This window comes from Paenibacillus gyeongsangnamensis, assembly GCF_027533625.1.
Classification (GTDB): domain Bacteria; phylum Bacillota; class Bacilli; order Paenibacillales; family NBRC-103111; genus Paenibacillus_G; species Paenibacillus_G gyeongsangnamensis.
Window position 1 is genome coordinate 1 of the sequence record NZ_JAQAGZ010000035.1, and the last position, 56,026, is coordinate 56,026.

48 protein-coding genes and 1 pseudogene are annotated in these 56,026 nt (G+C 46.1%); 8 read left to right on the forward strand and 41 right to left on the reverse strand.

Annotated features, from left to right (window positions below; all coding sequences use genetic code 11):
- The coding region (locus O9H85_RS34130) for a D-alanyl-D-alanine carboxypeptidase family protein (RefSeq protein WP_409348246.1) at positions 1-729 on the forward strand (729 nt) is incomplete at its 5' end.
- Positions 730-1,194: 465 nt separating this feature from the next.
- Here the strand turns inward: O9H85_RS34130 and O9H85_RS34135 are convergent.
- The 3 genes from O9H85_RS34135 to O9H85_RS34140 all read right to left on the reverse strand — a co-directional run bounded on the left by O9H85_RS34135 (position 1,195) and on the right by O9H85_RS34140 (position 4,781).
- Entirely contained in the window at positions 1,195-1,590 is a 396-nt protein-coding gene (locus O9H85_RS34135) for a hypothetical protein (RefSeq protein ID WP_269885830.1), read from the reverse strand.
- A 172-nt stretch (positions 1,591-1,762) separates the two neighbouring features.
- Positions 1,763-1,990, reverse strand: coding sequence for an OmpL47-type beta-barrel domain-containing protein (locus tag O9H85_RS38090; protein ID WP_409348247.1), 228 nt, complete (start codon positions 1,988-1,990; stop codon positions 1,763-1,765).
- Between the two features lie 271 nt (positions 1,991-2,261).
- Entirely contained in the window at positions 2,262-4,781 is a 2,520-nt protein-coding gene (locus tag O9H85_RS34140) for a LuxR C-terminal-related transcriptional regulator (protein WP_269885831.1), read from the reverse strand.
- A gap of 511 nt (positions 4,782-5,292) precedes the next feature.
- Here O9H85_RS34140 and O9H85_RS34145 point away from each other — a divergent pair.
- A complete protein-coding gene (locus O9H85_RS34145; protein ID WP_269885832.1) occupies positions 5,293-6,534 on the forward strand; it encodes a D-alanyl-D-alanine carboxypeptidase family protein in 1,242 nt (413 codons plus the stop codon).
- 71 nt (positions 6,535-6,605) lie between these two features.
- On the opposite strand, the gene O9H85_RS34150 is transcribed toward O9H85_RS34145, so the two are convergent.
- The 3 genes from O9H85_RS34150 to O9H85_RS34160 all read right to left on the reverse strand — a co-directional run bounded on the left by O9H85_RS34150 (position 6,606) and on the right by O9H85_RS34160 (position 9,272).
- Positions 6,606-7,544 (reverse strand): SPFH domain-containing protein, encoded by a 939-nt coding sequence (locus tag O9H85_RS34150; RefSeq protein ID WP_409348248.1) that lies wholly within the window; start codon positions 7,542-7,544, stop codon positions 6,606-6,608.
- Positions 7,545-7,550: 6 nt separating this feature from the next.
- Positions 7,551-7,976 (reverse strand): NfeD family protein, encoded by a 426-nt coding sequence (locus tag O9H85_RS34155; RefSeq protein WP_269885834.1) that lies wholly within the window; start codon positions 7,974-7,976, stop codon positions 7,551-7,553.
- Between the two features lie 255 nt (positions 7,977-8,231).
- Positions 8,232-9,272, reverse strand: a complete 1,041-nt coding sequence (locus tag O9H85_RS34160) for an NAD(P)-dependent alcohol dehydrogenase (RefSeq protein WP_269885835.1) — start codon at positions 9,270-9,272, stop codon at positions 8,232-8,234.
- A 331-nt stretch (positions 9,273-9,603) separates the two neighbouring features.
- Here O9H85_RS34160 and O9H85_RS34165 point away from each other — a divergent pair, with 331 nt between their 5' ends.
- A complete protein-coding gene (locus tag O9H85_RS34165; RefSeq protein ID WP_269885836.1) occupies positions 9,604-9,987 on the forward strand; it encodes a MerR family transcriptional regulator in 384 nt (127 codons plus the stop codon).
- Positions 9,988-10,054: 67 nt separating this feature from the next.
- Here the strand turns inward: O9H85_RS34165 and O9H85_RS34170 are convergent, their stop codons facing one another.
- Positions 10,055-11,341, reverse strand: a complete 1,287-nt coding sequence (locus O9H85_RS34170; protein ID WP_269885837.1) for an MFS transporter — start codon at positions 11,339-11,341, stop codon at positions 10,055-10,057.
- A gap of 494 nt (positions 11,342-11,835) precedes the next feature.
- Between O9H85_RS34170 and O9H85_RS34175 the strand changes: the two genes are divergently transcribed.
- Positions 11,836-12,699: an aldo/keto reductase gene (locus O9H85_RS34175; protein ID WP_269885838.1), complete on the forward strand. Its 864-nt coding sequence runs from the start codon at positions 11,836-11,838 to the stop codon at positions 12,697-12,699.
- Between the two features lie 502 nt (positions 12,700-13,201).
- On the forward strand, positions 13,202-14,491 hold the full coding sequence (locus O9H85_RS34180; protein ID WP_269885839.1) for an MFS transporter: 1,290 nt from the start codon (positions 13,202-13,204) through the stop codon (positions 14,489-14,491).
- A 52-nt stretch (positions 14,492-14,543) separates the two neighbouring features.
- Here O9H85_RS34180 and O9H85_RS34185 read toward each other — a convergent pair whose 3' ends face one another.
- Positions 14,544-15,599 (reverse strand): TOTE conflict system archaeo-eukaryotic primase domain-containing protein, encoded by a 1,056-nt coding sequence (locus tag O9H85_RS34185; RefSeq protein WP_409348250.1) that lies wholly within the window; start codon positions 15,597-15,599, stop codon positions 14,544-14,546.
- Between the two features lie 308 nt (positions 15,600-15,907).
- On the opposite strand from O9H85_RS34185, the gene O9H85_RS34190 reads away from it, so the two are divergent.
- Positions 15,908-16,855 (forward strand): YncE family protein, encoded by a 948-nt coding sequence (locus O9H85_RS34190; protein ID WP_269885841.1) that lies wholly within the window; start codon positions 15,908-15,910, stop codon positions 16,853-16,855.
- 23 nt (positions 16,856-16,878) lie between these two features.
- Positions 16,879-17,211: a YncE family protein gene (locus O9H85_RS34195; RefSeq protein WP_269885842.1), complete on the forward strand. Its 333-nt coding sequence runs from the start codon at positions 16,879-16,881 to the stop codon at positions 17,209-17,211.
- A gap of 492 nt (positions 17,212-17,703) precedes the next feature.
- Here the strand turns inward: O9H85_RS34195 and O9H85_RS34200 are convergent, their stop codons facing one another.
- The 5 genes from O9H85_RS34200 to O9H85_RS34215 all read right to left on the reverse strand — a co-directional run bounded on the left by O9H85_RS34200 (position 17,704) and on the right by O9H85_RS34215 (position 22,488).
- On the reverse strand, positions 17,704-17,853 hold the full coding sequence (locus O9H85_RS34200) for a hypothetical protein (protein WP_269885843.1): 150 nt from the start codon (positions 17,851-17,853) through the stop codon (positions 17,704-17,706).
- Positions 17,846-18,616: an IS21-like element helper ATPase IstB gene (istB, locus tag O9H85_RS34205; protein WP_269885844.1), complete on the reverse strand. Its 771-nt coding sequence runs from the start codon at positions 18,614-18,616 to the stop codon at positions 17,846-17,848. Before istB ends, O9H85_RS34200 begins: the two co-directional genes overlap by 8 nt.
- Complete coding sequence (gene istA, locus O9H85_RS34210; RefSeq protein WP_269885845.1) at positions 18,616-20,052, reverse strand: IS21 family transposase; 1,437 nt, start codon at positions 20,050-20,052, stop codon at positions 18,616-18,618. The genes istB and istA overlap by 1 nt, the downstream gene beginning before the upstream one ends.
- 100 nt (positions 20,053-20,152) lie before the next feature.
- Entirely contained in the window at positions 20,153-20,569 is a 417-nt protein-coding gene (locus O9H85_RS38095) for a TOTE conflict system archaeo-eukaryotic primase domain-containing protein (protein WP_409348249.1), read from the reverse strand.
- Between the two features lie 212 nt (positions 20,570-20,781).
- Positions 20,782-22,488 carry a glycoside hydrolase family 2 protein gene (locus O9H85_RS34215; RefSeq protein WP_269885846.1) on the reverse strand — a complete coding sequence of 569 codons (1,707 nt, stop codon included), beginning with the start codon at positions 22,486-22,488 and terminating at the stop codon, positions 20,782-20,784.
- Positions 22,489-22,601: 113 nt separating this feature from the next.
- On the opposite strand from O9H85_RS34215, the gene O9H85_RS34220 reads away from it, so the two are divergent.
- Positions 22,602-23,420 (forward strand): AraC family transcriptional regulator, encoded by an 819-nt coding sequence (locus tag O9H85_RS34220; RefSeq protein ID WP_269885847.1) that lies wholly within the window; start codon positions 22,602-22,604, stop codon positions 23,418-23,420.
- Positions 23,421-23,456: 36 nt separating this feature from the next.
- On the opposite strand, the gene O9H85_RS34225 is transcribed toward O9H85_RS34220, so the two are convergent.
- The 28 genes and pseudogenes from O9H85_RS34225 to O9H85_RS34360 all read right to left on the reverse strand — a co-directional run bounded on the left by O9H85_RS34225 (position 23,457) and on the right by O9H85_RS34360 (position 54,875).
- Positions 23,457-23,648: an SDR family oxidoreductase gene (locus O9H85_RS34225; RefSeq protein ID WP_269885848.1), complete on the reverse strand. Its 192-nt coding sequence runs from the start codon at positions 23,646-23,648 to the stop codon at positions 23,457-23,459.
- Positions 23,626-24,087: pseudogene (locus O9H85_RS34230) on the reverse strand (SDR family NAD(P)-dependent oxidoreductase); the annotation flags it as partial. The gene O9H85_RS34225 and the pseudogene O9H85_RS34230, both read right to left, overlap by 23 nt.
- Before the next feature lie 24 nt (positions 24,088-24,111).
- Entirely contained in the window at positions 24,112-25,086 is a 975-nt protein-coding gene (locus tag O9H85_RS34235) for an aldo/keto reductase family protein (RefSeq protein ID WP_269885849.1), read from the reverse strand.
- Positions 25,087-25,133: 47 nt separating this feature from the next.
- Positions 25,134-25,973 (reverse strand): SDR family oxidoreductase, encoded by an 840-nt coding sequence (locus O9H85_RS34240; protein WP_269885850.1) that lies wholly within the window; start codon positions 25,971-25,973, stop codon positions 25,134-25,136.
- 499 nt (positions 25,974-26,472) lie between these two features.
- Positions 26,473-29,568 carry a stalk domain-containing protein gene (locus O9H85_RS34245; RefSeq protein ID WP_269885851.1) on the reverse strand — a complete coding sequence of 1,032 codons (3,096 nt, stop codon included), beginning with the start codon at positions 29,566-29,568 and terminating at the stop codon, positions 26,473-26,475.
- A 112-nt stretch (positions 29,569-29,680) separates the two neighbouring features.
- The gene (locus O9H85_RS34250; RefSeq protein ID WP_269885852.1) at positions 29,681-31,489 is read right to left on the reverse strand and encodes an alkaline phosphatase family protein; all 1,809 of its coding nucleotides are present in this window, start codon (positions 31,487-31,489) and stop codon (positions 29,681-29,683) included.
- Positions 31,490-31,902: 413 nt separating this feature from the next.
- Positions 31,903-32,364 (reverse strand): RidA family protein, encoded by a 462-nt coding sequence (locus O9H85_RS34255; protein WP_269885853.1) that lies wholly within the window; start codon positions 32,362-32,364, stop codon positions 31,903-31,905.
- A gap of 51 nt (positions 32,365-32,415) precedes the next feature.
- Positions 32,416-33,183 (reverse strand): SDR family NAD(P)-dependent oxidoreductase, encoded by a 768-nt coding sequence (locus O9H85_RS34260; protein WP_269885854.1) that lies wholly within the window; start codon positions 33,181-33,183, stop codon positions 32,416-32,418.
- A 72-nt stretch (positions 33,184-33,255) separates the two neighbouring features.
- Positions 33,256-33,648 carry a RidA family protein gene (locus O9H85_RS34265; RefSeq protein ID WP_269885855.1) on the reverse strand — a complete coding sequence of 131 codons (393 nt, stop codon included), beginning with the start codon at positions 33,646-33,648 and terminating at the stop codon, positions 33,256-33,258.
- Positions 33,649-33,694: 46 nt separating this feature from the next.
- Positions 33,695-34,783: an alanine racemase gene (locus tag O9H85_RS34270; RefSeq protein ID WP_269885856.1), complete on the reverse strand. Its 1,089-nt coding sequence runs from the start codon at positions 34,781-34,783 to the stop codon at positions 33,695-33,697.
- A gap of 8 nt (positions 34,784-34,791) precedes the next feature.
- Complete coding sequence (locus O9H85_RS34275; RefSeq protein ID WP_269885857.1) at positions 34,792-35,676, reverse strand: SMP-30/gluconolactonase/LRE family protein; 885 nt, start codon at positions 35,674-35,676, stop codon at positions 34,792-34,794.
- A gap of 21 nt (positions 35,677-35,697) precedes the next feature.
- Positions 35,698-36,774 carry an aldo/keto reductase gene (locus tag O9H85_RS34280; RefSeq protein WP_269885858.1) on the reverse strand — a complete coding sequence of 359 codons (1,077 nt, stop codon included), beginning with the start codon at positions 36,772-36,774 and terminating at the stop codon, positions 35,698-35,700.
- Between the two features lie 4 nt (positions 36,775-36,778).
- Positions 36,779-37,327, reverse strand: a complete 549-nt coding sequence (locus tag O9H85_RS34285; RefSeq protein ID WP_269885860.1) for an SDR family NAD(P)-dependent oxidoreductase — start codon at positions 37,325-37,327, stop codon at positions 36,779-36,781.
- Positions 37,303-38,907: an ABC transporter substrate-binding protein gene (locus O9H85_RS34290; protein ID WP_269885861.1), complete on the reverse strand. Its 1,605-nt coding sequence runs from the start codon at positions 38,905-38,907 to the stop codon at positions 37,303-37,305. Before O9H85_RS34290 ends, O9H85_RS34285 begins: the two co-directional genes overlap by 25 nt.
- A gap of 46 nt (positions 38,908-38,953) precedes the next feature.
- Positions 38,954-40,558, reverse strand: a complete 1,605-nt coding sequence (locus O9H85_RS34295; protein WP_269885862.1) for an N-acyl-D-amino-acid deacylase family protein — start codon at positions 40,556-40,558, stop codon at positions 38,954-38,956.
- Positions 40,559-40,605: 47 nt separating this feature from the next.
- Positions 40,606-42,066, reverse strand: a complete 1,461-nt coding sequence (gucD, locus tag O9H85_RS34300; protein WP_269885863.1) for an alpha-ketoglutaric semialdehyde dehydrogenase GucD — start codon at positions 42,064-42,066, stop codon at positions 40,606-40,608.
- Between the two features lie 74 nt (positions 42,067-42,140).
- A complete protein-coding gene (locus O9H85_RS34305) occupies positions 42,141-43,271 on the reverse strand; it encodes a mandelate racemase/muconate lactonizing enzyme family protein (RefSeq protein ID WP_269885864.1) in 1,131 nt (376 codons plus the stop codon).
- A gap of 22 nt (positions 43,272-43,293) precedes the next feature.
- Complete coding sequence (locus tag O9H85_RS34310) at positions 43,294-44,052, reverse strand: creatininase family protein (protein ID WP_269885865.1); 759 nt, start codon at positions 44,050-44,052, stop codon at positions 43,294-43,296.
- Positions 44,053-44,075: 23 nt separating this feature from the next.
- Positions 44,076-45,218, reverse strand: a complete 1,143-nt coding sequence (locus O9H85_RS34315) for a mandelate racemase/muconate lactonizing enzyme family protein (RefSeq protein WP_269885866.1) — start codon at positions 45,216-45,218, stop codon at positions 44,076-44,078.
- 35 nt (positions 45,219-45,253) lie between these two features.
- The gene (locus tag O9H85_RS34320) at positions 45,254-46,159 is read right to left on the reverse strand and encodes an acetamidase/formamidase family protein (RefSeq protein ID WP_269885867.1); all 906 of its coding nucleotides are present in this window, start codon (positions 46,157-46,159) and stop codon (positions 45,254-45,256) included.
- A 52-nt stretch (positions 46,160-46,211) separates the two neighbouring features.
- Entirely contained in the window at positions 46,212-47,171 is a 960-nt protein-coding gene (locus O9H85_RS34325; protein WP_269885868.1) for an ABC transporter ATP-binding protein, read from the reverse strand.
- Positions 47,172-47,184: 13 nt separating this feature from the next.
- Positions 47,185-48,150, reverse strand: a complete 966-nt coding sequence (locus O9H85_RS34330) for an ABC transporter ATP-binding protein (RefSeq protein ID WP_269885869.1) — start codon at positions 48,148-48,150, stop codon at positions 47,185-47,187.
- Between the two features lie 13 nt (positions 48,151-48,163).
- Positions 48,164-49,108, reverse strand: a complete 945-nt coding sequence (locus tag O9H85_RS34335; RefSeq protein ID WP_269885870.1) for an ABC transporter permease — start codon at positions 49,106-49,108, stop codon at positions 48,164-48,166.
- Positions 49,109-49,137: 29 nt separating this feature from the next.
- On the reverse strand, positions 49,138-50,715 hold the full coding sequence (locus tag O9H85_RS34340; protein WP_269885871.1) for an ABC transporter substrate-binding protein: 1,578 nt from the start codon (positions 50,713-50,715) through the stop codon (positions 49,138-49,140).
- A gap of 38 nt (positions 50,716-50,753) precedes the next feature.
- The gene (locus O9H85_RS34345) at positions 50,754-51,668 is read right to left on the reverse strand and encodes an ABC transporter permease (RefSeq protein WP_269885872.1); all 915 of its coding nucleotides are present in this window, start codon (positions 51,666-51,668) and stop codon (positions 50,754-50,756) included.
- A gap of 67 nt (positions 51,669-51,735) precedes the next feature.
- Positions 51,736-52,662, reverse strand: a complete 927-nt coding sequence (locus O9H85_RS34350) for a dihydrodipicolinate synthase family protein (protein ID WP_269885873.1) — start codon at positions 52,660-52,662, stop codon at positions 51,736-51,738.
- 645 nt (positions 52,663-53,307) lie between these two features.
- Positions 53,308-53,991, reverse strand: coding sequence for a GntR family transcriptional regulator (locus O9H85_RS34355; RefSeq protein WP_269885874.1), 684 nt, complete (start codon positions 53,989-53,991; stop codon positions 53,308-53,310).
- A 719-nt stretch (positions 53,992-54,710) separates the two neighbouring features.
- Complete coding sequence (locus O9H85_RS34360; RefSeq protein WP_269885875.1) at positions 54,711-54,875, reverse strand: hypothetical protein; 165 nt, start codon at positions 54,873-54,875, stop codon at positions 54,711-54,713.
- Between the last annotated feature and the right edge of the window lie 1,151 nt (positions 54,876-56,026).

Sequence of the window (56,026 nt, forward strand, 5' to 3'; positions counted from 1 at the left end):
ACCCATTTTGTCACGCCTAACGGCCTGCACGATCCCCAGCATTATACGACTTCTTATGATTTGGCTCTGCTTGCCAAAGAGGTCATGAAGTACCCGGCCATTATGGAAGCGATGGGAACCCAGCAGACCGAGGTGAAGACGGACCAGCGGCAGGTACGAATCAAAGACCGCAGCCTCATATTTCAGAATCCGCTGGCTTTGGGCGGAAAAACCGGCTTTACCGACCAAGCGCATAACACGTTAATCGAATATATGAAAAAAGACAATAAAATGGTCATTGCGGTTGTAATGAAATCATCGCGGGCAAAAGAATATCAGGACGTGCAAGCCATCGGCAGCTATGGACTCGACCATCTCGATGTTCAGCGAATGTTTCAAAAAGGGGAAAACGCCGGCGAGACAACCTTTTACGGAGAAAACGTTCAAGGCGTACTGGGTGATTCCTTTGTGCTGACCAAACTAAAAACCGATGCCGCCGATTTTGCGTACATACCTGTTTTCACGCCATGGCCAAACGGGCAAACATCGATCAAAGCCGGCGAGGTTATCGGTTCTTATGAAATCAAGAAAAACGGGGAGATCCTGAAGCAGCTACCTATCGTGTCCGCCAATGAAGTCATTTATACGGCCCCCCCTGCAATCAGCAAAGAAGCGAGTCGAGCTCCATCCCATTGGCCGTATTGGGCGGCCGCCGGACTAGTACTTGTTGCTATGGCTCATTCCGCCTGATGAAAAAGAGAAAACAACGAAAGCTAATGTCGACGCTCTCCCGTAAAGAATTCGGTGCCTGAATTCATTCGGGCTCGGACCATTAAAAAATGAAGGAGCTGCCACCGGTGAACTGCAATCCGGCATATGCCGATCAAACAACTCCAAATAATCATTCGTCCGCCGAAAGTCTCTCTGGTAAAACGAAACCATCGCGGACAAATAAAGAACGGTTCCTTCGTAAGGCTTCCACTCCGGGTCCGACAGCTTGTCTTCCATCAGACGAAGTCTGGATGCGAGCGCCATTTCATTCTCCAGAAGCCCCAAAATACACTAAGATCCATTTTCTTTTTTGGACGGTAACTTGTTCGTCGAAGCAGAAATGAGTATAAAGATCAGGTTTGATATAAGAGATAACAAATAAGCCTCCTGAGATTCTTTTCTCAAGAGGTCTTATATAGGGGTTGTGCAATATCCGGTATTTAATTATTCAAAATAAGTGAATTCCCATTGACCTTCTTCAGCGCTCCAAGTAACAGCATCATCTGGAACTTGGGAACCAGTGAATTCTAGGGTAACTTCTTTAGCTTCGCCTGGTGCAATATGTACTGCTATGTTACTAAATACATGATCTCCCACTTTTGTTTCATCACCATTAGCATTTGCTGTTTTTATAATAACGTCCACCTTGTCAATTTGTTCGATGCTCTTGTCACCAGTATTGGTAAAAGTACCCGTTGCAAGAAGTGTTCCATTTTCGTCAACTTTCGCAGAAGTTACTTTAAAATCCAGAGAAGCATCTGCAAAGGCTACTGCTGACGTACTGAGAATGGAGGTACACAGTACTGCACAAACTGCCAACTTTTTCAAAGCGTTTTTCATTTATATTATTCCCCTTTCGACTTTTAATTCAATTTAACATTACTATTAATTCTATTAAAATCAATAATCTTGACTAAAACTTTTTATCGAGAAGCATGGTCACCATTACGCTGATTATCGCCTTTGTTGTTAAGCTCGTCTGATTTATTATTATTGTCTCGATCACTTACGTTCAAGCTCCAATAGGTGTGTGATTACCTTCCGTTGTGATATTGACAGTGGTCCCCGTCTGTTGAGCACCGCCATCTACTGTATAATAAGTAGTAGCCACACCCGAATCACTATCAGTTGCTGTCAGCGTCACGGTAACGTCTTTGTTCACCCATTTTGTAGGGGCGTTATCAGTCGTAGTCGGTGGTGTAGTATCGATTTCTAAGAAAGAGCATGCTTTAACTGTCACGTAAATAGGGTCTCATGTACGTCTTCACCTCTTCGTATTCTTTCATCTGATGGCGGCCTATGCGCGGCGATTTGTTTGGCCCCAGTCGACAAATCTCGATATTTATCGCCATTCCTGTCGACTCTTGCCACTCCCGAATAATTGTAGGACGCCCGCTGAAATAAAGAAATCCCCCGTCGGGGGAGAAAAAAATAAAAAAAATGGGGGATACCTCTCATACCAGGTTCTATTGTATAATAGTATTTTATTCTCTGCTGTGATAGACAACTCTCTACAACAATTCTAAATCTTTTCCTTGCTTAAGCGCCTGTTCTCTGCTGTTCACATCCAGTTTTCTGTACATGCTTTTCAGATGGCTCTTTACCGTTTCGGCCGTGATTTGGAGCTGTTCGGCGATCTGTTTATTTGACTGTCCCATGTCAATCATCCGTAATATTTTTAATTCCTGTTTCGTAAGGGCTCCCGAGCTTGCAGTCTCATTCATATGATCCGTCATCAGTTGAAGCAATTCTCTAACATAGAGTAAGGATACGCCGGCAGACTTGCGGTTTGAGTGACGCGCCCTTTGCCGGACATATTCACGCAGCAGCTCGGCCATCTTTGCCCCCTCATCCAAGAAACTGCGAATGAATTTGCTCGGTTCCGCCAATTGGAGTGCGGCTTCCAGTTTCATCATCGCATTCGCCATATCTCCCTTTCGATAAAACGCTATGCTTTGCAGGATGGATACCTTTACCTTATCCCAGAGCCAATCCTCCTCATCGACAAGCCGATACAATTGTTCGAGCAGCTGCAATGCTTCGTGGTCCCTCCCGCATTCCATAAGCGCTCTGGCCAAGTGCAGATATTCTCTGATCGAACCGGGCGGGATCGTATCAGTATGCTTGATGCCGCATGTTTGCAGCCAACTCTCATCGAAAGAGCCGTTCAAAAGCGACAAATATGCCTGCTCCGCCTCGATCTCCCTCACAAAGATCCTCTCATCCGCCGAGTTGATCTTCAGTTTAACCCGCTCAAGCCAATCGAAAGCATTGGCCGAATCTCCTTTGGCCCGGTAAATCTGCGCGGCCGTTTCCACAGCATTGACCATGATGACGGCATAGGGCTCCATGCACTTGGACCGCAGCACCTTCTCCACATAAGCTTCAGCCTCTTCCAAGCGATTCCATTCATATAACAGTGCACTGTACGCGTTGTAGAAGAATCCGATATAAGGATAGTTCTCCCGATTCTCCCATACCTTGATCCACTTATAGAAGAAATGCTCCGCTTCGTGCAGATCCTTAAAAAAACTCAATAGCGTATCGAAATGGATCGAACTCGAGTTGGCTTCAATCATCTGGATGTAGCTACCCTCCGGCATGTGCCGGTCAAACAGCTCCAAATAATCGTTCGATCGCCGCAAGTCCCTCAGGTAGAACGAAACCATCGCGGACACATAAAGAATAGTTCCTTCGTAAGGTTTCCACGCAGGGTCCGACAGCTTGTCTTCTATCAGACGAAGTCTGGATTCTGCGAGCGCCATTTCATTCGCTTCAATCATCACTTTGACATAAAGCAACTGAATACCGGGCTTCCCTGCCAAACAAGGCTCCGGCAGATCGTGCAGCCATCGATAAAGCACCCCTCTCTTCACATGAAGGTCCTGCAGATGCTTTTCGATCAAAGAGCTTGCTTCGAAATAATGCCCGTCCAACAGCAATTGCTCTACCGCTTCTTCTACAAATCCGTGCTCCTCCAGCCAGCCCGCCGCCTTGATATGCAATTCCTTCGACCTTGCCGCATACCTCTGCCGAAAGAGCCTCCGTAAAAACTCGGAAAACAAATGATGATATCGATACCATTCCCGCCGGTCATCCAAGGGTATGATGAATAAGTTTCGATGCTCCAGTGTTTCCAATAGCGCCTGACTGTCGACCTGTCCGATAACCGCCTCGCACAAAGGGCCGTTCATCCTGTCTAAGATCGAAGTTTGCAATAGGAAAGACTGCATCTCTTCAGACTGGAGACTGAAAGCCTCCTGAAACAGATAATCGGATATACTGCGATGTTCCCCGCTAAAAGCGCGGATAAACTCAGGATAATTGTCGCTTCTTTGCAGAGAAATGGCCGCAAGATGCAGTCCGCTGATCCATCCCTCCGTGCGGCTGACCAGATTCGCTATCTCGTCGCTGGACAGCGATAATCCCATGCAATCCTGAAAGTAGCGAATTCCTTCCCCGAGTTGAAACCGCAAATCCTGAATCGTGATTTTCACCATCTGGCCGGTCGTCTGCAGCCTTGCTGTAGGAAAGGGCATTTCGGCACGGCTTGTGATATAGAGGTGGATATGAGCGGGCATATGCGCGAGAAAATACGCCACCGATGCGTGAATGGGAGCAAGATTAATCGAGTGATAATCGTCAAAAACAATGACCAATTCATCCGAACAATGGTTAAGCTCATGAATCATGGCTGTGACGAAAGGCTCAAAGGCTCCCGATTTCAGCGATGAGAGATACGGGCTCACCGCTTCGGCAAAATGGGGATGCTTGCTGCTGACAGCAGCAATCGCATAGCTCCAAAACTGGATCAGATCGTTATCCTGCGCGTCCAGGGAAACCCATACGGCAGGTATGCCGTTCTGCTGCAACCACTGGCTTAAGACCGTTGTCTTGCCGTACCCTCCCGGAGCCATTACGGCCGTCAGCTTGCACTTCAGCCCTTCATTCAATATCTTCGTGATCGCCACTCGCTCGGCAAGTCCATCGCGCCGCGTTTGCGGAATATGAAGTTTGGTACTCAGAATCATGATTCGGCACCTCGAATCTGGTTGTGAACATCTTTCTTCATTATATCTGATTCTAATGATTTCAAGATAGTTATCGCCCAAGGAAATTCTCCTTGGACTATTCTCATTTGGTAGGAAGCGAGAGCAACGGAAACATTCTGGTTTAGAACGGCCGGTGATGGCGGCCTCAGCGATTCCATTCGCCGAGATGCTGCAGACAGCACCGCTGCTTCCCTACTCTCTGCCCTGTAGTGAAGCCCATGGGGAGGAGCTCTGGATTGAAGGGTCTGAAAAGATATTAATTGACACTCTCCCGAAAGGGTTACAAGTGCTACCGCAATTAGTGGATTTAATTGATGGACGAGATAATCGAAGAACACCTCGCCCATTCCAGTAGTCAAGGGAGGTAAATGATGTAAACGTAATATTTTTCATCTTTCCTTAAGGAAAAGAGCTTATAATAATTTTTGATATTCTTTTTTTGCTTATCGGAAGGTAAGAAGGTTCTGTTCATATTTAGGGAGGATATGGAATGAAGAAAGTGGTAATCATCATCGCTATGCTCGCAGTTATGTTAAGCCAAATCGGAATCGCTTACGGACAAGACGCTCTACCGGCTATTTCTAGCGGAACCGGTGTCGTAATCGATAGTTCGACAGGTGAGGTCCTCTATACGAAAAACAAAGATGAACAAGCGTATCCTGCCAGCTTAACCAAACTCATGACCGCCATCCTCCTGGAAGAACATACCGCGGACGGAGAATGGATGACAGCTAGCAAAAAAGCTACGTTTCAAGAAGCCAGCAATTACGTATTTAATTTAAAAGTCGGCGAGAAGATGCAAAAAGAAGATGCCTTGAAGGCACTGCTTGTGATCTCGGCCAATGATGTGGCCATGATGATTGCCGAGCATATTGGAGGCGATCAGGCCGGTTTTGCCGTGATGATGAATCAAAAGGCGGCGGCGATCGGAATGACGCACACCCATTTTGTCACGCCTAACGGCCTGCACGATCCCCAGCATTATACGACTTCTTATGATTTGGCTCTGCTTGCCAAAGAGGTCATGAAGTACCCGGCCATTATGGAAGCGATGGGAACCCAGCAGACCGAGGTGAAGACGGACCAGCGGCAGGTACGAATCAAAGACCGCAGCCTCATATTTCAGAATCCGCTGGCTTTGGGCGGAAAAACCGGTTTTACCGACCAAGCGCATAATACGTTAATCGAATATATGAAAAAAGACAATAAAACGGTCATTGCGGTTGTGATGAAATCAACGCGGCAAAAAGAATATCAGGACGTGCAAGCCATCGGCAGCTATGGACTTGACCATCTCGATGTTCAGCGAATGTTTCAAAAAGGAGAAAACGCCGGCGAGACGACTTTTTATGGCGAGAACGTTAAAGGCGTATTGGGCGATTCCTTTGTGTTGACCAAACTAAAAACCGATGCCGCCGATTTTACGTACATACCTGTTTTTACGCCATGGCAAAGCGGGCAAAAAACGGTCAAAGCCGGCGAGGTTATCGGTTCTTATCAGATCAAGAAAAACGGGGAACTCCTGACGCAACTCCCTATTGTATCCGCCAAAGAAGTCATTCATTCAGACCCCCCTGTAATAAACAAAGAAGTGACTCGAACTCCATCCACTTGGCCGTATTGGGCGGCCGCCGGCCTAGTACTTGTTGTATATAGCTCATTCCGCCTGATGAAAAAGAGAAAACAACGAAAGCTAATGTCGACGCTCTCTCGTAAAGACTTCGGTGCCTGAATTCATTCAGGCTCGGACCATAAAAAATGAAGGAGCTGCCGCCAGCTCCTTCATTTTTAATGCTATTTATTCTATTGGGATTTCCCGCCAACATCGAAGATCTTTCCAATCATGCCAACGGACCCTAATGCATTGACTGCTTCGGTCGGAATAAAAATCGTCGAGGCCTTTCCATCCGCCATTTGGGCAAGAGCTTCAAAGGACTTGTAAGCCAAAATCTGCGCGTCGAGCCCCGCTTTCTTGATGGCTTCAATTCTTTCCCGCTCCGCCTGAGCCACGAGTTTAATCGCTTCGGCTTTGCCTAATGCTTCGAGCTCTTGCGCTTTTTGTTTCGCTTCCGCGTCTAATATCTGACGCTGCTTTTCCGCTTCCGCTGCAAGAACGACGGCAGCTCTTTGCGCTTCCGCACGAAGTACCGTGGCTTGCTTTTCTCCCTCCGCTTGCAAAATATTAGCCCGTTTCTCCCTCTCCGCCCTCATTTGTTTTTCCATCGAGTTCTGAATATCTCCAGGAATGCTTAATTGGAGTACTTCCACTCTGTCAATCCGCACGCCCCAATTTTCAGATGCGTTATCCAATGCTTGCCTTAATTCGGCCTGGATTCGATCGCGGTTGGACAGGATTTCATCGAGCTCCATTTTGCCGATGGTCGCACGAAGCGCGGAAGCAACGATATTATGAATCCCTTCCACATAGTTAGCAATTCCGTACGTTGCCAACTTTGGTTCTACTACGGTGAAAAAAGTCGCAAGCTCGACGCCGATGGCAACGTTATCTTTCGTAATAACCGATTGGGAAGGCACGGTTTCTTGCTGCATGCGCAGATCATGGCGAATCCGGATTCCGTCAATGATCGGAATAATCAAGTTAACTCCGGCTTGCAATGTGTTATGATATTTTCCCAGACGTTCCACGATGGCCACCGTTTGTTGGGGGATAATTCGTACTCCTTTTGCAATGACAGTGATAACGATTGCAAGTAAGATGAGAAATACAATGAAGCCTACCACTCGCATCTACTCCTTTTTTACAATTAATTTAGATACCCTTACCTCGATGATCTGCACTTTTTCCCCTTGGGTTATCGTTTCATCTGCAATGGCCGACCATAATTCCCCATCCACCTTTACCTGTCCGACCTCTCCGGGTAAAATATCCTTCACCACATAAGCTTGTTTGCCTAATATCGTTTCGGTCACTTGAGGTATCTTATCTTTGGCTGAAGGGAGTACTCGTCTTATGATTGGCATGAGGAAGACATACAAGAGAAAGGCTGCACCCATAAAAACAAAACATTGTGCCAATAAGGAGCTGCCCGAGAGCGCCAGACCCAGCGTAAGCAGTGAAGCTACGGCTAATAGAAGGAAATAAAAAGTACCCGTATGCAGCTCAATCAGAATAAACACGGCCGTCAATAATAGCCATCCGATCCAAAGCAGCAAAGTCTTCCCTCCCCCTTATCTCGATGTCATGATTATGCTTATGTTATTGATTTTGAAAACATGTTTGGAGTTATCTTGATCAATTGAGTTAGACCGTGCAAAATAAAAAGAGCCTTGTCTTAATCGACTTGGCTCTTGTGCATTATCCTATACGTTTTATATTGCCGGTAATTAATAGGCGTGTTCATAATTGAAATGGGCAAAAAGGACAGGGCCTGTCCGGTTCACGAAGCCATATTTCTCAATAGTCCTAACTTACAACGTAGATACATCAATAACGAACCGATAACGCACATCACTACGGAGGATTCGCTCATAGGCTTCGTCTACTTGGTCTGCACTGATGACCTCGATTTTAGGGGAAATGCCGTGCTCCGCAGAGAAATCGAGCATCTCTTGGGTTTCCCGAATCCCACCTACGAGTGAACCAGCTATGCTGCGACGACCCATAATTAAGGAAAACACACTATACTGATCGGGTTTACCTGGTGCACCGACATTGACAAGTGTACCATCTACGCGAAGGAGCGATAAATACGCATCAACGTCAAGATTCGCAGACACGGTGTTTAGGATGAGGTCAAAACGACCGGCCAATGCTTTGAATGTTTCCGGATCGCTGGTTGCAAAGTAATGATCTGCACCAAAGCTCAGGGCTTCACTTTTCTTATCCATGGAGCGACTCAAAACCGTAACTTCAGCACCCAGGGCATGCGCATATTGGATCGCCAGATGGCCGAGCCCCCCAACCCCTAAAATGGCAACCTTCTTACCGGGACTGACATTCCAGTGCTTCAAAGGAGAATACGTGGTGATGCCTGCACACAACAGCGGGCTTGCCACGTCCAGTTCCAGACTGTTCGGAATACGGACAACGAACCTCTCCGTAACCACGATTTTTTGGCTATATCCGCCGTATGTTGGATTGCCGTCGTAGTCCAAATAATTATAGGTCTGTACCACGCCTTTCGTACAGTATTGTTCCTCACCCTTGAGGCAATACTCGCACTCTCCGCAAGAGTCTACAAAACAACCCACGCCAACGCGATCACCAACCGCAAATTTTGTAACTTTAGAACCTACTTCCGTCACGACTCCGGCGATTTCGTGACCGGGAACCATTGGGAAAATTCCGCCACCCCATTCACCGTATGCGCTATGAATATCGGAATGGCAAATTCCGCTAAACTTAATTTCGATTAAAACGTCGTCCGGACGCAATTCTCTCCGCTCAATCGTGGTCTTTTCGAATGGTACTTTTGCACTAGGGGCACTTAGCACGCGTGTCTTACACATGTTTTCTCTACTCCTTTTAAAAGTGAAATTTGATTGCTATTATAGCATATATGTTAAAGCGCACTTTAAGTCAAGAGTATTTTTTCTTCGACAAATCATGTATAATTAAAAAGACTCCGCCTCTATGGCCGGTTACCGGTCCAACCAATTTCTATCCAGTGTAGATGTCCTCTTTCATAGTAGCTTCTATGTACGAATCAGATGTACCGCTCCTTCAACGAGCAGTTAGGCTTTGACCAAGCCAACAGCTTATATGCGATTATCATAGCTAACATTGTTTTAAATTCTATTAAAGCTAACTTTAATAATAAGAGTAGAGAGGTTAATAAACATGATAAGTATAAAAGAAGTCACTGAGATGACAGGAATATCGGCTTCCACACTTCGATACTATGAAAGTGAACGATTGCTTCCTTATGTAAAGCGTGATGAAAATGGAAAACGTCTATATGATCAAGAAGATTTAAATTGGGTTCATTTTATTACCTGTCTTCGATCAACAGGTATGCCAATTGCTCAAATCCAGAAATATGTATATTTGTATAAAGAGGGGGATCCCACCATTTCAGAACGTAAAATGATGATGCTTAACCATAAAAAAGAAATTGAGAAGAATATAAAAGATCTTTACTATAATTTAGATAAAATAAATTATAAATTAGCATTATACGATATCCTTATATCTCAAATGAACAATACAACAATTAAAATTTGATAAAATAGGCCAATATATGTATTGAAATCAGGAGCATAATCTTTATCTTATGCTCCTGATTTTACTGCTACGCATCGAACCCTTCTCCCGCTTGCCGTCGGATGGCGGATGGTGAAAGCTTCCGGTAACGAAGCAGAAGCATAGCAAAATGGATGAAGAAAATACCTGCGACGAAATAAAAAATGTGAGATATGCCGAAAGCATTGGCGATCACTCCTCCAAACAGGGCTCCGCTTACGTTGCCGAGCGAGTTGGCGCTCGACAGGTAGCCGAATACGCTGCCCTGCATCTCAATCGGTGTTAGAGCGCGAAGTAAAGCACTGATAGCAGGAAGCATGCCGCCGATGCAGAGTCCTGTCAGAAACCGGACGAACAGTAGCAGCCAAACGTTTGTGATCCAAGCCTGCGGAACGTATAACAGGGACATGAAGAATATCGAGGCTAACAAAATAACAGTGTGCCCGTACCGGTCTCCAAGCTTTCCTAAATATGGCGCCGACAAAATCGTACCTAGCGCGCTAGCGCCGAAAACAAGGCCACCCATTAATTCGACATGCCGCTCAACATGTAAGCTTTTGACATACAGCGTAATCACAGGCTCGATGCTCAGCAGGCTGGCGGAAATCAGGTAGGATGAAATGAATAGTATAAATACACTAGGGGAATGTTTGATGACGCCAAGTAGCGTATTTTTACGGGAATCCGTTGGCGCTGATATGCCTTGAGAAGCATTTCCCGCTTTCCTTCCGAAACGACCGAACAGACTTAATCCTTTACGCGAATATTTCCGCGATTCCGTCACACCTGCGACCACCAGTACCGTCGCCAATAGCAAGAGAGAGCCGGTTAAATAAAAGGAGTTGCGTATCCCGTATGTTTCGGCCATCAAACCACCGCATATAGGTCCAAGCAGTTGACCGCACACGAGGCCCGTTTGCAGCGTACCGAGCGCTTTACCTACGTGTTCCTTCGGCGTCTCGATAGCAATCAACGCGGATGCGGAAGCCCCGAAACCGGCCACGCATCCGAATACCATACGGAGAAAAATAAGTTGAAGCGGTGTATGAATGAGTCCCATCGCTATGACGACGATTCCCATGCCGAAGCCGGAGCGAATCATCATCGTTTTTTGCCCGTGAATGTCCGAGAGACTACCCCAAAGCGGCGAGACCAGCGCAATCATAATATGGTTCGCGGCGAAGACGTATGCAGCCCATAATGCCGCTTGCTTGATATCGTGAATGCCCAGTTCCTGCATGTATAAAGGAAGAAAAGGAATGATCATGCTCATGCCCACGGAACTAAGGAAGCTCCCCATCCACAAAATATACAAATTACGCTTCCATAAAGCCATTCTTGTACTACCTCTCCTCTTTCATCTGAGTACAAAACGATAAAAAGATCGCCTCCCGCCTTACAAGAAGGCAGAATGATGGGCGATCTTTGCATAAAGAAAATTCTATACCTATTGTATCACTTTTTGAATCACTTGAGCAATATCATGCATATCCCGCTCTTCGCCCAGTAGTACATTCTGCGGCAGCCATAGAGCCTCATTCTCACAAGTCGCTTCAGCGGCCGGGCATGCATAGGAACGGGTCTCTAGGTAACACCTTTGAAATCCGAATCAAGCAACTGCTGTACCGCGACTGCGTAGGAAACCAGCTTTTTAATTAAACCGATCGATTTGACGACGATGACTATAATAACATCGAAGTAACTAATTGAACTTTATTTCAGTACTTATGGACAAAAAGTCCAACTGTTATAATAGGATGTGTTCGAGTATTTATTAATATTGTAGTAGAAGCCTTTGCAAATAGGCAGCAAACGTTACAATAGGAGGTAATGATGAAGACAATGCAGCAGCGACTACTTGGACCAACCGGACTTTCCGTCGGAATCATCGGAATGGGATGTATGCCCTTATCAGTAAATGGGCGTCCATCCGAGGAAGAGGGAATCAAAACCATTCATGCCGCGCTTGAGCAGGGCATCACGCTGTTTGACACGGCGGACGCTTACTGCCTGAATGCCGGAGAGAACGGACATAACGAACGGCTGCTTTCCAAAGCATTGCGGAATCACCCGGAAGCCATCGTCGCAACAAAAGGCGGCCATATCCGTCCGGAAGGCCGTTGGGAAACCGACGGACGTCCCGATCATCTGCGCCAAGCGTGCGAAGACAGCTTGCGCGCACTCGGTGTGGAGGCTATCACACTGTACCAATTTCACCGTCCCGATCCAAAGGTGCCTTTTGCCGAATCCGTCGGCGCTGTTGCCGATTTACAGCGCGAAGGAAAAATCGTTCACGTGGGTTTATCAAATGTTTCGGTAGCTCAATTGGAAGAAGCGCGCAATATCGTCAAGGTGGCAAGCGTGCAAAACCGCATGAACCTGTTCGACCACTCCTCCATGGATGTATTAAAACGTTGTGAAGAGCTCGGAATCGCGTTCCTGCCGTACAGCCCGCTGAACGGAATGGGCAAAGCCGGCGGAATCGGCAGCAACGAGACGCTTTCGCGCATCGCGGGCGCATATGACGCTTCGCCGCAGCAAATTGCGCTCGCTTGGCTGATCCAGCTGTCCCCGGTTATTCTTCCGATTCCAGGTGCAAGCAAAATCGCCAACATTGTGAATAGTGCCGGGGCGGCAAAAGTAACGTTGTCCGCCGACGACTTGTCCGTTCTGGGTACAATCGCTTCAGCATAAAGCGGATCGCCGCGCTGATGGCGCAAAATGACACATCGAAAGCGGAATATGAGCGCCAGATTGCCGAGCTCAAAAAGAAATCGTAACTGAATATTTAACCCTACTGGTAACGTTGTATAGTGTCAATATCCTATGGGCATGGTCGATAGTAATGTGACGGCCATGCTTTTCCCCTCTTTTTTCAATCCAAACATAAAAGTATGATAAATTCTTTCTAAACTGGCGGGTGGATATGTTATATATAAAGGATAGTTTGCTGCAATTACTGTTCGCCCTAACCCCCTACATTCGGAAACGGAATTAGATTTGTTTAAGTGGAAGCAGTACGAATCAGAGATCATCTTGCACTCCACATTGCGGATGAAAAAAATGTTTCGAATTGAAACACAATTAGCCTTGAATTGAAGAGATACATCCTTATATAATAAATTTGCAACGCTTACAAAAATATTTATGTTGCACAAATGTGGCATTAATGAAAACTATAATAGGAGGCGTACAAATGAAAGCGCAATCTATTCCTTCAGCCCGTTGGTGGAGAATCATCCCAGTCGCATTTTTAATGTATACGATTGCTTTTATGGATCGGAATAATGTAGGCTTCGGTTTTGCCGGTATGGAGAAAGATCTCGCAATTAACTCAACCTATGCGGGGCTAGCTGCCGGTATTTTCTTTTTCGGTTACTTATTTTTACAAATTCCGGGGGCTTATTTGGCGCAAAAATGGAGTGTGAAAAAGTTTATTACGATTGCGCTTCTTGTATGGGGAATCTTTGCTATCGCAACGGGCTTGGTTCAAAACTTGACGCAATTATTAATCATTCGCTTTTTGCTAGGTGTAGCCGAAGGCGGAGTTTGGCCAGCAACCTTAGTTTTGCTAAGTAAATGGTTTCCATTGAAGGAACGCGCTCGCGCCAATTCGTATTGGATGCTTTGTCTTCCCTTTGCCTCGATGGTGATGTCCCCCATTTCAGGATATATTTTAAGTCTCTTTGACTGGCGTACAATGTTTATTATTGAAGGTCTTCCGCCTTTTATTTGGGCAATCATTTGGTGGTTTTTTATATCAGAAGAGCCAAGTAAGGCAAAATGGATTTCCAAAGAAGAACGGGAATATATAGAAAATGCTTTGGCAGAAGAAAAACGATTGATGAGTAAACAAGCAAGCAGTTTTAAGGATGTTTTGAAAAATCGCAATGTATTGATTCTTGTCGTTGTATATTTTTTAATTCAAATTGGATTTTACGGTTATGGGTTATGGTTACCAACCATTGTGAAAGCGTTATCAGGCGGAAATAATTTAATGGTCGGCATTATTTCTGCATTGCCGTGGGTTGCTGCGATTTTTGGTCTCATTCTTAATGCCCGTCATTCCGACAAAACAGGCGAGAGAAAAGGACATGTTGCTTTTGCCGTTATTGTTGGCGGTTTGTTCTTGCTGCTTTCGGCTTTAATAGGCCAATCCAATCCTGTTTTAGCTATTGTTTTCCTTGTTCTATGTATGGGAGTGTTAGATTCTTATAATGGCGTTTTTTGGGCGATACCAGCTAGCTTTTTATCTGAAGAAGCATTAGCGCCAGCGATGGGATTAATCAATTCGATTGGTAATTTAGGCGGGTTCTTCGGACCCTTCATAGTCGGATACCTCATCTCTCAAACACACAATACTTTATTTGGCATGATTTTCCTTGTATCTGCTCTAATCTTGTCAGGTATTCTTGTTTTACAGGTTCGGTATGAAAAACCAAAAGTGCAGCAAAATGAAAATTTAAATATTGCGAAATCTGTGTAAGCAGCTTGGAATGCCAATAAAACAGCATAAGGACCGTTTAAGCGTATGGCAGCTAAAAGCGGTCCTTTTGCTTCTTTCTTGATAAAACCATAGTTGTAGCCCACGCCCACGAGTTGCTGCAAAATTCTGCCTTTTGATTTAAGCTTTGTATGATTGCAATATCCACAATACCCGTTCGTTTATCCTTGCCGCCACCAACAATGCCGATATTTTTCTTATCGAGATTAAGAAAAGTGCCGAGTCGCTCCCTCCATTGATCCATGAGCTCTCTTCTATGGACTAACACCAAAGTATTTACCTTTCTGGAAGCAATGATTGAGGCGGCTACTACCGTCTTTCCAAAAGCTGTTGTTGCGGATAAAATCCCCGTGTTGTGCGACAACATGGATCTAGCTGCACCGTCTTGTAACATAGAAAGCGTTCCGTTAAAAGCAACATCTATTGTATTCCCTGGATTACGTTCTTCCGAAATAACGGCTTCAATTTGATGAGTTTTCATTAAATCCATCATCATCTCAAAACAGCCCCTAGGAATGGCTATATATTGAGCAAAATCCTCATAACATCCAATAACTCTTGGTTTACCATAAGTCGGCAGCCTCATTGCTTGTGTTTTATAAAAATCCGGATTTTGAAAGACAGCCAAACTTTGAATCCGATGGATGAAAGTCGGCGGTAAAGCCTTTTTTTCGATATAAATCATATTAGAAATAACGACATTGACTTGGGATGGCAAGGAGTCTGAAATAACGGATGAGTGATCGTTTGATTCAGTTTGTATCCAAGGACTCTCATCAACTTCTTGATCATTCCAAGAGTGGATACCAAACGGGGATCCCCCCTTCGTTAGTTCGTAAATTATGCTCTGTACCCGATCTAGAGAAAGCTTTTCTACTCCTGAAAGATAGCGCCATTGATCATCATAGGGTCGAAATGCTTCATCTACAAATAAACTGTTCCCCTCCCGTCGGGGAATTCCCTGTAAAGGAAGAGCAATCAAATTCCCAAAGCCACCTTTAGGGAGTGTATCTTGATTTGGAAACAATCTATCATACGACTCTAAAGATATCTGATAACGCCGATCCATAGTCTTTGTTAATATATGTATTTGTCAATCTAAAAGTTGACCACCTCGCTAATCTAAAAGTTGACCACCCAGGCGTTAAAAATGGGCACCCAAGGGTGCCGGTGGCCTGGGATTAAGCTAAACCGAGGGACGGGCAGGATAAAACTAGTTACGATTACGAAAACCGGATTCCCGTGTAGAGAAGAGGGGCCGGTTTTTTCATGCAATGAATTGCGTTGCGTACGATTTTTTCCGTTTCGTTAGGTGATCCCAACATGTATCCCATGCGAATCTTTGGCTTAGATCATATAATGCGGTATGTTATATGACTTTAAGAGGAGGGATACCTCATGGCTGTTTTTGATACTGGACTCATTGATAACACGGGTACTCCCCGAACGACACAGCTTTCCATTCGTTTGGTAAATACCGGTCGTTTCCCCGCGTTAGCAGGTGTTGAGGTTTATCATGTTGATCCAACCAGTAGTGGATTTAATAGTCAAACCCTTTATGTTGTCAATCTGGTATCTCTATCTCCATTCAGTACACCTGGTTCTGGTTTTACTTTGGACAATGTTTTTGCCAACGTTGATGTGTTTGGTGTCCGCGTGATCACCAGCGGGCTTGGTGGAAACGATATCGCGGTTACGGTTTTGAAAAAAGGAGTAACCGGGCAAATTATCGACCCCGTGCTTGAAGGGGAATTTGCTCACATTGCGGAATTACTGTTTGCTTATGTTGCAAATTTTAGTAATTCTACGGTTTCGGTGATTAACACGGGAACCAATACGATTGTGGCTACGGTGACCTTACCTGCCGGAAGTATTCCTCTCGGAATCGCGATCACCCCTGACGGCTCACGCGCCTATGTTGCAAATGGTGGTAATAGTACGGTTACGGTGATAAACACGGGAACCAATACGATTGTGGCTACGGTGACCTTACCTGCCGGAAGTGGTCCTGATGCAATCGCGATCACCCCTGACGGCTCACGCGCCTATGTTGCAAATGGTGGTAATAGTACGGTTACGGTGATAAACACGGGAACCAATACGATTGTGGCTACGGTGACCTTACCTGCCGGAAGCGGTCCTAGTGCAATCGCGATCACCCCTGACGGCTCACGCGCCTATACTGCAAATAGTGGTAATTCTACGGTTTCGGTGATTAACACGGGAACCAATACGATTGTGGCTACGGTGACCTTACCTGCCGGAAGTATTCCTCTCGGAATCGCGATCACCCCTGACGGCTCACGCGCCTATGTTGCAAATAATGGTAATTCTACGTTTCGGTGATTAACACGGGAACCAATACGATTGTGGCAACGGTGACCTTACCTGCCGGAAGCGGTCCTAGTGCAATCGCGATCACCCCTGACGGCTCACGCGCTTATGTTGCAAATTTTGGTAATGATACGGTTTCGGTGATTAACACGGAAACCAATACGGTTATGGCTACAGTGACCTTACCTGCCGGAAGCCAACCTACCGCAATCGCGATCACCCCTGACGGCTCACGCGCTTATGTTGCAAATTTTGGTAATGCTGCGAATACGGTTTCGGTGATTAACACGGCAAGTAATACAGTTATTGCAACCTTACCGGGTTTTAGACCTACCTTCATTGCAATTACCCCGATTCTTTTGTTTTAAATGTAAGCCATCGAACCTATGTTTGTTAGGTAAGCGACATCTGTATAAAAAACCTAGATTTCGTGAAGATATCTAGCCCTCTTTTTCAGAAACTTGCCTATCTATTTCGAGAAATATTAAGAAAAACGAAGAACGGCTATTTCGCTTTTGAATGCGAACAGAGCCGTTTTTTTGCCATTGTTCCACGGAAGAAAAATCGGCTGCCGCGGCGGAATTTGGCCGAATATAAAGCTTGAAAATACAGAGAGTTATAAAGCTAAACGGGTACGATAGTTCAATAAAACAGCGGCAGTTTAGGACTTTATTTTTCGTCCATGTCTGCCGCTGTCCGATTGTTAGGGTCAGTCTAAGACTTTTTTTCTCAAAAGCTAACGTATTCTCCATCTTCAAGATGGATCTAAGTCAATAATCCCTGTCTAAGACTTTTTCTTCGAACAGCCGGTTGCATAAGGCAGTTGCCGGTTGTAACGCTTTAAAAATCAACAACGGAAGTCAGCTTGCGGTACAGATCCAGATTCCCTGTTCCAAGGCATCGCGTTCTGCTTGGAGACGCTGAATTTCACTGCGCAGACGTTCTATGGTAGCCTCCATCTCTGCTATTCCCGTCAGTAATTGCTCTATTTTCGTTTCGCTCTTATTCACGCAAGTTCTCCTTTCCGCGTCCTCCCAGCGTTTGACGGAACCGATAGGAATCGCCGTCAAAAAGGAGAATGTGCGAGTGATGGGTCAGCCGATCAAGCAGGGCTGTGGTCAGCGCAGGGTCGCCAAATACATCCACCCAGCGAGAAAACTCCAGGTTGGAAGTGATGACAAGGCTGCCCTGCTCATAGCGCTGAGAGATGAATTGAAAGAGCAGTTTGCCGCCTTCGCCTAGTGGCACATAGCCGAGTTCGTCGAGAATCACTAGCGCGAACTTATCCCAGCTCTTCAGGTACCGGGGAAGACGATACTCGGACTGCGCCAGTTGGAGCTCTTGAATCAGCTGCATGACAGGCGTGAACCGGACGCGGTAGCCTTCAAGCATGGCGCCCATTCCGATGGCGGTTGCAATATGGCTCTTCCCAGTGCCAGGTCTGCCAATGCAAATGACGTTCTCACGCCTTGGGATGAACGTTCCTTGTGCAAGCTGCTCCACCTTCATCTTAGGAAGCTTTGGGATGTGGGTGAATTCGAATTCCTGCAGCGTCTTAGGCTTCGGGAATTTCGCTTGACGCAGGAGCTGCAGCTGCTTCTGCTCTTGCTTCTTGCTTACTTCGTGTTCCAGGCAGGACGCCAGAAATTGAAGATGATCCGCGTTCTGCTCCAGTGCATCTCGTAAAAGTTCTGGGTAATGCCGGAGGAGACTCGGCATGCGGAGCTGTCCGCATGCGATGTCGATACGGGCTTGGGTGACAGCGGAAGTCATTATCCCACCTCCTGCAAGAGTTGATCATACTGCGCCACATGAGCGGGAGTCGTTACAATTCGGTTTACCTCGTTTGCGTGGCAGATCGCCGGATTCAATCGTTTCTGAACCGACGACGCGGTGATCTCTGCGATATCCATCGATTCTAGCGCCATCGTCAGTTCCGAAAGGGAGTGCTCGCGTAAGAGCAGCAGCACGAGTAAGAAATCTTTGTAGCCTCGGGTATGGGCCTGCGTCAAATGGGCTCTAAGCTTACCAAATATGGGCGGCAGTTGGCGTACGACAGAGGCGTTCGTGACGGCATGAGGTTTGCGCTCCAGCGCCGTCAGATAGTGGCCGATCTCCATTCGCACCTCGCCTCGCTGGTAGCATCGCGCATGCGTTGCTACAACCTCGCTGCTGGCGATGAAATCGATCCGATCGACATACGCCTTGGCCATAATCATCTGACCCGTGTACTGACAGGGCACGGAATATTGGATTCGGTCGACGGTAGCCAGAGCATAGCTATTCACCTTGACCGGCACAGGACGGGCGGAAGAGAACACCGCTGCCGGAAGCGACCGCAGAGCCGCCTGCTCGATCTCCCAAGCCTCGGCGTATTTCACCCGTATTCGATCGCACCAGCGAAGCAAGTAGGCGTTGAGCTCGTCCCACGACGCAAACGAGGGAACCGGCACCAGTGCGCGGCTGCGAACATATTTCACGAGTGACTCGACCGTGCCTTTCTCATTGCCGTGAGCAGGCTGGCAGAAATGGCTGTCAAACAGATAATGGGCGCGCAGGCCGGAGAACCAAGCATGCTCTTCCCGCTCAGGCCCGGCGAGCACCTTTACTACTTGCGTGGTCGCGTTGTCGTACAAGCCCTCCCTAGGAATACCACCAAAGTAAGCAAAGCCTCGTACATGTCCTTCCAAGAAGGCTTCCAGACGCTCTGTTGGAAAGGCGATCACGAACGGGACGAGGCTGTACTTGAGACGCATGCAGAACAGGCACACCTTCGTACGCTCGCCGTTCAGGTCGACTTCTGCATGACCAAAATCAACCTGCATCTGCTCGCCGGGGTTCGCTTCCAGCTTGAGATAGCATTCGGATTGTGTCCCGCGGAGCTTCCGAATGTAATGGCGAACCGTCGATTCCCCGCCGGTAAACCCGTATTCATCCGTTAAGCGTTCATAAATTCTGGCTGCGGTATGGCGCTCCTTTACAGGCGCTGTTTTATCTTCATCCAGCCACTCCTTGATCACTTCCCGGTACGGATCCATCACCGGACAGGGTCGCTCTTGTTGCCGGGTGTAGGCGGGGATATCCGCATCCACCAGTAGCTTTCGTACCGTTTGTCTTGCGATTTTCAGTTGCGTGCTCAGCCGCCGTATGGACCACCCGTCGACAAAATGCTTCTTTCGGACATACTCTTTGTCTACCATGCCGTACATATCCTTTCCCCCTGGCTGCTGATCTAGATTCAGCATAACAGGGACTTGGATCGAGGTGGTCAACTTTTACATTAGCGCGCGCTATGTATGTGGTACACTTTTAGATTAGCAAATACAATATAGCACTTCCCAGTTTCCTAACGATGCACGCTTCTACAGGTTGGCTAAAAAACAACCAGATATGTCCTCCATTCCCCGAACGAGATCGTTCAAGGGATGCAGGGATACGCCATTCCTTACAAGTTTCCATTACCGCGACGGCGTCTTGTTGCCAATTCTGCTTATCGAAATCCATTGCAAGAAACCAACAGGTTTCGTCTTGAAGCATGGGGTAGACACCAATGGTGCGGTTTACTTTCGCATCAAGGTGCCGGGCGATTATTTCATCTGTAATGGATTCAAATGCTTGTTGGATACATTCAGAACATATGATTTGCGGCTTTTTGCAAACAGACGCCCACTCCTTCTGACACGCAGGAGAATAACCCGATTTACCGGCTTTGTTCGTCCACCGCACCGGGTATATTACAGAAACTATTTATAATCAAAAGAGCCCTCTCCATTAAAATCGAGAGGACTCAGACAACGAGATTGATTTGTTAATTAAGGCAACAAAAGACCGTGTTCGCCTGTGAAATGGCTCTTTTCGTTGTTTTTCTAAACTTAAATATCAACGCTTCACGGAAAAAACGTGCATTTTCCGTGCCCTCCCGTCAAAGCTTGGCCCCTTTATCGTTCAGAACGATAAATCTCCTTCACCAACCGGTAAGCCAGCTTAGGCTTGCGGTACTCATTCAACAGCCCTTTATTGTTAAAGCTCCGCGCACGGTCGCGGAAGTAAGGACGGTCGCTTCGCACTTCGACGCGGATATCGGCGAAGTGCCAAATCAAGGTACCCACGATGCGCGGGTCCTCGCGGAAAATCTTCAGCGCCTGCTGCACAACCTCAGCCTGATAATCCTCGCTGAACAGGCGCGGCTCCCAGCCTGCGTCCCCGAAAATGCCGGCCGCACCGAACTCGCTCATGACCAGAGGCTTCCCGCCCGCACCTTGCGCTTCGGCATTACGGTAATAATTTTGCAGCATGTCGCGGAATCCGTCAACATTCCCTTGGTACCAACCATAATATTTATTGATTCCGATGACGTCGAAGTAAGAAAGTACGATGTCTTCTTCCGGATGCATGGTGGCATAAGTCACCAGACGGCTATCATCCAAGCTGCGGATACAGCCGACGAATTTCTTCGTGAGCTCCAGCGCCTCCACAGTGCGAGTATCGATTTCGTTATGGGCCCCCCAGAAAATAATGGAGGGATGATGATAGTCGCGGGTAATCATTTCCTCCAGCATCCTGACGCCGCGCTCCGCGAATAGAGGACTAGCCAGTGTTTCCGTGCTCATGAAGCAGCCCCACATCGGAATTTCGCTCCACAAGAGCATCCCGTGTTCGTCCAGCAGGTCGATCCAGAACTGGCTTTGCGGATAGTGCGAGCCGCGGACAATGTTACAGCCCATATCCTTCAGAATCGCCAAATCCTTCAGCATGAGCTTAGGCGGGAATGCAAAGCCCCACTCCGGATGCTCCTCATGCCGGTTAACCCCTTGCAGATAGAGCTTTTTGCCGTTCAACATAATCTGGCCATTGTCCACTTCGACGGTTCGAAATCCTGTCCGGTCGATAAGATCGTCTTCGCCCGCTTGCACAGTAAACGTATATAATTCGGGATGGCCGACGTCCCATTTGCGGATATGGGCCAAGCTTCCGCGAAGCGTTAACTGCGCGGATTGTCCTGCAGACAGCTGTACAGTAGAAGCCGGGAATACCAGTCCTTCCGTGGAGGCGTTAACGACGATCTCGCTGTCATTCCTGCTTAATGATTTTACCTGCACCTCTAGGGAGATATCCGCTTGATCGTCTGTAAGCTCATAATCGATTTTCAATGAATCGATGTAGACATCCGGCAGCTCTTGAAGCTCTACGGAACGAATAATACCTCCGTAAGAATACCAATCCACCACATCGGTAGGCAGCGTTTGCCAGTCCAGCGTACTGTCTACACGAACAATAAGTTCATGATGTCCTTGCGCCAGATGTGGAAGCAGCGCGCTGAACTGCGTATAGCCGCCAAAATGGTATCCGACATGCCGGCCGTCTACATATACATCGGCATGATGGAGAATGCCTTCAAATACTAACCGAATGTTGCTTTCCTTTGCAGTATCAAAATAAGTACGGTACCACGCGGAGCCGATATATTCGAACAAGCCTAATTCGTTATTCCAGCAGGAAGGAACAACTAGTTTGCGGGAACCGGATGGATAATTCTTGTGCCATTCCTCGGTTTGGCCTACATTGCCGGGATCTGTGACAAAGTCCCATAAGCCGTCCAGCAGACGGGTTTGGCGAAGGATGTGCTGACGAAAAGTGCGAATCAAAGGAAAAAGCCCCTTTCCTGTCTGTTTCGTAAAGCGTATCATGGAGGAATGGGGTTCCGCTATGGACAAAGCATTTTAGAATTTGTCAAAATCGCTTTACGGGTGGTGCAAGAATGGAAAACAAAGCGCACAGAATATATCATCTGCGTCTCACCTATGAGAAGCTTCCCGTTCCGGGCTGGAAGGATATACGGAATACAGTGGATGTTCATTCGCTGTATTGGATTATGAGCGGCGAGGGTGAATTCTCGTATTCGCCTGAGGAGAAGTCCATTAAGGTGAAGACCGGGACGCTGCTGTACCTGAAGCCCGGCTTTTCGCTGACGATGTCGTCCTCCGTTGACCAGCCTCTTTATATCCGCATGCTATTATTTGATGCCTTCGATGTGCCCTATGAGCAGCAAGCTTGGCAGAAGCCTGTGTATTTGGACACGCTTCACCTGCCGTTCATCAAGCAGTATTCCCAGGAGCAGGCGATTTGGATTCATGAGCAATTCAAGCAATTGTGGTCGATCCAAAGCATGGATCCGCATGAAAGGCAGGCGGAATTTCAATATTTGCTTTCGAGGCTGCTTCACTACATGCGGGATACGAACGCATTGACGGACCCGTATATGAAAGCTTTTGAGCAAGCGAAGTTTTGGATGGAAACCTGCTACAACCGCCCTCTCAAGATGGAGGAGCTGGCGCGGAGCTTTCACATCTCAGTGTCACAGCTGCGCAAAATGTTCGTGCAGCACACAGGCCTTCCCCCCAAGGAATACTTGAACCGGATTCGGAATGAGAAAGCCAAAACCCTGCTGCTGCTGACGGAGGAGCCGATGAAAGCGATCGCGTCCGCCTGCGGCTTTACCGATGAATTTCATTTCAGCAAGATGTTCCGGGCATGGAATGAGGTTTCGCCGGCCCGCTTTAGGGCTTTATATAAGTGAGCAATCTATAGACCGGGGATGTAATCGTGAAATAAATTAATCCATTAAGGTACCACCATTAACTTCGATCATTTCTCCTGTGATATAATCGGCTGCTGGTGATGTTAAAAATACTACCGCACCCACGCATTCTTCCGGGGTCCCTTCACGACCCAGAGGAATGCCTTTTAGCATTTGTTCACGAAGGACCTCCGGCGTATAGCGCTCATGGAAAGGCGTAGTGATCACGCCGGGTGCAATGCCGTTTACCAAAAATACCGAAAGGCGCGAGTTCCTTGGCCAAGCCCTTTGTGAATGTACTCACCGCGCCTTTGGAAGAAGCATAAGCGATAGATCCGCCACCCCCACCGTTTCTTGCTGCCTGTGAGGAAATATTAATAATTTTACCGGCACCTTGTTTTTTCATGATCGGGATCGCTTTACGTGCGCAAAGAAATACCGATTTGGTATTTACCGCAAAAATCCGATCCCATAATTCTTCCGACATTTCTTCTATGGAACACCGTTGAATCAGGGCTCCAGCATTATTGACGAGAATATCCAGTTTCCCATATGTGGATAACGTCCCCTCAAAAAGGGTATCTACCCCCGCGCTGTCGGATACATCCGCCTGAATGGCAATGGCCTCTCCTCCCTGCTCACGGATCAAATTCACCAATGCAAATGCCTGTTCAGAGCTGTTGTTATAATTTTACCAAATCGGCACGAAGCCATTGATTTCCTCAAGAATGGCATCAACTTCTTTCAGAACATCCGTGGTAAGCTCAACTGCGCTGGCCTGAACGTTTTCTTCCACCTGCGAAACACGGCTTGCTCCTACAATAGCGGAGCTGACTCCTGGCTGCCTTAATACCCAGGCAATTGCAAGCTGAGACAGCTTCAGTCCCAAGTCTGAGGCAATACCATCCAATTTGCCCACACAGTGTAAAACTTCATCCTTCAGATAACTGTTGATCCAACGGTTAATTTCATCGTTGGCTGCGCGGCTGTCGGGAGGAATCGCTTGGCCTTTCTTATACTTCCCACTTAAAATACCCTGCGCAAGCGGTGAAAAGACCACTTGGCCCAATCCTTCCTTATCGCATACAGGCAGTAAGTCTTTTTCGATATACCGGACCAGCATATTATAGATCGGTTGGTTCGATATGAGCGGACGAAGGTTCAGCTTTCTTCCGATATGCGTCGCGTTCGTAATTTGTACGGCGCTCCATTCGCTGACGCCGGCATATAAAATTTTACCCTGGGTGACCAAATCATCAAGTGCCCGCAAAGTTTCATCAAGCGGTGTATCCGTATCGTACCGGTGGCATTGATAGAGATCAATGTACTCGACTCCCAAACGCTTCAAGCTCGCTTCACACTGCTCCACAATATGTTTTCTCGATAAGCCCCTGTCATTTGGTCCCTCTCCCATGGGGAAAAAGACTTTGGTAGCCAGCACATAGCTGTTCCTTGGAAAAGCTTCCAACGCTTTCCCCACGACAATTTCGGATTCGCCTCTATTATACGCGTTGGCCGTATCGAAGAAATTGACGCCTTTTTCATAAGCATATTTAATGCAATCGACAGCCGTTTGCTGCTCAACCGCCGTACCGTATGTCAGCCAGCTTCCCAATCCGACTTCACTTACTTTCAATCCGCTTCTGCCTAATTTCCGGTATTTCATATGGGTTCCTCCTTGTTATTGATAAACGCCAAGCTTATCCGGTGAAATTAGCTGCGCTGTGTTTGTTCGAGCCTTGGCATTCTAAGTTTAAAGAAATCATTGTTTTGCAATTCGTTTGCCTTATCCACAAGATTAGTCACATCGTCATACACGGATAAAATCCGGCCGTGGTAGTCATCGAGTTTGCCCTGGGCCAGTTGATAAGCCAATTCAGGCGCCCAAGTGAGTGGAACGTCCTTCTTTTCTTCGAAAGCTTGGGAAATACGTGGAAAATACTTCCTCCCGGCCTTAGTTTCCCTTTGAAACTTAGTCATGTCGGTATCATTCAATCCGGGATTTAAGGAGAAGGCCCTTACACCGCTGCCTTCCAGTTCCGCATCGAGATTTTCCGTCAGTCTGGCAATGGCGGTCTTGGAAGTGCCGTAGCCGTTACCGTATTTAAATTCACCGATCGTTCCGCCGCCTACGACATTTATGATCCTTCCGTGTCCTTTCTCCAACATGACGGGAACGGCGGCTTGAATGCCGTAAAAAGTGCCGAATATATTGGTAGTCACATCATTCAACCATATCTCAGGGTCAACTTCCCATGTAGGACCTATCGCTTCAAAAGCACCTGCATTATTGATCCAGACATCAATCGTTTCAAACTGTTCCCGTATCCGCCGAACCGCTTCTTCAACCGATTCCTTCTTTTGAACGTCCATCTGAACGGAAGCGCTACCGGGTGAAAGCTTGCACAGCTGAGTTTCCAGCTCCAATAGTTTGTGCCTGTTCCTGCCTGTCCCAATCACTTTATAACCTCGCTCCGCAAAATAAAGCGCCATGTTTTTACCGATTCCTCTGGTCGCACCTGTAATCACGACAACCGGTTGCGCTTCTCCCATTTCTGTTCCCTCCTTCTGTAATGTAGCTCAATTCCGCAGGATGCATATTTTAATGATATATGATAATACCGATTATTTTAAGTGCTGAAATATAGTTTAACAAGTTACTTTGAAGTAAGTACAGCAATAACATGCTGACTTTCGGCTCTTTTTAAATTTGTTTATTGTAAAATTCTGCAGCTTATTAGGGGTTTTGGTGCAACTATTAAAATGGATCAAAGATAGTCGCCATATTGTTGCTTGACTATGCTGTTAAACCAAACATTTTATTATTGTATGTGGAAAGGACGGACGAATGAATGCATGAATCCTTCGTCTGTCCTTTTAATGGCTGAATTGATTAATAGATTATTTGCCTACAGCTGCTTGCCGGGAAAGGATTCGGCCCTGAACTCACAGATCCTCCTGGAAACACGAAGGCCGTGTCCCGACCCATTCATGGGTCGGGACACGGCCTTTCTGATGCAGGAACGGTCAGTTGTTACTTTCTGTGGTCGACTTACTTGTCGTCGCTGGGGGCCGACGAGTCGGCTCCGGGCACCTCGTTGGGGAATAGCACCTTGGAGTCGCCCGGGTAGGGTTTGGTGAAGTTGTTCGACGCGTACCAGATCGCGCGGTTTGCCTGGGCCATGTTGGCCATGTCCGTGCTCTTCCAGTTCTGCCCGTTCGACCACTCCGCCCATGCTTTAGCCACTCCGGTGAGCTGACTGACGGGCTGATTCATGACATCAAGCGGGAACTGATTGGGCAGGGCTGTGTACGGCGTGTAGTCCGGCTTGTTAGTAAATGCGTCGTACATAGGAACCGCGGCCATGTCCATCTGGTTCATCGGGGGCAGACCAAGGATCTGCTCGATGGTGCGCGTGACGTTAAGCTGCGTGTAGTAGTTGTGAACTACCGCTCCGCGCTTGGCGTAAGGGCTGAAGATCAGCGTCGGGTTGCGGTGACCGTCGGTGTGGTCGACGCCGTCCTGGGTATCGTCTTCGAGCATGAACACAGCGGAGTCATTGCCGAACTTGCTGTGCGAGATCGCGTCGACGATGCGGCCGACAGCCAGGTCGTTGTCGGCCACCATGGACGCGGGTATCGGTTGGTTCGCCGACGTGCCAGACGTGTGGTCAGTCGGCATCTGCACTATGTTGAGCTGCGGCAGCGAGCCGTCCTTCTCGTACTGCTTCAAGTCCCGCAAGAAGATATCAGCTCGGTACTGGTCCGGGATCTGCATCTGGAAGCCGGGGAAGTCGCCCTGGGTAATATTTCTCAGCCCCGGGACGTCGGTCCAGGACTGGTAAGCACCGATCTGCGCATGGAGCTGGTCGTTCGCCTTGCCCTCAAGGATCTTGGAGTCCTGGTACCATTGCTGCCAGCTGCTGTTATCCGGCTTGCCGCTCGCATCCTGGAAGCGACTGGTATACTCGCCCCAATTTCGTACACTCACACCGTGGCTCAATGCATTGTCCCAGAGGAAGCCGGACTTAGCATAAGCAAGGGCGTCACCGCCGTTGTACGGGTAGCTGCGGGTGTAGTGGCCGATCGACTGGTTAAGATAATCATTAACGAATGCCTGCGTCAGGTACTGGTGACCGTCCGCCGACATCGTGCCGTTGGAGTACAGGTTATCGATCAACGGGCCCTGGGTGGCTAGGGCGTGGAAGTTCGGCGTAACCATTTGGCCGAACTGCGCCAGCAGCGGGTCACCGTTGCCGCGTTTGTCGTCACCGAAAACCTGGTCGTAAGTGCGGTTTTCTTTGATGATCAGGAACACATGCTTAATCGTTGAGGGGTCTCCGATGCGCTTCGGAATCGCCACCGGGGCGGCCGTGCCGTTACCGGTTTGGTTGCGCTGATCGATACCCTGCCAGTTGTTGTTCTTCCACACCTGATCGGTATAGGACCGCATCTGCTCGGGGGTCGGCTTCGCTACCACGCTGACCGTGCCAATGCTGGAGTATACTGAGTGGCCTTTGCCAGGCATGGTGCCCAACCCGTGGATCTGGGTCTTCAGATCACCCAACGAGCCGACGCCCTTCTGACTTGCGATTACAAGCTTGTTCAGCGCTGGGACATATTCGATACTGCCGGGGTACCAACCGGTGGGGATAAGTCCCTGGAAGACAGCAGGCTGGGACGCGTCGTGGTATTCGTACACCGCCACGGCATTGTCAGTACCCAAACTCACAGCAACATGAGTGTCGTCCAGCATCGCCAGCGCGTTCGGTGAGCTGCCAAACGGTGCGCCCGGGATCGGATTGACGTCGAAGGTATGGCCGAGCCGCTGCTTGGCGGTGTCGATGACCGACACGCTGTCGTCGTTGGAGTTGGTGACCAGCAGGTCGGTGCCATGTGCGAGCAGAGCGGACGGTTGCAGGCCTACGTCGTACGTGCGGACCTCTTTGCCGCCCTCGAAATCAACCTCCGACACCGTGCCGGTCGTAGCCGAACCGTCCTGGTTGTTAGCCACAATCGCCGTGCCGTACGAGTCGTTGGTACGGTCGCTGGTAGTCGCGGGACGGCCGCCCTGGTTGCTTACGTAGGCGCGGTTGCCAATGACCACGACATCTCGGGGTGCATTGCCGACCGGGATTTCCCTGACCACGGCTCCGGTCACGGCGTCGAGCACCGCAAGCGTGTTGTTGCCGTTCAGCGTTACGAGGATCTGCTTTCCGTCCGGCGTGAACGCCAGCCCCGAAGGGAGCGAAGCTCTGCTTGCCACGTCCGGCAGCGGGATTGACGCAGGGTTGGAGAGAGTGCCATCAGCAGCCACCTGCCAGCGCAGCAGGTTCTTTGTCTGTGCCGTCCACAGGGTGGAGCCGTCGGGAGAGTACAACAGTCCGCCATAGGAGATCTTGCCACTGCCGACACCCGCCGGCGCTGAGACTTGCTGGATCATCTTCAGGGTGGTCAAATCGGTGATGGTGAACTGACCCTTACCATCCCATGTCATATTGACGGCGGTCTTACCGTCGGGGCGCACCTTGAGGGCCATCGGGCGGCCAGTCTGCTCAACCGTGTCGCCGGCGGGCGTCACGAACTGGTTGGTGGAGGTCAGTACCGTACCGTCCGGCTGCCGGCCTATTTGTTGGTCATTCAGCAAACTTTTGCTTCCGTCCTGTACGTTACGGCCGCTAATTTGGACACTATTCGAATCTTGATTCCAAGAAACCGTTGCCTGCAAAGCTTCTGCAATTACCCGCAGCGGTACAATTACTCGGTTATTTTGCATAACAGGTGCAACGTCACTTTGAAGAACTTGTCCATTTACGATAACCTGGATAGAATTTTGCCTACTGATACCAGGAGGCAATGTAGGTGTGTTAATAAGTACAGCATTATGCTCTGCATCCCATAATACTTTGGCACCAAGTACCTCTGAAACATCTCGAACAGGTCCTATTACTTGGGAATGCTCAGAATCCATATAGAAGGAGACATCACTTTTTATGAGATTTCCTTCTACAAAAACAGGAACATCTTTACTGATAGAATTGGAATCTGCGGTAGAGGCATAAGTGATGCCTTCTCCGCTCCCGAAAAGCATGGTTGTCAATGTAACGCCTGCAATGATCTTTTTATACTTGTTTCCAAGGATTTTCATACAACACATCCTCCTATTATGTGGAGTACTTCTATTTCTTCTGGGATTACGATGATACCCGGACCTTAGCTTTTGCCCTCAGGAATACTTCCTCCTCGGTCTTACTGGTTACTTACTTTGTTTGAATTGTTGCGCCTTGGTCATTTGTAGTTACCGAAAGATTTGGCAAATCTACAAGCGATTTTGCGGAAATGTATCCATGGCTGCTTGAGCTGTCCCAAATTGCATCCTTCAGCGTAATAGAGTGTCCATCTATTGTAGCCTGATTGGAGTACAGTTTAAGTCCTACTGAATGTCCATTGTATTGAAGTGTTACCGTTTGTGTATTGTTATCATAAGATACAGTAGCATTCAGGTTACGCGCAAGATCCACGATTGGAATCATCGTGTTGCTATCTTTTATAAATGCATTTTCTTCATTTAGCCCGTGCGCTAGAAGGGCATTGTTAAATTGAACTTTAGCAGGTGTTCCCCAAGGAGATACCGACAAGCTATTGTCATCTTGATACATATAAGGTGTGAAGTTTGGATTGTTCAAATCAAACATGTCCGTTAAATTGTTGGCGACAGCATCACGGTTGTTTAAAGCTGGCAAATTATAGTTTGTTTCAATGAACTTCAAAATGGACGTATGATCGTATTGCACATGGCTGACATAGTTTTGCTTTGCATAAGGTGAAATAACTAGTGCCGGAATACGCGGACCATTTCCAACCATTCCGTCCGCCGTTGTAACAGCTGCCGGTGGAGCTATATGGTCGTAAAAACCGCCGCTCTCGTCATAAGTGATAATAATAGCCGTGTCTTTCCAGTAAGGGCTATTCATGATCTGGTTAATGGTTTTAACGGTAAAATCCTCTGCGGATGGTGTACTTTGATTTCCGAGACCCGGATGCTCGTCGTCACCATATCCAGCTTTTACAAAACTTACTTGCGGTAGAGTTCCATTTGCAACATCTGTAGTAAAATTATTATAGTCTTTTAAGTTATTGTCATATTTTCCGTCCTCATAGTTTTGAAAGTATTGGAACGGATTGTGGTGCGGTGAATATTTCAGTGCCTCAGGTGAAACCGTTGAAAGGCTAGTTTTGTCTAAAGCAGGTTTGGTTGCATTTGTTGCTGCTTTTGCTGCATCCCATCCTCCTGAATACCAAGCCCAGGATTGGTTCGAGTCAGTTAACTCATCGCCAATGTTTTTGTATGTGAGGTTGTATGTCAGTCCGGCGCTGTTATCTCCACCAAATGGACCGTTTTTAGGCGTTGGGTCACCGGTGATTTGTGAATTAGGATCCTTATTGTTTGCCGCAGCAGACCCATTACCGGATTGCGCTGCTACAAGATAAAGCGCACCTGGTGTAGATGGACCCGCAACCGGTTGGAAATAATTATCTGCTAAGGCAAAGTGCTGAGCATACTGCCAGTAAGCTGGGATATCATTGTGGTCGAAGTACGACATGGACAATTTTCCGCGGGTAGGGTTTAAAGTTGTCCCCTTGGAATTCATAGTATAAAACTTGTCCATTTTTCCGCCGTTTATCATCGAGATCATGTCTGCATAATTATGGTTGACGTCTACTTCTTGAACATTGGCATTTCCTGCATCGTGCCATGGGTAAACCGGATTGCCGTTATCATCCGGATTATAAACATTGCCGGCTACATCCCTTACCTCATTACCTGCTACATACTTGAAGTTTCTTACATCTTGCGGTGTGCCACTGAGCGGTTTAAAGCCCGGTGCATAAGGATACGTACCAAAGTAGTTGTCAAAAGATCGGTTCTCTTGGAAGATAACAACTGTGTGTTTGATTGGTGAAGAAGTGGTCGGAGACGATTCTGCGGACGCCAATGTAGCAAATGGTGTTGCTGCTAACAAAAGAGCGCTTGTTGATGCAACTAAACAACGAAAACCCTTTTTCATTTTGTATTTCCTCCTTTAATTTTATGCAGATTGACTCTTGCTGATAGATTGCCGAACACTCAAATAAAGGGCAAACGTAATTTCTCTCCTTTAAATTTTATGTATAGACTTAATTAGTCATATATTATGACTAATTAAGTCTATCTTAAAAGATACTATAAAAATTATTAATTTAGTATTAAGATTTTTGAACTTCCCGATAACCCATTAACTTCCACTATGTCTTAATGACGGACTAAGGTCTTTACAAGGAGACTATTCGTATTTATCAGCGGTTAAAAGAGAAATACATCCGGGTCTGGACCGAACCGGTGATCTTGGTTCATTTGATCGATTGTTTTCATATCTTCTACCGATAATAATACGGGTAGTAAATAACTACCTTTACCGAAAGGGATGAAATACGATGTTCGTCATTTTATTTCTACGATCATTTCAATTTCCACAGGGGTGTTAAATGGCAGTTCACTTGTTCCGATCGCGGAGCGTGCATGTTTTCCATTTTCCCCAAAGATTTGCTCGAGAAGCTCCGAAGCTCCATTGATCACATATGGCTGTTCTACGAACCCTGGAGCGCTGTTGACAAATGCAAGAAGCTTTACAACTTTTTCAATACGGTCCAAATCCCCCAAATGACTTTTTAAAACCGCCAAAAGATTTAACATGGTTTGCCGCGCGGCCTTTTGACCTTGTTCGACAGTCAAATCGCGTCCCAGTTTTCCTTCGTACATCAACTTCCCATCGAGCTTGGGTACTGTCCCGGATGTATAAACCAATTTGCCAGTGGTTACAGCCGGAATATAAATAGCGCCTGGTTTTGGCGGTACCGGTAAAGTAATATCAAGTTCTTTTAGCTTGTTTTCAATAACACTCATCTTATTCCACTCCTAAAATTAAGTATTAAATCGAACGGGGGCAAAATCCGTCTAGATGGCCGTATAGCCTCCGTCAATCACTAGGGATGATCCCGTCATAAAGCTGGAAGCTTCTGAGGCGAGGAAGACTGTAGCGCCTCCAAGCTCTTCCGGCTGTCCCCACCGGTTTAATGCGATTCGACTCAGAAAAAACCGGCTCGCCTCCGGATCGTTAAATACCTGTGTATTGATTTCCGTAGCAAACGGTCCCGGACATAACGCATTGACCGTAATGTTAAACGGCGCCAATTCCAGCGCTACGACTTTCGTAAACTGAATGAGCCCCCCCTTACTTGAGCAATACGCACCCCGCTCCGGCAAAGCGATAATGCCAAGCATGGAGGAGACATTGATAATGCGGCCGTAGTGTTGATTTTTCATATGTTTAGCAACCGCTCGCGTGCATAGAAAAGGAGCTTTCATATTCGTGTTTTGAACAAGATCCCAGCTCTCTTCATCAAATTCGTCAATCGGTTTGCGGATATTGATGCCAGCATTATTGATCAGTATATCGATGCGCCCGAACTGTTCAATCACCGTTTGAACCATGTTCTCCACCTGATCCTGATCGGTTACATCTACTTCCAGACCTAATGTGCGCCGGCCTGTACTCTGTGCAATAGCTGTAGCTCTTGATTGGGCCTTTTCACGATCGCGGCTCGTCAGGACCACATCGGCACCGGCCTCTGCAAGTGCACTGGACATTGCACATCCGAGGCCTCTGTTCCCGCCGGTTACAAGTGCCACTTTGCCATTAAGCTTGAATACATCAAGACTCATCTCCGGTCCTCCCTCCTCGCAAATCGGACATATCAAGTGTAACCTATAAAATCGGTAACTCTGATTTTCCTATCATTCCTCACCTCTGCGGGTCAATGCATAGGCAACGACATCTATTTCGATCAAGTAATCGCCAATTCCGCTTCTTACTGTAGTCCGAGCAGGGTAAGGACGTTTCATCTTGCGTTCGTACACTTCATTATATTTAGGTATATCTTGAGCATGGGTCAAATGGGAGTTCGTTTTTACCACATGATCTAGGGTGAGTCCCTCGGCTTCCAGAATGATTTCAATATTTCGAAGCGTTTGTTCCGTTTGTTCTTCTATGGTTTGACCGGCAATCTTTCCTGTTTCAGGGTTAACTCCTACCTGACCGGACACATAGACAAAATCACCCGCTCGAACGGCATGTGAGAATGGAAGCGGAAATTGAGGGGCGCGGTCTGCATGAATTGCTTTTGACATCATAATCATCTCCTGAAATTATTTAATGTGATCCAAATTCCATTCCTTAATGGAGTTTTCCGCGTGCCGCAACTATTATTTTTCTTATTTCCTGTTCGTTTTTCATGTACACATGGTCGTGAAGATTTATGGTGGTACATATATGATTTGGAATAATCTCGAGAGTATCGCCTACCTGGATCTCTTCTTTTCCTTCTAGCTTAACCATGCCGTGCTCTTCCGTCGTCCGCTCTAAAACAGCTTCGGGGTAGTTATTAATATGACCGAATCCGATTAAATTTGTGGGAAATACGTTGGGCCGGGCATCAGTTGCAATCATTTTGGTGCCGCCATCTACAATGAGCAAAGTTTCATTCGGTCTGCTCACAACCGAGGCTACAACAGAAGCTGCGCATTCATCGAGACTGCAAACGCCCATGTTAACCTGCATTTTATCATAAAATACATAGGTGCCCGGACGAATTTCGGTAATGCCTTCGACCTGTGCTGCGTATTCAGCAGTTGGCGTGGAACCGACACTCACATCTTTAATAGATATACCCGCTTCTCTCATTCTTTCAGCTAATGTAACCATTAATGTTCCTTCTTCGAAGCCGGCACTTTTTAAATCCAATGTCGGTTCCCCTCGGAATACGGCTCCGCGAAATGTATAAATTCCTGTTAATTCAAGACGTTCTAGCTGATTGATTTCAATCGCAAGCTCCACAGCCCGATCGTACAGCACTCCCGTTCGTTTCAGTCCCGTATCAACCTCGAGGCGCACAGTCAGCGTGTGATCATATTTTTTTGCAAGTTCGGATAACTTTTTTGCGCCTGCCATGCTGTCAACAGCAACGATCAGATTTATTTTTTTGCTTAATGCAATCGCCCGTTCAATTTTAGATTCGACGACAAGCGGGTAAGCGATAAAAATATTATCCAATCCGCCTTCGGCCATCACTTCGGCTTCCGACACTTTGGCAACCGTAATACCGACTGCCCCTTCCTCGATTTGCATTTTTGCAATCTCTGGAATTTTGTGCGTTTTCACATGGGGCCGCAGGTGAACACCATTTTTTTGGGCAATCTGTGCCATTTTCTTAATGTTTTTTTTCATCTTTTGTTCGTCAATAATAACATAAGGGGTCTCTATCATCTTCGTTTTCACTCCCCGAAAGAGTATGTAGGCAGCCCCTTGACTTTAGTAGGCTGCACGAATAGTCCTCCAGCATGCGGCTGTTCTAAAAGCATTTGTTCGCTAAGTCCGAACCGCGCTGTTGTAATATAAAGATCGCTCAAACCGCTCCCACCGAACACGCATGAAGTAACGCGGGCTGCAGGAACGGAGACGATTTCCAAAGTTTCCCCAGTATCCGGATTAAACCGTTTAACACAATATCCGTCCCATATTGCGGCCCAGATCATGCCTTCTTCGTCGACCGTCATACCATCGGGACCTCCGATACCACCAGTTGCATCGACCGCGACTCGGGGGTTTGACAACTCCGCCGAAAGAAGGTCAAAGTCATAGGCCATAATCTTTCTGGTGGCGGAATCGATATAATACATCGTTTGGTTGTCGGGACTCCAGCCTAGTCCGTTGGAAATGGTTAAGTTGGAAAGCACCCGTCTTACAGTGAAATCGGTATCCAAGCAGTACAATGAGCCTTGATTCGGAACATCCTTGTTCACCCTCATGGTCCCTGCCCAAAATCTTCCCTTAGCATCGCATTTTCCATCATTGAAACGATTATACGGCAAATCCGCTTCCGGATCGACGATAAAGCTCATCATCCGTTTATCAAAATCGTAACTGTAAAATCCATGCTGCAAAGCCATGACGATTCCACCGGATTTACACGGAGCTACAGCACCAATCGGTTGTCCTATGTTAACGACAGCATTTTCGTTAGTAGATGGGTTATAAATATGCAGACATTCCCCCGCAATATCGACCCAATACAGCACATTGCTCCGTTCATCCCAACTCGGCCCTTCACCCAAAACAGACCGTGCGTCAACCATAAGCTTTGGTGGCTCCATACTCATCTTCTCCTGTGCGCCTGATTATTATCGAATGCGGCTGTACTTACTGTTTTCGAAGTAATCGGCATTATTCCCCAATTTATGAAGCAATGGTGCTGTAATATGATCTAGCTGGTTGCGTACTTCCGAAGATATCGGAAAAGAGGCAGCTTCAATGTTCGCGTTCAACTGCTGGACGTTTCGCGCACCGCAAATCGTTATGGCGATATTCGGATTGGAAAATGCCCATGCTAAAGAAAGCATACTCACGGATACACCCAAATCGAACGCAAGCTGATGAATACCGTTCAGAGCTTCTTGCAGCTCCGGTTCTGCCCCTTCTTCACCATGGCGGCTCCCTTCTCCTCGACTATGATGAAAATGACGTGATCTCATTCGCCCGAGAGGAATTTCATCGATTTTACGATACTTTCCCGACAAAATACCTTGATGTAATCCCATATATCCGATGACGCCCATTTGGTGACGGGTACAATAGGGCAGAATCCGGCTCTCGATTGCTCTGCATAATAGATTGTAAACAAGCTCATTGGCGATAACCTTCACACCGGTAGCTTTCACTTCATCCATTTGTTCTACACCATGATTGCTGATACCTATGTGGCGAATTTTTCCTTCTTGCTTCAATTGATCCAACGTATAGAACGCTTCTTCCAGTGTCGGCGGATCGGCAAGCAAACTTTCATCGTTGCTAAAATGTAAAATCGATTGGTAGTTGATCGGCCAGTGAAGCATATACAAATCGATATAATCGGTCTGTAAACGCCGCAAGCTTGCTTCGCATTGTTCTCGCAATGTCTTTGGTTTCGTATTCGAAGTCTTGATTTTAGTGCCGATAATGGCTCTAGACCGTCTTCCTTTCAAGGCAAGTCCCAGCGATCTTTCACTTTCACCATCATTGTACATTTCAGCAGTATCGAAATAATTGATGCCACTGTCCAAAGCTGCCCCGATCATCTCTTCTACATCTCTTTGACTTTGAAATCCCCAATAGCTGTTGCTGTCTCCGCCGAACTGCCAGCAGCCCATCCCAAGTATGCCGACCTGCAATTCGGAAATCCCAAGCCTTCTTGTTTCCAATATTTGTTCACTCTCTTTCAAAGGATTAATCCATCAACTGTCCGCCATTAACTTCAATGATTTCTCCTGTAATATAGTCAGCAAAACTTGAAGATAAAAATAATATGGCGCCTGCTGCCTCATCCGGGGTTCCTTCACGGCCAAGCGGTATGAGAGATGCATTCTTTTGACGGATTTCAGGAGGTGAAAACCGATCATGAAACGGCGTACTGATGACGCCCGGCGCAATGCCGTTCACTAAAATGTTATACCCGACCAACTCTTTTGCCAGCGCCCGAGTCAAATTGCTTACTCCCGCTTTGGCCGTTGAATAGGCGATACTGCCCGGACCCCCGCCAGTGCGGGCGGCCACGGAGGTCACATTGACGATCTTTCCTTTTCCCTGCGCTTTCATCATAGGAATACTGCTTTCGTTACCAAATAAACGGATTACACGATCCCATAATTGTTCGTCCAAATCTTCCAGTTTCGTGAATACATATTTGTTCCCTCCAAAATTTTCAGGAAAACCAAGGGAGATTATCTCCCCTGGTTTTCCTGCATAATGCTTTATTGATTCAACCAAACGTTCCAATAGTAAGGAAATGGTGTTCCTTGTAAACCTTGAAGCTTTTTGCTTTTTGTACCTAGCAGGAAAAAGTCGCCAAACTTCACTACTGGCACTTGATCCCACGTTATAGCCTGCAATTTATCCCAGATGGCTTTTCTCTTGGCGGGATCCATCTCGGAATTTAAGCTCTTTAACAGGGCATCCTTGTTGGAATTTTCCCAGAAACCCGGCCATTTGCTATCGAAAACTGGCCAAATCCCGGGATCGGGAGTGAAAGTAGTGGCTCCCATAAACACTTCATAAAGATCCGGATTAGCACGCTTTTGTATAAGGGTCGCCCAATCCACCACTTGAAGATCAATGTTAAACCCTGCTTTTTTGAGTTGTTCCGTGGCTACCAATGAAATTTTGTACATAAAATCATAATCTTTCGTTGTAAGCCATCGAATCGGTTCTCGGTTATATCCCGCTTCTTTCATAAGCTGCTGCGCTTTCTCGATATTTCCTTGGTTATACATTTCTTTGCCGGCATCTGTCCACCATTGTTTTTGCTCCTGGAACATAAGGCTCGGATCAATACGGTAAAACTCGCTGGAAGTAAAGGCCGCTTTCATAATCGGTTCCATATTCAATGCTAACGCAAACGCCTGGCGCATGCGTTGGTCTTTAAACGGACCTGTCTTTTTGTTAAAGACTGCCTGCGGCCACCAATAGGGCTTCACTATGACAGCGTCTACTTGATTGTTTGCTTTCATTGATTCATATAAATCCGTACTGATCTGCTCTGCGTAATCGAATTGTCCGGTTTGTACCCCATCCAAACGAGTGGAAACCTCAGGGGTTGGAATAAACATAATATTATCAACATAAGCTACTCGACTGCCGCCCATTCCGTTTGCCGATCCCGGCAACGGCTTATAATCATCATAACGGGAAAGTTTTACATGTTGATCGGGTACATGCTCGACAAATCGATATGGACCAGTTCCAATGAAGTCCTTGATCGGACCGTCGCCCGCTGCATCAATGATCTCCTTGGGATAAATCGCGGCCTGCTGATTTGGAAAAGCAAGCAGCATCGGCACGTTCGGCTGAGGAGTTTTTAAGATAATGTCAAGGGTAAGATCGTTTTCCATTTTCAGTTCTTTTACATTATTAAAAAAGATCGCCCCATAACTCGATTTCTTTCCCCATCGATTAAGAGATGCTATTACGTCATCCGCCGTCATCACTTTCCCGTTATGGAACTTGATACCTTCCCGCAAATGAATTACATATGTGTTCGTCGCCATATCAAAATTATAGTCTTTAGCAAGCAAAGGAACGGCATTATATTTATCATCAAGGGTAAATAAGCCTTCATAAATATGCCACCCGATTTCCTGCGATAAAAATGCCGAGGTTATTTGTACATCTAGTGAAGGTGGCTCGCCAGCAATTGCAACTTTTAAAGTGCCCCCTTTTTTAGGTTCACTGGTGGAATTTTTAGTTTCTCCTGTGGAATTACCCGTTTTCGGCGACGATTGACTTGTGCACCCTGCTAGCACAACTGATAACAAAAAAATAATGAACAGGATCGTTACAGAAGTTTTTTTTATTGCCAAAATGGATGCCTCCTGACCACAGTTTCTCTCATCATATCTCGCCATGCTAATGAGCACAGCAAGTATGCGACACGATCAGATTTCCCTCTCGTGCATGGGTATGCTTTTTATGTTCCGTTGTTTTAACGCCGTTAACATACACATATGATATTCCTTCGGGATATTGCGCAGGCTCTTGATATGTAGCCTTATCAGTAATATTATCCGGATTAAAGACAACAATGTCCGCTTTGTATCCCGGCACCAAAAGTCCGCGTTTCCCTAATTTAAATCGTTGAACCGGGAATGAAGTGACTTTACGGACCGCTTCTTCAAGCGAGAGCAACCGTTCTTGACGAACATATTTGGCGAACACTCGAGGGAAAGTTCCATATAAGCGAGGATGCGGCTTTCCTGTTTGGCAAGCAAGGCTATCAGAAGCAATCAATGATTTTTCCCAGCGCATTACTTTATTGACTTCTTGATCCGACATATGAAAATAAACTATCGCTATTTTCCCTTCTTCCTCAATAAGCAAATCCATTGCGCAATCAACCGGATCTTTGCCTTGCATCGCGCTGATTTCCTTTATATGCTTTCCTTCTAAATGCCGGTTTTTCTCAGATGTAAGTGAAGAAATCAAAACATTTTCCCAGCCTGTAGAACAAACTAAATTGTCCCACATCTCCTGTTCTTCTTTTAGTTCCTCCTTGATTTGTACGCGAACCGACGAATCCTTCAAGCGTTCTAATGTTTTCCTGATTCCCCCTTCTAATGCCCATGGCGGAAGCAGTGTAGTAAGTGAGGTGGATCCGGCAGTGTAAGGATAAACATCACAAGTAACGTCCATTCCTCTTGCTCTGGCGTCTTCGATGATCTCAAGCGCGCTGTCGATCTTCCCCCAATTCCCCTTTCCCGCCGCTTTTAAATGACTGATATGCAAGGAAATTCCACCCTTTTCCGCAATCCAAATCACTTCTTTTATAGAAGGAAGCAGGTTTTTGCCTTCCCCACGAATATGCGTGGATAATATACCGTTATATTTGGGAAGTACGCCACATAATTCAGCTAATTCTTCTTTTGTCGTGTAGCTTCCCGGAGCATATAACAGGCCGATGGACAACCCGATCGCTCCCGCTCTCATCCCTTCCTCAAGCAAATCCTTCATGTGCTGCAGTTCCTGTTTGTTTGCCGTTCGTTTTTCAAATCCCATGACCGCAATTCTCAACGCGCCGTGCGGTACATAGGTGGCTACATTAGCCGAAGCATTTGCTGCTGCCAGCACATTCATATACTCGTTCATTGTTGTCCACGACCAGTTCTCATTCCATTTCCCTAAAATAGGTTCAATATACTCCTGAAGCAATGTTCCGTTTTTAGTGAAAAATGGGGCTGGCCCTATTCCGCAATTTCCTACAACTTCAGTGGTAACCCCCTGTTGCAGTTTAATTTCACTTAGTGGCTGGTCAAGAATCATTAAATCGGAATGGCAATGACCGTCAATAAATCCCGGGCATATAACTTGTTTCTGGACATCAATTGTGGATCTGCTCGATTGATCGATCCGGCCAATTTTTACGATAATACCATCCTTTACTCCTACGTCTCCGATAAACCAAGGATTTCCTGTTCCATCCACAATTTTTCCGTTTTTAAGCACAAAGTCCAGCATTCCGATCTCCCTCCTTTTCAAGCATTCCGCTTTCTTCCGTCCATTTATTATGATTTAACAAAAACTGTTTTTACGGACGTGAAAAATTCAATGGCCGCCTGCCCCTGTTCACGAGAATGAGAACTGGATTGCTTCATCCCTCCGAAAGGAGCTTGTAATTCTACACCGGCACTTTCAGCATTGATCCTGACTAGCCCCGCTTCGATATCATCGATAAACGTTAACATGCTACCGATATTTTTCGTAAAGATGGATGCACTAAGACCGAAATCCACTTCATTTGCCAATGATAAAGCCTCTTCAATCGTATCAACCTTAATCAGTGCAAGCACCGGACCGAATATCTCTTCCTTAAAAATAGTCATTTCCGGGGAGATATTTTCAAAAACGGTCGGTTCAACAAAGAACCCTTCTTTCAGTTCTCCTTCTTCCAGTCTCCTTCCGCCGCAAACAAGCGTCGCTCCTTCTTCAATTCCCTTTTGAATATAGGAAAGGACGGTTTCCAACTGCTTTTCAGTCGCACAAGGCCCCATCCACGTCTGTCCGTCCAAGCCGTTGCCGATTTTAAGTTCCTTCACTTTTACAAACAGTTTCTCCTTAAACTGCTCGTACACACCGCTTTGAATGAATACCCGGCTGGTGGCTGTACATTTCTGTCCCGTGGAACGCAAACCGCCGTTAATCGTCGCATCAACAGCAAGTTCCAAATCGGCATCTTCCAGTACGATAACAGGATTTTTCCCGCCCATCTCCAGCTGATATTTTGCTCCGCGGCTAAGCGCCATCTTTCCGATCATCTTTCCAACGACGTTAGAGCCTGTAAAAGTGATCGCGTTAATGCCGGTGTGTTCTACAATTCCTTGCCCTATGAGCGAACCGTCTCCGGTTACCATATTGACAACACCGGCCGGAAGACCAGCTTCATGTAGGCACTCGACGATCTTGGCCGCTGTAACTGCCGTTTCTTGAGCGGGCTTAAACACAACCGTGTTTCCGTAGATGAGAGCCGGTGCCATCTTCCAAATCGGGATGGCCACTGGGAAGTTCCACGGTGTGATAACGCCTACTACCCCGAGCGGAACGCGCGTAGTGTACATCAATGCTCCGGCGTCAGTAGAAGGAATAACATCGCCGATTTTTCTCAATCCCTCCCCTGCGTAATATCGCAGAATGGCAACGCCCCTCATCGTTTCTCCTTTTGCCTCCAGAAACGGTTTTCCCATTTCCCGCGTCATTGTTTCTGCAATGTCATCAGCGTGTCGCTCAAGTGCATTAGCCGCTTTATAGAGGTACTCCCCTCTTGCTGCGCCAGACAATTTTCTCCATAAGACTTGTGCTTTCTTGGCCGAGTCCACAGCATTATTTAAATCCTCGATAGCTGATGCTTGTACAAATCCGACAATCTCGTTTCGTTTTGCCGGATTTATGCTAGCATCTTTCACGTTTGTGACGGTAGAAACCCATTCGCCGTTAATATAATTGAGATATGTTTTAACCGTTGCCTCCATGTATCATTCATCTCCTGTATATCCATTGGCTGCTTGTCAACAATGCGAATAGTAGTCGCCATCCAGCTTGCAGTTTATTTAAGCTCACTGTCTACCTGTACGCCAAAACCGGCTCCATCAGGAACGAGCAAGTGATTCTGGTCCCAAACGTGGGGAGCTGTCAAAAAATCGTTTAAGTACATTTTCGGGCCGATCAGATCGGAAGGCCAGGTAATCAATGAGCTGCTAGCCGCCAAATGAAGCTGCGATGCGGTTCCTAAGCCACACTCCACCGTGCTGCCAAGCAAACATTGTTTTCCCGCAGACTCTGCCAGAGCCAGCACCTTTCTCGCTTTAAACATTCCACCGGCTCCGGCCGTAGAGACATTGAACACATCCACCGCGTCGTGTTTGAGCAACTCCAGGCCGAACTCGGGCGAATGGACATGCTCTAATATCGGCATGCCGATACGGCTTTTTAATTTTGCTTTTCCTTCCACATCCAGATAAGGAATCGGCGTTTCGATACCGGCCGGATTATACTTTTCCATTCTCTTCAAATTTTCAACCGCCTCGTCGAACGTCCAGCCGGAATTCGCATCCAGCTTGATGACGGCTTTGTCACCGGCTACTTCTCTTATGATGCGGAGGCGCTCCAGGTCTTCCTTAGGATCGATGCCGACTTTTAATTTAAAGGCGTCAAACCCTTCCGTTACCTTTTCAGCAATTTCCGCTTCCAAGTATTCGATTCCCCTGATATAAACGACCCACGATACCCAAATTTTGTCCTTTTTCTTTCCGCCGAATAAGTTATATACCGGAACATTTAACGATTTTCCGATAAGATCGAGCAGCGCATTGTCAACACCGCAGCCTACGATATCGTATACTGTGCCGTCGGGGCGTTCATCCACCATATTTTTTTCAGGATATCCCTGCAGCAATTCCTCGATTTGAAAAGCTTCTTTGCCGATCAATTGTTTCGCCAAATAAGCCTCTAATTGTTCAATTGTAAATTTTGTACCATCGGGCATGAACATGGTATCGGGAATATCGGATACTTCGCCGTAACCTTTAACCCCTTCATCTGAAGTCAATTCGATCACAGCGAAGTCCGAAAAAGAATGTCCGCCCTCTTTGTTGGCCAATCCGCCTAAAGCAGCCGTCACGGTTGAATAAACTCTTTTTGCTTGAAACGGATATATTTTTAAATCTGCTATTTTCATATCAATATCTCCTTTGACTAGTTTATTTTCCCATGAATTGGCGGAAAGCTCTGGCTACTTCTCTTATAATAACAGGCAGGATCTCGGCCCCTTTTTCTTTGGATGCATGACGCGAATCGTCGCTGATTCCGTTCACTCCTACGCTGTTATTCGGTCTTTGAATAAACATCCGGCGGGACATCTCTTCCGTTGGAATTTCATCGTGCCTGTGCGGAGGGAATGAATTTAAACGCACTAACTCTGGGCGCAAATGGAGCATCAACGATGTTTCAAATCCCCCCGCATGCCCGGGAACTCTTCCCAGTTGTGTGGCCTGACACTCGTTACGCAAAGCCTCCCAAGCGACTGTCCAATAAGAGGTGGCGGCAATGTTGACCTGACATTCCCTTGCGATATCCCGGGTCGCCATTCTGATCGCTTCATCATTACCGCCGTGTGAGTTCAATATCGCGATATGTTTAAAACCGGTAGTAACCATCGATCTTAGCAAATCTTTTAAAACGATAGTCATCGCTTCACTTGTCAGTGATAAGGCTGGCATTGGAAAATGATGATGCGAATTGCCGTAGGATAAAACAGGCGCCACCACCGCGCGAAAACTGTCCTGCACGGCCGCACAGCTTCTGAGCGCAATTTCCTCCGCGAACACGGCGTCCGTACACAAAGGAAGATGGGGGCCGTGCTGTTCGATCGCACCTACGGGTAAAACAATCATCGCTTCGGAAGCAATGTTTGTTACTTCCTCCCTTGTTAATGAGTCAAGCTTTAGATGGTTGAACAATTTTGCCCTCTCCTTTAATTGTTCTAAATACCTTTTTGCAAATATTGCGGATCCACCTCAACGCCGAAACCAGCGCCATCGGGAACGAGCAAGCGGTTTTGATCCCAAGCATGGGGTGCGTTCAACATGTCGTTTACATACATTTTCGGGCCAATCAGATCGGACGGCCAGGTAACCAGCGAACTGCCGGCCGATAGATGAAGCTGCGATGCGGTACCCAAGCCGCACTCCACCGTACTGCCGAGCAAGCATGGTTTGCCTGCGGACTCGGCCAACGCCAATATCTTTCTCGCTTTAAACACGCCGCCGGCTTGGGCTGCAGAAATATTGAACACATCTACCGCATCATGTTTGAGCAACTCCAAAGCAAATTCGAGCGTATGCACATGTTCCAAAATAGGCATGCCGATACGGCCTTTTAATTTTGCTTTCCCTTCTACATCCAGGAATGGAATCGGCGTTTCGATACCGGCCGGATTGTATTTTTCCAATCTCTTCAAGTTTTCGACTGCCTCGTCAAACGTCCAACCGGAGTTGGCGTCCAGCTTGATGACCGCCTTTTCGCCGGCTGTTTCTCTCAATATGCGGAGCCGCTCCTCATCCTGCTTGGGGTCGATGCCGACTTTTAATTTAAAAGCATCAAACCCTTCTTTGACCTTTTCGGCGATTTCCGCTTCCAAGTATTTGATATCCCTGATATAAACGACCCATGATACCCAAATCTTGTCCTTTTTCTTTCCGCCAAACAAGTTATACACCGGAACATTCAGCGTTTTGCCGATGAGATCAAGTAACGCATTGTCTACACCGCAGCTTACGATATCCAACATTGAACCGTCGGGTCGTATGTCCACCATGTTTTTTTCGGGATATGCCTGCAGCAATTCTTCGATTTGGAATGGGTCTTTGCCAATCAACTGGTTGGCTAAATAAGTCTCCAAATGTTCAATCGTAAAGTTTTGTCCGTTTGGCATAGTCATCGTTTCCGGAATATCGGATACTTCTCCGTAACCTTTGATCCCGGTATCGGACGTCAATTCGATGATGGCGAAGTCCGAAAAAGCATATCCGCCTTCCTTATGCGCTACGCCGCCTAAAGCGGCCGTTACGGTAGAATACACTCTTTTCGCGCTAAACGGAAATAAATTAACATCAACGATTTTCATTAATAACCTCCTTGGATCAGTATGGGTTGATTTGTTTACGGCAATAAGGCTTTATTTAACTTGCATACCATGGTGTAAGCCGGGTCGAAAATGTTGCCAAGATCATACTCGACACATTGACCGAGTAAAGTACTGGCCTCTGCTATATCCAGACTATGATCCTCTTTTAACCAAAAAAGCATTTCAGTAGTAGCGTGCTGGACCGCCTGATCAAGGGGACGCGCGTTTCCGACGGTGAACAAATGGCTGCCGGATTCACCGCGCGGCCAACGTATGGTTTTGCCTTTGATCAAATTAACAGTAAAACGAATATCCAACGAGATTTCAATCCCTGTCCCCACAATCTCTCCATCTCCCTGAAGGGCATGACCATCACCCACATGCAGTAGCGCGCCCTCGACAAATACTGGAAAATAAGCTGTTACCCCAGTAACAAAGCCGCGATAATCCATATTTCCGCCGTATTCCCCCGATGTCGCAGTGGAAATGGCTTGACCGCGTGAAGGAGCTACGCCGAAACAGCCCATAAACGGAGCCAACGGTAGCTTCAGATGAGCTAGACGGGGAGTGGGATCAGCAAGTTGGGCTATGCCTTTTTCAATATCCACCTTCCAGTAAATGGTTTCATTTTTCGGCAATTGCGCCGCAAAATCCGCATCTAGTACATTCGGAGCTATAACTTTGGATGTAAAGCCCCAATTCCTGTTTGGGTACATATGATCTAGACGGATGGCCAAGACATCCCCCGGCTCGGCCCCCTCAACATAAAAAGGGCCGGTCATGGGATTGCCGCGTTTTGTTACGGTATCACCCTTATGGTCCACTCCCCAGGCATCGACAGTAGTGGTTACGATACTATCTCCATCCCGGATTCGAAGAACCGGTTCATGAGAACCGATAGTATTGTAATATATTTCCGGAACAAAATGGTGTACGGCCATTTTAACCCTCCTATTTGTCTTGTCTCTGAATTTAGAATCATGCGTCCCTTACTTAGTTATACAAATGACATGCAACGACTTGCTTGTCAATTTGTCTAGGTTTGGGTTTTTCGGATTTACATATTTCCATGCAGCTGGAACATCGTGGATGAAATGCACAGCCGCTTGGGGGACTAGCAGGGTTGGGCACATCACCTGACAAAATGATTCTTTCCGATTTTTCCTTTTTATTAATAGTTGGAATGCAGGATAACAAAGATTGCGTATAGGGATGAAGCGGGTTACTGTAAATATCCTCTTTTTCCCCGACCTCCACAATCTCTCCAAGGTACATAACGCCAATCCGATGGCTTATGTGTTTAACCACACTTAAATCATGAGAGATGAACAAATAGGAAAGTTTATATTTTTCCTGCAGATCCATCAGTAAATTCAGCACCTGCGCCTGAACGGAAACGTCCAGAGCCGATACGGGCTCATCAGCGATGATCAATTTTGGATGTAAGGCTAACGCCCGGGCAATTCCAATTCTTTGCCGCTGTCCACCTGAAAACTCATGCGGGAATCTGTTGCGGTAAGCGGAACGGAGCCCTACTTCTTCCATAAGATGTATGACCTTTTCTTCACGTTCTTTTTGCGAATATAAATTGTGCAGTCTATACGGCTCGGCCAAGATTCTTCCAATCGTCATTCGGGGGTTTAGAGAAGCGTAAGGATCCTGAAAAACCATTTGTATATCTCTGCGCATTGTTCTTATATCTCGATTCGAAGCATTTCCCAAATCTACCGAATTAAATTTAACTGTGCCGCTCGTTGGCTTAGTCAATCGAATGATTGCCCTGCCTGTAGTCGATTTGCCGCATCCACTTTCTCCCACCAAAGCAAAGGTTTCTCCCTCTTGAATTGAAAAGCTGACATTGCGGATCGCGTGAATTTTTTTTCTATTTAACATTGTTCCCACAGTAAACACTTTTTGCAGATCTTGGACTTCCAATAGCGGCCTAGTTGTCATATGAGTCCTCTCCTTACACTGCGTGCCAGCATTTAACATGATGGTCTGGTCCTATGTTTATCATGGTTGGTTCGCTTCCGCATTTTTCCGTAGAGAAACTGCATCTGGGAGAGAAACGACACCCCGCCGGCATTTTTCCAAGCTGTGGAACAGTTCCCGGAATGGTGTCCAGTCTCCTTCTTGTCTCTTCTATTTTGGGAATAGATTGTAATAATCCTTTTGTATACGGATGACGCGGATTTTCAAGCAGTTCATCAACTTTTCCCGTCTCAACAATTTGACCGGCATACATGACGATAACCCGATCGCACATTTCCGATACAACGCCTAAATCATGGGTAATTAAGAGAATAGAGGTTTTAAATTCACGGTTAATTTTTTTTAATAACGCCAAGATTTGCGCCTGAATCGTAACGTCCAATGCTGTCGTAGGTTCGTCAGCTATCAATAATTTGGGATGACAGGATAAGGCCATCGCAATCATCACCCTCTGACGCATGCCTCCCGAAAGCTGGTGAGGGTATTCATCCATAATATTGCGGGAACTCGGGATACCGATGCTTTCCAGTATTGTTTGAACGTGTTCAATCGCATCTTTTTTGCTCACTTTCAAATGGTATCGTACGGCTTCGGTTAATTGGTCCCCGATGGAAAAGACAGGATTCAAGGATGTCATTGGTTCCTGGAAAACCATTGAAATATTTTTCCCGCGAATGTCTCGCATTTGTTCTCTATTCAGCTTTGTCAAATTTTTCTCTTCAAAGATAATAGATCCGTTCGTAATATGGCTGGTCTCAACCGGCAAAAGTCCCATGATGGATAAGGATGTGATGCTCTTCCCACATCCCGATTCGCCGACAATACCCAAAATCTCACCTTCCAAAATCTCAAAGGAAATATTGGATAGAGCCTCCAATTGTCCTTTAGAGGTAGAGAAAGCCAGGTTGACATCTTTGACTTGAAGTATGGCCCGTGTCATCTTTAATCCCTCCTTACCTAAACTTAATTCTCGGATCAAGAGTCGTATAGATGATGTCTACCAGAAGATTAATGAAAATATAGGCAATCGATATGAAAAGAACGATTCCTTGAATCAGCGGGTAATCTCTCCTTGAAACGGCACTGATCATCATTCGTCCGATGCCTGGTAAGTTGAACACCGTCTCGATCGCGATGGCTCCTCCCATTAATACAGCCATTGTAATACCGATGACTGTCAAAATAGGGATAAACGCATTTTTCAAAATGTGCTTGAAAATCACGATCTTTTCCGGTAAACCCTTCGCTTTGGCAGTTCGCACGAAATCTTCGTTAAACATGTCCAACATACTCGACCGAGTAATTCTGGCAATGAATGCCGCCTGAATTAATCCCAAGGCTATGGCGGGTAAGGTTAAAGATTGAATGCAGGCTATAACACCTTGAGATAGAGGGGTATATCCCGATACCGGAAACCATCTCAAATCTACCGCGAAGAATAGGATCAGAAGGAGACCAAACCAAAATTCCGGCATAGAAACCCCTAACATAGCTCCAGTCATGGCAATCTGATCTATGGGTTTGTTTCTGAATACGGCTGATACGATTCCTGAAAGCATACCTATTGCAACAGCAATAATCAAAGCATAAATAGTCAATAAAACGGTGATACCTGAATGCTCCCAGATCACATTGACAACTGGCTGTTTAAGAAAAATTGAATCCCCAAGCTGTAATGTCGCCAATTGTTTCAACCATTTAATTAACTGAATGAAGATGGGCTCGTTGAGCCCCAACGTTATCCTTAATTGATTAACTTGCTCGGGGGTAGCGTCGGAACCCAGCATGACTGCTGCCGGGTCCCCTGGTGCTAAATGAAGCAAGGTAAACACAAGAACAAGGGGAACCATCATCGTGGGAAGCAAAACTAAAAACCTCCGAAGTATGAAAGACAGCATAGATGTTTTCGACCCCTTTCCTTAAAAAGTTACTTTTTCCATACATTCCAATAGTATGGATATGGGGTTGCAACGAGATCCTGCACTTTCTTGCTTTTGGCTTTCAATAAAAAGAAATCGCCAAATTTTACAATCGGTACTTCCTCGTAAAATAACTTTTGAATTCCTACCCAAGCTTCTTTCCGTTTAACCGGATCCATCTCTGTGCTTACTTTCTTTAACAATTCTTCTTTGGGCGAGCTTTCCCACCAACCGGCTGCATTTGCACTAGTGTAACCCGCTCCTGCCGGGTCGGAAGAAAACGTGCTGCTTGTGGAGTAGAGTTCATATTGATCCGGTTTTGACCTCTGGCTTACTAAAGTAGCCCAGTCAACGACCTGCAAGTCAATATTAAAACCTGCCTTCTTTAATTGCTCTGTAGCTACAAGCGCAATTTTATACAAGTAGTCATAATCCTTTGTCGTCAGCCAACGAATTTTTTCTCCCTTGTAACCCGCTTCCTGGAGCAACTGCTTCGACTTTTCAATGTTCCCCTGGTTATAAAGCTCTTTTCCCGCATCTGAGTACCATTGTTGAACTTCCTTTTGCAGCAAGCTCGGGTCCAAACGATAAAATTGTGGATCAGAGAAAGCTGCTTTCATGATAGGTTCTTTATCCAGAGCCGCATTAAACGCTTGCCGCATCTTTTGGTTAGTAAATATTCCTTGTTTATTATTAAATACAGCCATCGGCCACCAGTATGGCTTTACAATCACAGGATCTACGTTGCTGCTTGCTTTCACTCGAGTGTACATATCCGTACTGATCTCTTCTGCTACATCGAACTGCCCCGTTTCCAATCCATCCAATCGAACAGATATTTCCGGCGTTGGAATAAAATCCAGTTCATCCATATAAGCCGTACGCTTTCCGGTCATGCCATTCGCCGTTTCTTCTCGGGGCATGTATTGCTCATAGCGCACCATCTTGATGTATTGATCCGGTTTATGTTCCTGAAATTTGTACGGACCAGTACCAATGAATGTTTTGATCTCACCGTCTCCCGCAGCGTCCACCACTTCCTTAGGATATATGGCAGCACCTTGATTAGGAAAGGACAGCAACGAAGGAACGGCAGGAGAGGATTCCTTCAAGGCCAGTATAATTTGGTAGTCTCCATTTTTTTTGAGCTCTTTGAGATTGCTTGCCAGCAATTTTCCGTATTGATTCAATTTCATCCAACGATTTAAGGATGCAATGACATCATCCGCATTGAAGTCTTTACCGTCATGAAACTTGATCCCTTGCCTAAGATTAATAGTATAGGACTTACTATTATCGTCATATGTATAATCTTTGGCCAGCATAGGCTGCGGATTATAATTCGCATCAGGCGTGAAAAGTCCCTCATAAATATGATATCCGATTTCTTGAGAGGCAAAAGAAGTCGTCATTTGGACATCGAGAGTGGGCGGCTCGCTACTGATTGCAATTTTCAAAATTCCTCCTTTTTTAGGAACCGTGTTGTCCGCTGTCCCAATTGCACCCTGGTTCGGTTGCGAAGTGCACCCCGATAAAACGGCGATAATGAACAAACCTACGGACATCATTTTTTTCCATTTTTTCATATACGGTACTCCTCCTAAGAATGGTTAACCCTTTACTTTTAAAGTTTTCGCAGCTTCGGATCCATCATGTCTCGCAAACCGTCTCCGAACAAATTGAGCCCCAGTACGGTCAACATTATCGCAATCCCCGGGAAAACCGCAATCCACCAAGCCTGCACAATATACACCCTTGAATCGCTCAAAATGTTCCCCCAGCTCGGTATAGTCGGGGGTACACCGACTCCCAAAAAGCTTAATGCGGCTTCACCAAGTACGGCATAGGAAAAAATAAAAGAACATTGGATGATAATAGGCGATAAACAATTCGGAAGGATATGAACAAACAGGATATACAAACTACGGGCACCCAATGTGATTTCCGCCTCGATAAACGGATATTCTCTGATGACCAGAACGGATCCGCGAACAACTCTTGCCACGCGAGGCATATATACTATACTTAAAGCAATGACAACCGTACTGCTGCTAGGTCCCAGCAATCCCATCATGGCCACAGCCAACATCAAGCCCGGAAAGGCCATTAGCCCGTCCATCAATCGCATCAAAACGTTATCCAGCCATCTGAAATAACCGGATAATAATCCTAACAGAGTCCCTCCACCCACAGCGAATATAACAACGAAAGCCCCTATCACAAGAGATACCTTGCCGCCGTTGGCCACTCGTGAAAACATATCTCGTCCAAAAGCATCCGTACCGAAAATATGAATAGAGCTCGGCGGCATCAATCGTTCTTCCACTTTCATGGCGTTCGGATCCCAACTGGTCAGAAAAGGTGCGAATACGGTCATACCGATGATTATAATAATGATTCCCAAACCGAAAATAACGGACTTCCTTCGAAACAAATGCAAAAGTATCTCGTATTTGTCTTTCTTCAATTCTGTATTGTCATCAACTGCTAGGGTATGTATCGCATTCTTTTTATCCTCCAAGGAAAGCTTTGCTTCCATAGAAAGTCACCCCGTTCCCATAGTCCCTTGGTCTGCTATTGTTAGCGATAAATCGCATCTTCTCTCTTCAAATAAGTCCTGCTTTTTCGTTCAACAATCCCCAACTTGCCAGTATTTTCGACACCTCCGCTTGATCTTCCTTATCCAACGGATCAACGGGCTCCCTTGTGACGCCCGCCCTCAATCCGACTTGTTCCATCGCCTCTTTTACAACAACTACATTGTTTCCGTTCGCATATTTGGCGCGAAGATTTTCGAATGGCAGTACCTCATCCCAAACTGACCAGATCGTTTCTTGGTCCTCTTGCTGGAGCGCTTTCAACAACTCAAAAGATTTTTGCGGATACACATTAACAAGTCCGGATGTAAATCCTTTAGCCCCGGCATGATAGAAAAATGGCGCCCATTTTTCGGCGGTTCCACAAATCCATGTAATATTTGTTTCCTTCGGAACTTCACGAACGACTTTTGCAAATCTCTGAAGGTCGTTAATTGAATATTTCACCCCAACCAGCTTGTCCAAAGGGGCCAATTCCTTTAGCACGTCATCGCTTAAATTGGGATCCTTGAAATAAATAATGGACGGTATTTCTAAAGCTTCAATGATTTTTTTAAAATAGGAAATGTATCCTTGTTCGGTTACATACGGATGTATCGGCTGGTGAATCATAATGCAATCAGCTCCGGCTTGCTGAGCGAACGTCCCCAGTTCAATTGCGGTTTCCATCGAGTACCCTACCCCTGCCATAACGATGGCTCGGCCATTAACGATTTCGACAACTCTTTTCGTTACTGTTTTCGCCTCCTCTATCGTTAACGTATAAAACTCTCCCGTATTTCCGCACGGTACAATAACTTTTGCGCCGTTATTAATTAAAAAGTTCACATTTTCCTCCAATCCTTTATAATCAATTTCTTTTGTATTCATGTAAAAAGGCGTTATATTAATTGCACAAATGGTTTCAAGTTGCTTGCTTAATTTTGCAAAGCTCATAAATAATTCCTCCATTATGATTCGTTGGTCAATCATCATTACTCGAATCGGGTTTCAACTTATCTTAGTTATCCGACATTATTGAATTCCTTAAGCACCCTGGAATGATAGTTTATCGCAACTTCTAAAATGACCTCATAGTCATCTTCCTCCCACACAAAATTGATATCTGATATATCAGATATCATACACTAGATATCTTTACATGTCAATTGTTATGTTGTTTATCTAACATATTGTGTTATAAATAATAACTTTAATTCTCGCTGTTCTTTTCGTCGATGATCGCAATCGGTATAGGTATAATATTGACCACGCAATTTTTCTATTCCCGGGCAAGAAATTTACAGCTATGAGATTCGCCAAAAAACCATCCACTAATGCGATCGCTCTCATAAAACGCTTTCATTATTGGGTGAGCATAGATCGATTTAGACGAAAAAACATCCGAACCATCATCGTATAGGTTGAACATTATATTTTCCCAACGAAAGGATGGTCTGGATGCTTAATCATTAAGACATGGACGCAGAAACGATTCTTCATTGTTCATCAAAAAGGCTATCCGAATGGCTTTCTATAAAAGTTGTTCCTTCATTATGATTCGCCTGGTCGCTATTCAAACATTCTTGGCGACGATACATCCTACTCATCTGATTTATTTTGATTGCTTAAAACCCATTGAGTAGTCCTCATGATATGTTTCTTCATTCGTTCTTCAGCCAAATCGGGATCTCTGTCTTTGATAGCTTCGAATATTCCCCTATGCTCATGAAAACCTTCTTCCATTTCGACAGTGAACTTTAATGCGCGTTTTCTAAAAGCTGTATCGAATGCAGCAATATTTTTAAGAATATTTAATATCATTAGGTTATTTGCCGCTTGACGGATCTTGTTATGAAAATTCGTATTTTCTTTCACCAAATCTTCTACTTTGTTTTGCCTATAAAGATCCTCAATCAATATAATCTGTTGCTCGAGCTCATATAATTTTTCATCAGTAATCTTTAGAGCCGCAAGTCTACTGCATAAAGCGTCTAAAGCAGCCCTTAGCATTAAAGTTTCTTCAATGCTAGAATCCACTACCTTCGAAACATACGACCCTTTTCTTGGGAAAGTTTCAACCAATCCTTCGTGACCTAATATACGAAGCGCCTCTTTTATAGGGGTTGTGCTGATTCCCATAATTTCGGATATTTCTCTTTCTTTTATATGTTGCCCGGGTTTTAAGTGTCCAATAACTATAGCCTCTCTGAGTGATTCGACGGCGATATCCCTTAACGATTTAACACTCTCCATTTTGATCGATAATTTTTCATTAATTTGCATTTCCAACATATTTCTCCTTATACAGTGATATCTGATATATCACATTATACTTCGAGTTTAGCTTATAGTGCAACAATTAAAAACTGATTAAGATATATGCAATAAATTTAAATGCCGCGGGGGCATCTCGATTTTTAGACAGCATAAATAACCTGCTCCGTTGTTCTAAACCATTCCAAGCACCGTGGTATAAAAAATAACGCTCGAGGAAAATAACAACCCTCGGCGTAATTTGGGCCTACTTGACCTTCTTCCCCCTTCGCCTACCCGATGATATTCTCGATCCGCTCAAGTACTTCCGGCGAATGTTATCGGCACTTATCCGGAGCGATCGCCGTTTATGCTCATGTCGTTAAATAAGATCGTTGATATTTGATATCTGTAGCCGCATAGTTGACCCAGCGTAAGAATCAATATTTTCGGCGGAAGTCCCTTCCTCTGCATTTCTCAAGTTCATTTGATTCGCTGCTGCATTATTGCCCTGTCGGCTGGGTACTCGCATTTGATAATAATTTCATATGATTCAGGCCCTATAGTTATTAATCAGGGCTTGCTCAATGACAATCATTGGACAAAGATCCGAAAGCATCAAGGGACCTGAGATTCATCCCTACGCGAAAATTATTTGTAATCGAAGCACCTTCTCCAAAACAAGTGAAGCGCGAGAGTGTGACGTACCTCCAGCAAAAATAATTACCAAAGTGAAGGCGGGACGTCAACTAGCCTTTGGCGTCCTCCACCGCACTCAATTCGCAAGTCAGAAAACAGGAACGTTGCAATCGGTGATCTTGCTTAGAAGAGAGAGCATCGATTTTCCACTTTTCAAAAATTTTTAGGTCAATTCCCAATTGCACTACAACAGCTTCTATATCCAATGTTCTCATGCTTTCGAACTAAACCTCCTATTGTCCGAAGAAAATAAAGTTTTAGACTGGAAAATAAAGTTTTAGACTAGGAAAATAAAGTTGTAGACTGACCTGGGGGATTAAGCTTATTGAAGTTGGTGGTCCTGGAGACTTTGACTTCACATTTAATAAAAATATATGTGAATTTAATCCATGCTATAGATGGTATAGTTTTTTAGCAAATCCAGACCTACAATTAGAGCTTGGGAATATTTGGTTTAGGTAACCAATTGGATGCTGTCAAAGCCTTGGTACTTATGATGGGGATGAGCATCAGGGCAAGCAGAAAGTGCCAGAGATCCCTTCCCTAGTCGGGCTGACCAATCCCTGAATCCGGATTTGCATAGCTTCATGTACGTCTACACCTCTCCATTCATAAGTAATATTCGACTGGCGATGTTCCCGGTTGTCTGTTTTTGACAATCCATATCCTACTATAAGACTATTTCAACACAAAAGTAACTACCCGTTTGGGGAAGGACAATAATCGGGGATAACGTTCATACCAGCCCGAAGTGCCCTTGGTACCCCCTCATCAATGCCGACAGCAGGACAGCCCGGTTGCTATCATACCTAAATCGGCTCCTTCAAGCCTCCTTTGCCACAATAGCTGCACCAAACGACAAATTCTCACTATTTCCAAGCCTTTCGAATCATTACCTTCATCTTAATCTGGTCTGGACAAAAAAAATACTACCCGAATGGGTAGGTATGAGGGAGAAAAGGGCTCGCTTATATCCGTTTATTTGCGGAAGAGTAATACTATAATGTCAATTATCTTTTTTACACTAGCAGTTCCGTTCGTTTATGTATCAATTCAAACTTTGTGGATCGCCTACGATAAAGTACATTAGGAATCCAGAATGGCTGAATGATATTGGCAAGTTCCCATCTGACTTAAAGTATTGAGTTAAGCTAACGGATAAGTACGACAAGTTCTGCCATAAGCGACTAAACATCGTGAAAGGCAGAAGATTACAATCAAGTAATCTTAACTTTACAACCGAGGATGGGAATGACGGAACCATGTATCCGGAAACCATTCCGCCAATACTCCTGCGTGAGTCATGACTAACAGGTCATGAGGTACGAAGTCAGGTAGATTCGGCAGAACAGAGGCTAGAGCCAAT

What these genes read in the sequence shown, in the direction of transcription:
- O9H85_RS34135 (WP_269885830.1), bottom strand. Translation starts at nt 1,590, where the DNA reads ATGAAAAACGCTTTGAAAAAGTTGGCAGTTTGTGCAGTACTGTGTACC.
- O9H85_RS34140 (WP_269885831.1), bottom strand. Translation starts at nt 4,781, where the DNA reads ATGATTCTGAGTACCAAACTTCATATTCCGCAAACGCGGCGCGATGGA.
- O9H85_RS34145 (WP_269885832.1), top strand. Translation starts at nt 5,293, where the DNA reads ATGAAGAAAGTGGTAATCATCATCGCTATGCTCGCAGTTATGTTAAGC.
- O9H85_RS34160 (WP_269885835.1), bottom strand. Translation starts at nt 9,272, where the DNA reads ATGTGTAAGACACGCGTGCTAAGTGCCCCTAGTGCAAAAGTACCATTC.
- O9H85_RS34165 (WP_269885836.1), top strand. Translation starts at nt 9,604, where the DNA reads ATGATAAGTATAAAAGAAGTCACTGAGATGACAGGAATATCGGCTTCC.
- O9H85_RS34170 (WP_269885837.1), bottom strand. Translation starts at nt 11,341, where the DNA reads ATGGCTTTATGGAAGCGTAATTTGTATATTTTGTGGATGGGGAGCTTC.
- O9H85_RS34175 (WP_269885838.1), top strand. Translation starts at nt 11,836, where the DNA reads ATGATGAAGACAATGCAGCAGCGACTACTTGGACCAACCGGACTTTCC.
- O9H85_RS34180 (WP_269885839.1), top strand. Translation starts at nt 13,202, where the DNA reads ATGAAAGCGCAATCTATTCCTTCAGCCCGTTGGTGGAGAATCATCCCA.
- O9H85_RS34190 (WP_269885841.1), top strand. Translation starts at nt 15,908, where the DNA reads ATGGCTGTTTTTGATACTGGACTCATTGATAACACGGGTACTCCCCGA.
- istB (WP_269885844.1), bottom strand. Translation starts at nt 18,616, where the DNA reads ATGACTTCCGCTGTCACCCAAGCCCGTATCGACATCGCATGCGGACAG.
- istA (WP_269885845.1), bottom strand. Translation starts at nt 20,052, where the DNA reads ATGTACGGCATGGTAGACAAAGAGTATGTCCGAAAGAAGCATTTTGTC.
- O9H85_RS34220 (WP_269885847.1), top strand. Translation starts at nt 22,602, where the DNA reads ATGGAAAACAAAGCGCACAGAATATATCATCTGCGTCTCACCTATGAG.
- O9H85_RS34235 (WP_269885849.1), bottom strand. Translation starts at nt 25,086, where the DNA reads ATGAAATACCGGAAATTAGGCAGAAGCGGATTGAAAGTAAGTGAAGTC.
- O9H85_RS34240 (WP_269885850.1), bottom strand. Translation starts at nt 25,973, where the DNA reads ATGGGAGAAGCGCAACCGGTTGTCGTGATTACAGGTGCGACCAGAGGA.
- O9H85_RS34245 (WP_269885851.1), bottom strand. Translation starts at nt 29,568, where the DNA reads ATGAAAATCCTTGGAAACAAGTATAAAAAGATCATTGCAGGCGTTACA.
- O9H85_RS34250 (WP_269885852.1), bottom strand. Translation starts at nt 31,489, where the DNA reads ATGAAAAAGGGTTTTCGTTGTTTAGTTGCATCAACAAGCGCTCTTTTG.
- O9H85_RS34255 (WP_269885853.1), bottom strand. Translation starts at nt 32,364, where the DNA reads ATGAGTGTTATTGAAAACAAGCTAAAAGAACTTGATATTACTTTACCG.
- O9H85_RS34260 (WP_269885854.1), bottom strand. Translation starts at nt 33,183, where the DNA reads ATGAGTCTTGATGTATTCAAGCTTAATGGCAAAGTGGCACTTGTAACC.
- O9H85_RS34265 (WP_269885855.1), bottom strand. Translation starts at nt 33,648, where the DNA reads ATGTCAAAAGCAATTCATGCAGACCGCGCCCCTCAATTTCCGCTTCCA.
- O9H85_RS34270 (WP_269885856.1), bottom strand. Translation starts at nt 34,783, where the DNA reads ATGATAGAGACCCCTTATGTTATTATTGACGAACAAAAGATGAAAAAA.
- O9H85_RS34275 (WP_269885857.1), bottom strand. Translation starts at nt 35,676, where the DNA reads ATGAGTATGGAGCCACCAAAGCTTATGGTTGACGCACGGTCTGTTTTG.
- O9H85_RS34295 (WP_269885862.1), bottom strand. Translation starts at nt 40,558, where the DNA reads ATGCTGGACTTTGTGCTTAAAAACGGAAAAATTGTGGATGGAACAGGA.
- gucD (WP_269885863.1), bottom strand. Translation starts at nt 42,066, where the DNA reads ATGGAGGCAACGGTTAAAACATATCTCAATTATATTAACGGCGAATGG.
- O9H85_RS34305 (WP_269885864.1), bottom strand. Translation starts at nt 43,271, where the DNA reads ATGAAAATAGCAGATTTAAAAATATATCCGTTTCAAGCAAAAAGAGTT.
- O9H85_RS34315 (WP_269885866.1), bottom strand. Translation starts at nt 45,218, where the DNA reads ATGAAAATCGTTGATGTTAATTTATTTCCGTTTAGCGCGAAAAGAGTG.
- O9H85_RS34320 (WP_269885867.1), bottom strand. Translation starts at nt 46,159, where the DNA reads ATGGCCGTACACCATTTTGTTCCGGAAATATATTACAATACTATCGGT.
- O9H85_RS34325 (WP_269885868.1), bottom strand. Translation starts at nt 47,171, where the DNA reads ATGACAACTAGGCCGCTATTGGAAGTCCAAGATCTGCAAAAAGTGTTT.
- O9H85_RS34330 (WP_269885869.1), bottom strand. Translation starts at nt 48,150, where the DNA reads ATGACACGGGCCATACTTCAAGTCAAAGATGTCAACCTGGCTTTCTCT.
- O9H85_RS34335 (WP_269885870.1), bottom strand. Translation starts at nt 49,108, where the DNA reads ATGCTGTCTTTCATACTTCGGAGGTTTTTAGTTTTGCTTCCCACGATG.
- O9H85_RS34340 (WP_269885871.1), bottom strand. Translation starts at nt 50,715, where the DNA reads ATGAAAAAATGGAAAAAAATGATGTCCGTAGGTTTGTTCATTATCGCC.
- O9H85_RS34345 (WP_269885872.1), bottom strand. Translation starts at nt 51,668, where the DNA reads ATGGAAGCAAAGCTTTCCTTGGAGGATAAAAAGAATGCGATACATACC.
- O9H85_RS34350 (WP_269885873.1), bottom strand. Translation starts at nt 52,662, where the DNA reads ATGAGCTTTGCAAAATTAAGCAAGCAACTTGAAACCATTTGTGCAATT.
- O9H85_RS34355 (WP_269885874.1), bottom strand. Translation starts at nt 53,991, where the DNA reads ATGCAAATTAATGAAAAATTATCGATCAAAATGGAGAGTGTTAAATCG.
- O9H85_RS34360 (WP_269885875.1), bottom strand. Translation starts at nt 54,875, where the DNA reads ATGAGAACATTGGATATAGAAGCTGTTGTAGTGCAATTGGGAATTGAC.